Genomic DNA, 56,727 nt, shown 5'->3' with positions numbered 1-56,727 from the left:
GCGGGTTGATCTGGCCGAGGCCGAAGGTCTGGCCGGCAAAGAACGGCTGGAAGAAAACGGCGCTGAAGCGGTTGTTCGGGAAGGACTTGCCGCCAACCGACTTGCCGCGGAAGTCGTTGTCCCAGACCCGCTCGCGGCAGCTCCAGAGCGCATAGGCACCCTTCTTGGCGCCGCACTCGGAAAATTGCGGCCGGGCTACGAACTCGGCGACCGTTTCGCCATCATAGCCGAACTGGAAGCTGTTGCCGGCGTAAGCGGCCGCCTTGACGTAATAGGACTGCAGCCGGTCATAGGCGTCGACATTGTAGGTATGCTCGCCGACGATGGCGCCGACCATGTGGATCGGCGCGATGCCATAGGCGCGCGACACGGACTTGATCTTGCTGATCAGCTGTTTGTCGGTCGCCAGCAGATCCCGGACTTTCTCGAACTTGGCATCGAAGGAGGTGCGGCCGGCCTTGGTTCGGCGCACGGAAGCGCCGGGGATACCGGGCTGCTCGACGTTGCGGTTGCCCGGCGGAACGGCGGTCGCCGCGATTGTCTGGCTTGCGGTCAGGCAAAACGTGGCGATAGCGAGCATGCAGGCGGTAAAACGCACGATCTCTTCTTCCTGTGACTGGTGGAGGCTGCCTCGGTCGGCGGGGCGGCTCTTACGCCAAGATCATGTCGGAAAGATGCCCGGGCCACGATCAATTTCCGTGTCCGTGTTAGAAAAAATGCGGGCGCCTGTCGAGAGACAGGCGCCCGGTCTATTCTGGGTTGCGGGCGTTTGCGCGCCTCGACGACCGAAATGTCACAGGATGTAGCGCGACAGATCGGTGTTGGCAGCGAGATCGCCGACATGCTTGCGCACATACTCCGCGTCGATCGTCACCGCCTGTCCGGCGCTGTCGGGCGCATTGAACGAGATCTCGTCCAGTACGCGCTCCATCACCGTCTGCAGGCGGCGGGCGCCGATGTTCTCGACACTGGCATTCAGCTGCACCGCGACATCGGCGAGCGCATCGATCGCGTCGTCGGTGAAGTCGAGCTTCACCTCTTCCGTGTCCAAGAGCGCCTTGTACTGGCGGATGAGGCTCGCTTCGGTTTCCGTCAGGATCCGGCGGAAATCTTCCTTGGTGAGCGCACGGAGCTCAACGCGGATCGGCAGACGGCCCTGCAATTCCGGAAGCAGGTCCGAGGGCTTTGCCACATGGAAGGCGCCGGAAGCGATGAACAGGATGTGGTCGGTCTTGACCGGTCCATACTTCGTCGCAACCGTCGTGCCTTCAACGAGCGGCAACAGGTCGCGCTGCACGCCTTCGCGCGACACGCCGGCGCCCATGCCGCCCTCACGCGAGGCGATCTTGTCGATCTCGTCGAGAAAGACGATGCCGTCGTCTTCGGCCGCGCGCATTGCCTCGCGCTGGATCTGCTCGTTGTCGAGCAGTTTGTCCGACTCGTCGTTGATGAGCAGCTCATAGGAGGCCTTGACCGTCGTCTTGACCTTCTTGGTGCGGGCGCCCATCGCCTTGCCGAACATTTCCGAAAGGTTGAGCACACCGATATTGGCGCCCGGCATGCCCGGAATTTCGAAACCACCCGGCGCACCGGTCTCGGCGAGGTCGACCTCGATCTCCTTGTCGTCGAGTTCGTTGGCGCGCAGCTTCTTGCGGAACGAATCGCGCGTCGCCGGCGAGGCCGTGGCGCCGACCAGTGCATCGAGCACGCGCTCTTCGGCGTTCTGGTGCGCCTTGGCCTTGACTTCGGCGCGGCGTTTTTCGCGCACGAGGCCGATCCCGACCTCGACGAGGTCACGGATGATCTGCTCGACGTCGCGGCCGACATAGCCGACCTCGGTGAACTTGGTCGCCTCAACCTTGACGAAGGGCGCGCCGGCGAGCTTGGCCAGACGCCTGGAAATCTCGGTCTTGCCGACACCGGTCGGGCCGATCATCAGGATGTTCTTCGGCATGACCTCATCGCGCAGCTCGTCGCCGAGCTGCTGGCGGCGCCAACGGTTGCGTAGCGCAATGGCGACGGCGCGTTTAGCGTCGTTCTGGCCGATGATGAAACGGTCGAGTTCCGACACGATCTCTCTGGGTGAAAACGTACTCATGTAGTCCTCTCAAATTCGGTCCGCGTCAGTTCCATCAGGAGCGTGCGACCGGATACATCTATCCATTCTGCGTAGGGCACGAAGCCGGCCTTGGTGTAGGCGCTGACCGCCCGGCGGTTGCCCGCATCAGGGTCGATCACGATGCGGGACGCGCCGGCGGCAAAGAGCCGTTCGGCAAAAGCTCGGAGCGCCAGCGAGGCGACACCCCTGCCCGTCAATTCCGCGGGGCCGACGAAGATATCGATACCGGGCACATCGGCCGGCAGATCCTTCGCCCAGGGCTCCTCGTCCGGGTACTGAAAAGGCATCCAGGACTGGATGTAGCCAGCCGGCTCGCCGGCCACGTGGAAGATGAAGCCCTCCACCTCTCCGGTCGCGCAGCCTTCGCGGATCAGTTCCACTTCCTTGTCCGGATCGCCCCACCATTGCCGCACATGCGGTTCACTCAGCCAGGCATGCAGCAGCGGCAGATGGTCATCAACCACCGGCGCGAAGCTGACATGCTTGGGCTCATTCGGCATCCAACGTCTCCACCACGATATTGTGGTTGGTATAGACGCAGATGTCCCCGGCGATCTGCAGCGCCCGCCGGGCGATATCCTCGGCCGACTTGTCGCTGTCCATCAGGGCGCGCGCTGCGGCAAAGGCGTAGTTGCCGCCGGAGCCGATGGCGATGGTGCCGTGTTCCGGCTCAAGTACGTCGCCATTGCCGGTGATCGCCAGGGTTATCGACTTGTCGGCGACCAGCATCATCGCTTCGAGATTGCGCAGATACTTGTTGGTGCGCCAGTCCTTGGCAAGTTCGACCGCCGCGCGCATCAGCTGGTCGGGGTACTGTTCAAGCTTGGCCTCGAGCCTTTCGAGCAGCGTGAAGGCGTCGGCGGTCGCGCCGGCAAAGCCGGCGATCACGTCGCCCTTCGCGAGACGCCGCACCTTGCGCGCATTGCTCTTCATCACGGTCTGGCCGAGGCTCACCTGGCCGTCGCCGGCCATCACCACCTTGCCATCCTTGCGTACCGTGATGATGGTCGTCGCATGCATCGTTCCGTAGGGATTGTGTTCACTCATGAAGATACCTGTCGGCCCCTGATACTTGGGGGCGTTTACTTGGGGCGTTGCGGCTCGTGACACGAGCCTGGTTGCTTGAGGCCTATGTAAGTACGGCAGACACATTTGCAAATGGCAACCGCCCGAGGGTGCAATCTTCGTTCAGGGCCCGGTGTCGGATGATTCGAATCAACGCTCAAGTTCTGGATATTTCAGCATTTGCCTGATAAGGAGCGGCCGAGATCGCAAGCGAGCGCGAGATGAGGAAACCGCACAGACTTTCCTCCCCCCGCACTGGCGCATACAGGAGAGCCCGATGGCAGAAGCCACGTCCAGCCGCACCGCACAGGTTTCGCGTAAAACCAACGAGACCGCGGTGTCCGTATCGGTCAACATCGACGGCACCGGCGTTTCGAAGATTTCGACCGGTGTCGGCTTCTTCGACCATATGCTGGACCAGCTCGCCCGCCATTCGCTCATCGACATGGAGATCAAGACCGACGGCGACCTGCATGTCGACGACCACCATACGGTCGAGGACACCGGCATTGCCATCGGCCAGGCGCTCGCCAAGGCGCTCGGCGACCGGCGCGGCATCGCCCGTTACGCCTCGCTCGACCTTGCCATGGACGAGACGATGACCCGCGCGGCAGTGGACGTTTCCGGCCGGCCGTTCCTCGTCTGGAACGTTGCCTTCAGCGCGCCGAAGATCGGCACCTTCGACACGGAACTCGTGCGTGAGTTCTTCCAGGCGCTCGCCCAGCATGCCGGGATCACGCTGCATATCCAGAACATCTACGGCGCCAACAACCATCATATCGCCGAGACCTGCTTCAAGTCCGTCGCCCGCGTGCTCCGCACCGCAACCGAAATCGACCCGCGCCAGGCCGGCCGCGTTCCCTCGACCAAGGGGACCCTTGCCTAAGCGGCCAGTCACTGGCTGAACCCATGGCTTCTTACCTGATCCTCACCCCGCCGGGTGCGCGCGCCGACGACGAGCGAACACGCTTCGTTGCCGACGGCTTCTCCTGGGGCGCCTTTCTCTTCCCGGCGCTCTGGCTTCTCTTCAAGCGGCAATGGGCAATCGGAATCGCAGTTGCTGTTCTGCAGATTTCGTTAATCTCCCTGTCGAGTCTCGCAGGCGGTTTCCTTGCATCGGTGCTGGTGCAGCTCGCGCTGCGGCTGCTCGTCGCGCTGGAAGGGCCAGTTCTGGTGGCACGCAGCCTGACGGCTCGTGACTGGACGCTTCGTTCCATCGTGCCGGCACCCAATCTGGAGACGGCGGAAGAGATCTATTTCACGAGCGTGGCACCGGGCGAGACAAAGCCCGCCACCCCTTCCCCGGCCGATTGGACCGCGCGCAAGCCCTCAAACGGCGGACCCGGCCTCGGCCTTTTTGATTCCTACGGAGAACGCTGATGCGCGTCGCCATCATCGACTACGGCTCGGGCAACCTGCGCTCAGCCACCAAGGCCTTCGAACGGGCCGCTCGCGAAGCCGGCATTTCAGCCGAGATCGACCTCACCGACAAGCCGGAGCGGGTGGCGAGCGCCGACCGCATCGTGCTTCCGGGTGTCGGTGCCTATGCCGACTGCCGCCGTGGCCTTGCCGCCGTCGACGGCATGGAGCAGGCGCTGACCGAAGCGGTGGAACAGGCCGCCCGGCCGTTCCTCGGCATCTGCGTCGGCATGCAGCTGATGTCGTCGCGCGGGCTCGAAAAGACCATCACCCACGGCTTCGGCTGGATCCCCGGCGATGTCGTCGAGATGACGCCCACTGATACCGCACTGAAGATCCCGCAGATCGGCTGGAACACGCTCACGCTCAAGCGCGAACATCCGCTGTTTGACGGCATCCGGGTTGGCGAAGGCGGCCTGCACGCCTATTTCGTGCATTCGTACCATCTGGCCGCCGAGAACGCCGGCGACGTTGTCGCCGAAGCGGATTACGGCGGTCCGGTCACCGCCTTCGTCGCCAACGGCAACAAGGCCGGCTCGCAGTTCCACCCGGAAAAGAGCCAGGCCCTCGGCCTTGCCCTCATCTCGAATTTCCTGCGCTGGAAGCCCTGAGCTTTCGCCTCTCTCGATTGGACAGACCCATGATCCTATTTCCCGCGATCGACCTGAAAGACGGGCAATGCGTACGCCTGAAGCTCGGCGACATGGACCAGGCGACGGTTTACAACCCCGACCCGGCGGCCCAGGCCCGCGCCTTTGAAGAACAGGGCTTCGAATGGCTGCACGTGGTCGACCTCAACGGCGCCTTTGCCGGCGAGACGGTCAACGGCGCGGCCGTCGACGCCATCCTCAAGGCGACCCGTAACCCGGTGCAGCTCGGCGGCGGCATCCGCACGCTTGACCATATCGAAAACTGGCTGTCGCGCGGCCTTGCCCGCGTCATCCTCGGCACGGTCGCTGTGCGCGATCCGGCACTCGTCATAGAAGCCTGCCGCAAGTTCCCCGGCAAGGTCGCCGTCGGCATCGACGCCAAGGGCGGCAAGGTCGCCGTCGAGGGCTGGGCCGAGGCCTCCGAGCTCGGCGTGATCGAGCTTGCCAAGAAGTTCGAGGGCGCCGGCGTTTCGGCGATCATCTATACCGATATCGACCGCGACGGCATCCTGACCGGCATCAACTGGCCCTCGACGCTGGAGCTGGCGGATGCGGTTTCCATTCCGGTCATCGCGTCAGGCGGTCTTGCCTCGATGGACGACATCCGCCGCATGGTTGCCCCGGACGCACACAAACTCGAAGGTGCCATCTCCGGCCGCGCGCTCTATGACGGCCGCATCGACCCGCAGGAAGCGCTGGATCTGATCCGCGCCGCGAGAAAGGCCTGACCATGTCCCTCAAAGCCCGCGTTATCCCCTGCCTCGACGTCAAGGACGGTCGTGTGGTCAAGGGTGTCAACTTCGTCGACCTGATCGACGCCGGCGACCCGGTTGAGGCGGCCCGCGCCTATGATGCCGCCGGCGCCGACGAACTCTGCTTCCTCGACATCACCGCCTCGTCGGACAATCGCGAGACGATCTTCGACGTCATCGCCCGCACCGCCGAACAGTGCTTCATGCCGCTGACCGTCGGCGGTGGCGTGCGCCAGGTCTCCGACATCCGCAAGCTGCTGCTTGCCGGCGCCGACAAGGTGTCGATCAATACCGCTGCCGTGAAGAACCCGGACTTCGTTGCGGAAGCCGCCGACAAGTTCGGCAACCAGTGCATCGTCGTCGCCATCGACGCCAAGAAGGTGTCGACGGACGGCGAAGCGGACCGCTGGGAGATCTTCACCCATGGCGGACGCCAGCCGACCGGCATCGACGCGATCGAGTTTGCCCGCCGCGTCGTCGACCTCGGCGCCGGCGAGATCCTTTTGACCTCGATGGATCGCGACGGAACGAAGAGCGGCTACGACATCGCGCTCACCCGTGCCGTGGCCGATGCGGTGCGTGCCCCAGTCATCGCGTCCGGCGGCGTCGGAAACCTCGACCACATGGTTGCCGGCATCCGCGACGGTCATGCGACCGCCGTGCTCGCCGCCTCTATCTTCCACTTCGGCACCTATAGCATTGGCGAAACCAAGCGCTATATGGCGGAGCATGGCATCGCCATGCGCCTCGACTGAGCTTCAGGATCTTCCATGGCTGACTTCACACTTTCCGATCTCGAGGCCATCGTCGCGACACGCGCGAAGGCGGCGCCGGACGAATCCTGGACGGCAAAGCTGGTCGCGAGCGGCCAGCCGAAGGCGGCCAAGAAACTCGGGGAAGAGGCGGTCGAGACGGTGATCGCGGCCGTCAGCAACGACCGCGCGAATCTCGTCGCCGAAAGCGCCGATCTCATCTATCATCTGATGGTCGTATTGAAGATCGCCGACGTTCCGTTGCAGGATGTGCTGAACGAGCTCGCGCGGCGAACCAACCAATCTGGCCTGCAGGAAAAGGCAAATCGGCAGACCCCATGACGATAGCGGCCAAAGACATCGAAGCGGCGGACCTGCCGGACAATCTGCAGCAGCGGGACTATTCCCCCTATCATTTCTTCACCGCCGAGGAATGGTCGCGCTTTCGCGCCGATACGCCGCTGACGCTGACGGCCGACGAAGTGCAGCGGCTGCGCTCGCTGAACGACCCCGTCGATCTCGGTGAAGTCCGGCAGATCTACCTGTCGCTATCGCGCCTGCTTTCGACCCATGTGGAATCGTCGCAGATGCTCTTCGAGCAGCGCAAGCGCTTCCTCAGCATGTCCGAAACGAAGACGCCCTTCGTCATCGGCATTGCCGGATCGGTCGCCGTCGGCAAATCGACCACGGCCCGTATCCTTGCGCAGCTCCTGTCGCGCTGGCCATCAAGCCCGAAGGTCGATCTGGTGACGACCGACGGCTTTCTCTACCCGAACGCCGTGCTCCAGCGCGAAAACATGATGGATCGCAAGGGCTTTCCGGAAAGCTACGACGTGGGCGCGCTCCTGCGCTTCCTGTCAGCGATCAAGGCGGGCCAACCGAACGTCAAGGCGCCGAGCTACTCGCACCTGACCTATGACGTGCTGCCGGACCAGTTCACCGTCATCGACCGCCCGGATATCCTGATCTTCGAGGGCATCAACGTGCTGCAGTCGCGCAACCTACCGGCCGACGGCAAGATCGTGCCGATGGTCTCGGATTTCTTCGACTTCTCGATCTATATCGATGCCGAGGAGAGCCTGATCCATAGCTGGTACGTCAACCGCTTCATGCGGTTGCGCGAAACCGCCTTCAAGAACCCGGAATCCTACTTCCATCGTTATGCCACGATCAGCGAGGATGCGGCGCGCGCCATCGCCGAGGGCCTGTGGCACAACATCAACCTGAAGAACCTGCACCAGAACATCCTGCCGACGCGCCCGCGCGCCGACCTGATCCTGCAAAAGGGCCCGAACCACCTGACGGAAAAGGTGGCGCTCAGAAAACTCTGAGCGCTCGATAAGCCCGTCATGGATTGACGCGACGCAGCGTCAGGTTGACCCGACCACCGTTCTTCAGCAGCGTCGACGTGTTCGGATAGATCCGGTCGACGCCATGGAACGCGAGCCGCCCTTCTCCACCGAGCACGACGACATCGCCGCTTTCGAGCCGGAAGGACATGGTCTGTCCCCCGCGCTGATTGCTGCCGACGCGGAAAAGGCAGCTGTCGCCGAGCGAGATCGAGACGACGGCCGTTTCCAGATCACGCTCGTCGCGATCCTGGTGCAGACCCATGCGGGCCTCCTCGGAATAGAAGTTCACAAGACAGGCTTCCGGCATCTTTTGGCTGGCGGAAACCGCCTGCCAGATCTCGAGCACTATGTCCGGCATCGGCGGCCAGCGCCGGCCGGTCACCGGATGCTGAGCCTGGTAACGATAGCCGCGATCGCGATCCGTGACCCAGCCGAGCAAGCCGCAATTGGTCATGCGAACCGACATGGGTTTTCCGGTCTTCGGCATTTCCGGCACGAAGAGCGGTGCTTCGGCAACGACACGACGAATCGCTTCGACGAGTTGTTCCTGCCGGGTGCGATCGAGATAGCCCGGGATATGTCTGATCCCTTTCGGGAGCACCTGCATTGGAAGCCCCTATTGCTCCAGGCCGAGAAGTGCTGCCGGCACGCCGTAGCGAAGCGGCCAGCCGGCATAGGCGACATCCGTCGGCCCGACCACGTGATCGACGAGGTTCCAGCGGCTATTCTGGAAGCTGACCAGTGCAAACACCGTCAGACCATCCATCATGTCAGCCTCGTCACGCAACCCGGTTTGCGCAAGGTCGATAGTGCCGCCACCGGGACGTTGCGGCTCGACCTGCAGGAAGGCCCAGTTGGGTGCTGCACGTATCGTCGTGACGACGAACTCGACCGGACCGCGCATTTCGGCCTCCACCGCCGGACGGATCGCGTCGAGGATGGCGGCACGCTCAGTACTGCCCTTGGCCGGTTCACGGAACGGTTGCGCCAGACAAGCGCCGGCAAGCCAAAGGCTCGCCAGCGTCGCGATTGCAAGAGGACGCGTGAACGACACGCTCAAGCGGCGTCCAGATCCGGAATGCGCAGAACCTGGCCGGGGTAGATTTTGTCCGGATGCGTCAGCATCGGCTTGTTGGCTTCGAAAATGACGGTGTGCTTGGCACCCTTGCCCTTGCCGTACTGTGCCTCGGCGATCTTCCAGAGGTTGTCGCCCTTTTTGACCGTATAGAAGACCGGCGCCTTGGCGGGTGCCGGTGCAGCACCAGCATCGGCAACCTTGAGCTCCGAGGCTTCAACCGCCGAGACGCCGAGCGTGTTGCCGACGGCGACCACGGCCTTTTCGAAGACGCTCTGGTCCTTCACGACACCCTTCAGCACGACCTTGTCACCGGCCACTTCGACCTGCACGTCCTTTGTGCCGAGATCGTGGGATGCAAGTTCCTTCTGAACGCTTTCGGCATCCGGGGCGTCATCGTCGCCGCCGATGCCAAGCTTCTTGCCGGCGTTCTTGATAAAGCTGAAAAGACCCATGAATATCTCCTTTTGCGAAAACACTGCTCGGTAAGAGAGGGCGCCGCCTGCCAAAGGCAAGGAGCGGCAAAAAAGAAATCAGTCGCCGGCCGGCCGCCCCCGAAGCTTCTTGATCTCGCCGCGCCCGGACTTCTCCTTGAGACGGCGCTCGACGGAGCCGCGGGTCGGTTTCGTCTTCTTGCGTGGCGGTGGTGGCGGCTCCGCGGCCTTGAGAATCAGTTCCTTCAGTCGCTCGCGCGCATCTTCGCGGTTGCGCTCCTGGCTGCGAAACCGGCTGGCCTCGATCATCAGCACGCCCTCTTTCGAGGCACGACGCCCAGCAATCTTCAGGGCGTTGGCCTTGATGCGATCGGAAAGCGCCGGAGAGGCCAGCACGTTGAAGAACAGCTGAACGGCGGTCGACACCTTGTTGACGTTTTGCCCACCCGGCCCGCCGGCCAGCACGAATTGCTCCGTCAGCTCCCAGCCGGCAATCATTATGTTGTCGTTTATGTAGAGCGGATCGCTAGCCATGGTTCACCTCGCCCCGATCTATGGCACAGAGCGAACCTCTTGAAAACATTCGCCACGAAAACGAAAAACCCGGCCGTGGGAGGCCGGGTTTCACGTGAATCATAGCTGACGATATTTATTCGGCGGCAAGCTTGGTGCCGGGAGCCGCATCGCGAACGCTGCCATCAACATGTTCTTCGAACTTGGCGAAGTTGGCGATGAACATATCGACGAGGCGGCGCGCCTGCGCGTCATAGGCCGCACCATCGGCCCAGGTCGAGCGCGGATCGAGGATGCCGTCGTCGACGCCGGGGACCGAGACCGGAACGGCGAAGCCGAAGTTGGCGTCGGTGCGCAGTTCAGCGGCGTTCAGCGAGCCGTCGAGTGCTGCGGCGAGCAGAGCGCGGGTCACCTTGATCGGCATGCGGCTGCCGGTGCCGTAGGCGCCGCCGGTCCAGCCGGTGTTGACCAGCCAGCAGGTGACGCCGTTCTTGGCGATCAGGTCCTTCAGGAGATTGCCGTATTCCGACGGATGCCGCGGCATGAACGGCGCGCCGAAGCAAGTCGAGAAGGTGGCTTCCGGCTCGGTGACGCCCTTTTCCGTACCGGCAACCTTGGCCGTGTAGCCGGAGAGGAAGTGGTACATCGCCTGTTCCGGCGTCAGCTTGGCGATCGGTGGCATCACGCCGAAGGCATCGGCCGTCAGCATGATGATCGTGCGCGGCTGCGGCGCGGTGCCGGTGGCGCTGGCGTTCGGGATGAAGTCGAGCGGATAGGCGCAGCGGGTGTTTTCCGTCAGCGAACCATCGTCGAAATCCGGAACGCGGCGCTCATCGAGAACGACGTTTTCCATGACCGTGCCGAAGCGGCGGGTCGTCGCGTAGATTTCCGGCTCGGCAGCTTCCGACAGGCGGATCGCCTTGGCATAGCAGCCGCCTTCGAAGTTGAAGACGCCGTGCTCGCCCCAGCCGTGCTCGTCGTCGCCGATCAGCGTGCGGGTCGGGTCGGCCGAAAGCGTCGTCTTGCCGGTGCCGGAGAGACCGAAGAAGATCGCCGTATCACCGGCCGGGCCGACATTGGCCGAGCAATGCATCGGCATCACGCCCTTCTTGGGCAGCAGGTAGTTGAGAACCGTGAAGACCGACTTCTTCATTTCGCCTGCATAGGACGTGCCGCCGATGAGGATCAGACCGTTGGTGAAGTCGCAGGCAATCACCGTCTCCGTGCGGCAGCCGTAGCGCTCCGGGTCAGCTTTGAAGCTCGGCAGATCGATGATCGTCAGCTTCGGCAGGAAGGAGCCGAGTGCCTCGCGGGCCGGACGAATCAGTAGATTGCGGATGAACAGCGAGTGCCAGGCATATTCGGTGACAACGCGGGTCGGAAGAGCGTTGTCGGCATCGGCGCCGCCAACTAAATCCTGCACATAAAGCGACATGCCCTTGGCGTGATCGAGCATGTCCTTTCGCAGCAGGGCGAAATGCTCCGGAGACATCGGCTTGTTGTTGTCCCACCAGATCTGGTCGTCGGTGTTCGCATCGCGAACCACGAACTTGTCCTTCGGCGAACGACCGGTGTGCTGGCCGGTACGGGCAACAAGCGCCCCGTGTGCCGTCAGTTCAGCCTCGCCGCGGCGAAGAGCTTCCTCATAAAGCTCTGCGGCTTCGAGGTTGTACCGAACCGTTTCCAGGTCGGTAAAGCCGAGTTTTTCCAAGCCGTTCGCGAGATTGCGAGTGCCGAGTTGCTCCATGGTCAAGCTTCCTTCGTGTTTGGCCATTGGCGTTGAATTTCGCCGGACCATACTTGCATGCTCGCTCAAAAACAAGGCGGCGTCAAAAAAAGAATAATGATTTCAGTATATTAATCGATTTAAAGAAAATTATCGTTTTTTTAATCGGTTGAATTCGGCCTGCCGAACACCGATCTGACAGGACCTATCCTATCGTTACGACAGGTACTTTTTGGGCTTCGCCACAATTTGTTCCACCTTTATACTCACTAACGCACCCGTGACTCGCGAATGCCGGAGTTTTCGGGGACGAGACCGGCACCTCAAAAGACGGAGTTGAACACGATGCAGACCATCGCGCTTGTCGATGATGACCGGAATATTCTGACGTCCGTATCCATCGCCCTGGAGGCAGAAGGCTACAAGGTCGAGACCTATACCGACGGTGCTTCCGCGCTTGAGGGCCTGCTCGCCCGGCCGCCGCAGCTTGCGATCTTCGACATCAAGATGCCGCGCATGGACGGCATGGAATTGCTGCGCCGCCTGCGACAGAAGTCCGACCTGCCGGTGATCTTCCTCACCTCCAAGGATGAAGAGATCGATGAACTCTTCGGCCTGAAGATGGGTGCCGACGACTTCATCACCAAGCCCTTCTCGCAGCGCCTGCTGGTCGAACGCGTCAAGGCGATCCTGCGTCGCGCCGCAAACCGCGAAGCGGCTGCCGCCAACCCGACGAATCCCGCCAAGGCCTCCGACACGCCGTCGCGCTCGCTCGAGCGCGGGCAACTGGTGATGGACCAGGAGCGCCACACCTGCACCTGGAAGAGCGAGCCGGTAACGCTGACGGTGACCGAATTCCTCATCCTCCATTCGCTGGCGCAGCGCCCGGGCGTGGTGAAGAGCCGCGACGCGCTGATGGACGCCGCCTATGACGAGCAGGTCTATGTCGACGACCGCACCATCGACAGCCACATCAAGCGGCTGCGCAAGAAGTTCAAGATGGTCGACAACGACTTCGACATGATCGAGACCCTCTACGGTGTCGGCTATCGTTTCCGCGAGACAGCCTGAGCCGCGGGACTTGCCATCGCGCCGATTGTGGCGCATTCAGAAACGGCGCGACGGGAGCACGGCCAAGGCTGCCTTTGAAACCCCGCCGCGCCATCGGACCTCTGGGCCGGAACCACACAAAGTGAACGACGGCGTCGCGCCCGGCACTCGGGCCGTGTCAGCGTTGCAATCGAGAGAACGTGACGGAAGTCCGCGCGGGAGCGGGACATTTGGTAGAAGTCTTGCAGGGCGACATCGAAGACAGTGACGGACGTGCGCAGGCACATATGGGCCAGCGCCGCTGGGCACATCCTTTCACGCTGATTCGCCGCCTGTTCGGCAATGCCGTCTTCTCGAGCCTCACCCGCCGCATCGTCTTCTTCAACCTGGTGGCACTCGTCGTCCTCGTCGGCGGCATCATGTATCTCAACCAGTTCCGCGAGGGGCTGATCGACGCCCGCGTCGAAAGCCTGCTGACCCAGGGCGAAATCATCGCCGGCGCCATCTCAGCTTCCGCCTCGGTCGATACCAACTCGATCACCATCGATCCCGAAAAGCTGCTCGAACTGCAGGCCGGCCAGAGCATTACGCCGCTGCCCAGCGACGAGGATCTCGATTTCCCGATCATCCAGGAACGTGTTGCGCCGGTTCTCAGGCGGCTGATTTCGCCGACGCGCACCCGCGCCCGCCTCTTCGATGCCGATGCCGACCTGCTGCTCGATTCCCGACACCTTTATAGCGGCGGCCAGGTGCTGCGCTTCGACCTGCCGCCGATCGAGCCGGAATCGACGGGCATCGGCGGAAAGCTCAACAGCTGGCTGAACAAGCTGCTGCAGCCCGGCAATCTACCACTCTACAAGGAACCGCCGGGTGGCAACGGCTCGATCTATCCTGAGGTCACCAACGCGCTGACCGGCGTGCGCGGCTATGTCGAACGCGTCACCGAGAAGGGCGAGCTCATCGTTTCAGTGGCCGTTCCCGTCCAGCGGTTCCGCGCCGTGCTCGGCGTTCTCTTGCTTTCGACGCAAGCCGGCGACATCGACAAGATCGTCCAGGCCGAGCGCCTCGCCATCATCCGCGTCTTCGGCGTGGCTGCCCTCGTCAACATCATCCTGTCGCTGCTTCTCTCCTCGACCATCGCCAACCCGCTTCGAAGGCTCGCAGCGGCGGCAGTCCGCGTGCGGCGCGGCGGTGCCAAGGAGCGCGAGGAGATCCCGGATTTCTCCTCTCGCCAGGACGAGATCGGCAACCTGTCCGTCGCGCTCCGGGAAATGACGACCGCGCTCTACGATCGGATCGCGGCGATCGAGAATTTCGCGGCCGATGTCAGTCACGAGCTGAAAAACCCCCTCACCTCGCTGCGCAGCGCCGTCGAGACCCTGCCGCTTGCGCGGACCGACGAATCGAAGAAGCGCTTGATGGACGTCATCCAGCATGACGTCCGCCGCCTCGATCGCCTGATCAGCGATATTTCGGACGCCTCGCGCCTCGACGCGGAACTTGCCCGCAGCGATGCCAGGATCATCGACCTCGAAAGACTTCTGGGCGACCTCGTCGATATTTCGCGCCAGGTCCGCAGCAAGAAGAAGACGGTGCTGCTCGATTTCGTCATCGACCGCAAGGACAGTCCCAAGGCCCGCTTCGCCGTCAACGGCCACGACCTGCGCATCGGCCAGATTATCACCAACCTGATCGAGAACGCCCGGTCCTTCGTTCCCGAAGACAGCGGGCGGATCGTCGTGCGCCTCACACGGTCGCGATCGCGCTGCCTCGTCTATGTCGAGGACAACGGCCCCGGCATCCAGGCGGAAGACATCGACCGCATTTTCGAACGCTTCTACACCGATCGGCCGGAAGGAGAGGATTTCGGCCAGAACTCCGGCCTCGGCCTGTCGATTTCCAGGCAGATCGCCGAAGCCCACGGCGGTACGCTGAAGGCGGAAAACATCGTCGCGCAGGACGGCCACGTCAGCGGCGCGCGCTTCATCCTGTCGCTACCCGCCGAGCCGCACGCGTGACGACGGGCGCCAATGTCCACGGCACTGCCATCGTGCTCGGGACGCGCGGCTTCCTGATCACGGGCCCTTCCGGCATCGGCAAATCCAGGCTGGCGCTTGCATGCATCACGGCCGCACGACAGGCCGGGCACTTCGCGGCACTCGTCGCCGACGATCGGGTGGATCTGAGCCTGGAACACGACAGGATCGTCGCCCGCTGTCCGCCCTCCATTCACGGCCTGATCGAAATACGCGGCGCCGGCATCGGCAAGATCGAAACCGTGCCTGCCGCGGTGATGGACTGGGCCATGCTGCCCGTGAGTGCGCCTTTCGACCCGCGGTTACCGCTGGAAGACGAGACGTTGCCCCTACCATTCGGGCGAGTACTCCCGATTGTTCGCGTTCCCGTTGAAGAGGGGGCGTATGTTCTCAATATTTTGCAGGCGCTCATCGCTGAAAAAATGGGATCCTAGCCCGATTTACCGTCAGCGAGGCTGGTTTTTCAGCATTTTTGGCTTGCACTTCCCCTTTTCCTTGCCAAGATGGCCGCCCCAACAGGTGGACGAAATTGCTGCATTGCGATATCTGGCCATCAGTGAATTGCGCGTGCAGTTGGAGCGAAGATACCCATGATCGGACTTGTGCTTGTCACACATGGCAAGCTGGCTGAGGAATTTCGACTTGCACTCGAGCATGTCGTCGGTCCGCAAAAAGCTATAGAGACCGTCTGCATCGGTCCCGAGGACGACATGGACCAGCGTCGGCAGGATATCCTCGACGCGGTCACCAAGGTCGACGAGGGCCACGGCGTCATCATCCTGACCGACATGTTCGGCGGAACGCCCTCCAACCTCGCCATCTCGGTCATGCGCAGCGGCTCGGTCGAAGTGATTGCCGGCGTCAACCTGCCGATGCTGATCAAACTCGCCGGCGTGCGCGGTGAGAGCGACATGGACAAGGCGCTGGTCGAGGCCTCGGAAGCCGGACGGAAATACATCAACGTCGCCAGCCGCGTCCTGAGTGGTAAGTAATGGATCATCGCCCCGACATGTTGCTGACGCGCGAACTGCTGATCATCAACAAGCGAGGCCTGCACGCGCGGGCATCTGCGAAGTTCGTACAGACGGTCGAGGCCTATGAAGCCGAGATTACCGTGTCGAAGGACGGCATGACGGTCGGCGGAACGTCCATTATGGGCCTGATGATGCTGGCTGCCAGCACCGGCTGCAGCGTATGCGTGACCGCGAGCGGCGCGCAGGCCGAAGAGGCGTTGAACGCGCTTGATGCGCTGGTCGCCGACAAGTTCGGCGAAGAAATGTGACGGACAATATAAAGATATAAAGACTTCTTTATATCGATATTGCCCTCTCCCCTGATTCCTGATAGATCGGTCGCACTCTCACCGTGTCGGTAGGCGCGGGAGGCATAATCGCGCCGCAGTTCGGTTGAAGCCATGCGGCTTGAAGAGATCAGCCCGGAGAATTCCATGACCACCACTCAGGACTATATCGTCGCCGACATCGGTCTCGCCGATTTCGGGCGCAAGGAAATTGCGATCGCCGAAACGGAAATGCCGGGCCTGATGGCCTGCCGTGAAGAGTTCGGCGCTGCGAAGCCGCTGAAGGGCGCGCGCATCACCGGCTCGCTGCACATGACCATCCAGACCGCCGTCCTGATCGAGACGCTGGTTGCCCTCGGCGCCGACGTGCGCTGGGCCTCGTGCAACATCTTCTCGACCCAGGATCACGCTGCCGCTGCCATCGCCGCAAGCGGCGTTCCGGTCTTCGCCGTCAAGGGCGAAACGCTCGAAGAATACTGGACCTACACGGACAAGATCTTCCAGTGGGCCGATGGCGGCGTCTCGAACATGATCCTCGACGATGGTGGCGACGCCACCATGTACATCCTGCTCGGCGCCCGCGCCGAAGCCGGTGAAGACGTACTCTCCAACCCGGGCTCCGAAGAAGAAGAGATCCTCGTCGCACAGATCAAGAAGCGCCTCCAGGCTTCGCCGGGCTGGTTCACCAAGCAGCGCGACGCCATCAAGGGCGTGACCGAAGAAACCACCACCGGCGTCAACCGCCTGTACCAGCTTCAGGCCAAGGGCCTGCTGCCCTTCCCGGCGATCAACGTCAACGATTCGGTCACCAAGTCGAAGTTCGACAACAAGTACGGCTGCAAGGAATCGCTCGTTGACGGCATCCGCCGCGGCACCGACGTGATGATGGCCGGCAAGGTCGCCGTCGTCTGCGGTTACGGCGATGTCGGCAAGGGCTCGGCAGCTTCGCTTTCCGGCGCCGGCGCCCGCGTCAAGGTCACCGAAATCGACCCGATCTGCGCGCTCCAGGCGGCGATGGACGGTTTCGAAGTCGTTCAACTCGAAGACGTCGTCTCGTCGGCCGACATCTTCATCACGACGACCGGCAACAAGGACGTCATCCGCATGGACCACATGCGCGAGATGAAGGACATGGCGATCGTCGGCAACATCGGCCACTTCGACAACGAAATTCAGGTCTCCGCACTGCGTAACCTGAAGTGGACAAACATCAAGCCGCAGGTCGACATGATCGAGTTCCCGAAGGGCAACCGCATGATCCTGCTCTCGGAAGGCCGCCTGCTGAACCTCGGCAACGCCACCGGCCACCCGTCCTTCGTGATGTCGGCTTCGTTCTCCAACCAGGTCCTGGCGCAGATCGAGCTCTTCACCAAGGGTGAGAAGTACAAGAACGAAGTCTACGTCCTGCCGAAGGCGCTCGACGAGAAGGTCGCTCGCCTGCACCTGAAGAAGCTCGGCGCTAAGCTCTCCGAACTTTCCGAAGAGCAGGCCGACTACATCGGCGTGAAGACGCAGGGCCCGTTCAAGGCTGAGCACTACCGGTACTAATCCTTACCCGGGCAATCCACAACATCTTGTGGCCGCGTTCTTGACAAGAGAGCGCGGCCGCTTTTTTGGGCCTCTCCCTTCCCGACGATTCGACTAGGAAGTATGCTCTAACCCATTGATTCGTGATGTCGGTGCGGACCTTGGACATCGCGGATGGGATGTCTTGTCGATAAGCGGCAAACAGACGGAGACAGACCGGGGATGCAATCGGAACTGACGCAGGCCCTTGACCAGGGCCTCGATGGAACTGTGCAAGGCGCAACAAGGCCGGCAGCACCCTTCGGACAGACGGGGATGGCAGCGCCATGAACAGAGACCAAACAGCTATTCCGGGCACCCGCCGCAAGGGCCCGAAGTTCCTGCGCCACCTTCTGGCCGGTACCACTCTCTTTGCAGCAACAGATGCGCTCGCCCAGGTCGCGCCGCAGAAGGCAAATATCTTCGGCTCGTCGGAGGTCGTCACCTTCTCCGTGCTCATCGGCGTCGTTTCCGCAGCGATGATTTCGGCGATCTGGCTGATCCGCCAGCGCGGCAATATCGAAGCCGAGAACCGCGAATTGCGCTCCGATCTGTCGGACGCCAACCAGCGCCTCTCGCGCTATCAGGCGCTGGTGGCCGACAAGAACCGCCGGATCGTCGTCTGGGACGGGCTGCTCGAGCGGGCTGAGCTGCTCGGCCAGCTGCCGCCCGAAACCGGCGCGCCGGCAGACGACCGCGAGTTCCTGGCCTTCGGCCGCTGGATCAAGGCGCAATCCGCCGGGGAACTGGAAAATGCGATCGACGCGCTGCGCACCCAGGCGCGCAGCTTCGACCTGGTGCTCGAAACGCAGCGCAACGAAGTCCTGGAGGCCCAGGGACGGGTCTCGGGCGGGCGCGCTTTCGTACGCTTCATCGCTCTCAACAATATGCGCGCAGAACTCGCTGAGCTGAAGCTTGAGCACGATCGGCTCAATACTGCGCTCGTGTCCTTCCGCACCCTTCTCGACGCCATCGATCTGCCGGTGTGGCAACGCGGCACGGATGGCGCCCTCACCTGGGTCAACGAGGCCTATGCCGACGCCGTCGAGGCTCCTGATGTCGCGGTCGCGGTTGCCGAAGGGCGCGAGCTGCTCGCAACCGTCGCGCGCGAAAAGATCCGCGCGGTTTCCACCTTCGACACACCGTTCCGCGACAAGGTTTCGACCGTCGTCAGGGGTAACCGCACCTTCTTCGAAGTCGTCGATGCCCGCAGCCCTGCCGGCTCGGCCGGCGTCGCCGTCGACGTATCCGGCATCGAGGCCGTGCGCGAGGAACTCAACCGGACGCTCAAGAGCCATGCCGAAACGCTCGATCATCTGGCGACCCCCGTCGCGATCTTCGACGGCAATCAGCGCCTGCAGTTCTACAACCAGGCCTTCCAGCGTCTGTGGAACCTCGACATCGGCTTCCTCGAGCGCAAGCCCGACAACGGCGAAGTGCTTGACCGGCTGCGCGCCGGCGGCCAGCTGCCGGAGCAGCTCAACTGGAAACAGTGGAAGGCCACCGCGCTTTCCGTCTATCAGGCGCTCGACACGCAGAGCGACCTCTGGCACCTGCCGAACGGCCAGACGCTGCGCGTCTTCGCGACCGCCCGCCCACAGGGCGGGGTCACCTGGGTGTTCGAGAACCTGACCGAGAAGGTCGATCTCGAAACGCGCTACAATACGCTCGTTCAGGTTCAAGGCGAGACGATCGACCATCTCGCGGAAGGCGTAGCTGTGTTCGGGCCCGACGGCCGCATTCGTCTCTCGAACCCGGCGTTCCGGGCGATCTGGGGCATCAGCGAGGCGGAGGCCAAGCCCGGCACCCATATCCGGGCGATCGAGCAGGCCTGCCTCATCTCCTACGACCAGCCTGACGGGTGGAAACGTTTCACCCACATCATCACCAGCTTCGACGACGAACGGCCCTCCAGCCGCGGCATCCTTGAGCTTCGAACCGGACTGATCCTCGACTACGCCGTCATCCCGCTGCCGAACGCGCAGACGATGCTGACCTTCGTCAACATCACCGACAGCGTCCGGGTCGAGCGCGCGCTCACCGAAAAGAACGAGGCGCTGCGCAAGGCGGATGCGCTGAAGAACGACTTCGTGCACCACGTTTCCTATGAACTGCGTTCGCCGCTCACCAACATCATCGGCTTCGCCGACCTGTTGAAGACGCCGGCTTTCGGCGATCTCAACGAGCGGCAGGCGGAGTATGTCGACCACATCGCCACCTCCTCGTCGCTGCTGCTGACGATCGTCAACGACATCCTGGATCTCGCGACCGTCGATGCCGGCATCGTCCAACTCGACATGTCCGACATCAGTCTCACCGACTTCCTCGATGATATTGCCCACCAGATGGCCGACCGGCTGCTCGAGAGCGGCGTGACCCTGAGGATCGCCGCCCCTGACAATCTCGGCCGCATGGTCGCCGACCAGCAGCGGCTGAAGCAGATCTTCGTCAAGCTGCTCACCAATGCCGCAAACTTTGCGCCCGATGGCAGCGCCATCGACCTGAAGTGCCGCCGCGAGGGCAGCGACTTCATCTTCTCTGTCTCAGACAGCGGCCCCGGCATACCGCAGGACGTGCTCGATACCGTGTTCAACCGCTTCGAAAGCTACGGCCAGCGCGGCGGCGCAGGCCTCGGCCTTTCGATCGTCGAGAGCTTCGTCAGCCTGCACCACGGCACCGTCTCCATCCGCAGCAAGGAAGGCGAAGGCACGGAAGTGACCTGCCGCATTCCCTCGGCCGAAGTGCCGGCGATCGTCGCGGCCGAATGATGCCGGCGATCGAGCGCTTCCTGACGGACGAGGCGGCAACGATCGAGCTCGGCGAAGATCTGGCGCTGGCCCTGAAGGCCGGCGACTGCGTCGCGCTCTCGGGTGATCTCGGGGCCGGCAAGTCGACCTTGGCACGCGCCTTCCTTCGGGCGCTTGCCGATGACGACGGGCTGGAGGTCCCCAGCCCGACCTTTACGCTGGTCCAAACCTATGAACTGCGCATTCCGGTCGCGCATTTCGATCTCTATCGGCTGGCTGATTCCAGCGAACTGGACGAACTCGGCTTCGACGAGGCGCTATCGCTAGGCGTCTGTCTCGTCGAATGGCCGGAACGGGCTGACGACGCCCTACCCACCAGCCGCATCACGCTGAGCATCACCCATGAAGGCGATGGTCGCCGCGTCGAAATTTCCGGTCCGGACGAAAAGCTGCAGCGCATCGCCCGCACGCTGGCGATCCGCGACTTCCTCGATCAGAACGATCACCCAAACGCACGGCGCCGGCACCTCAGCGGCGACGCCTCGATCCGGGCCTATGAGCGCATTTACCCGGCAGACGGCTCCGTTAGCCGGATTCTGATGGATTCGCCACGACACAAGCCCGGCCCCGTCCTCCAGGACGGAAAATACTACCAGCAGCTCGCGCATATCGCCGAAGACGTCGTTCCCTTCGTCGCGATCGACCAGCTGCTCATTGCACGCGGCTTTGCAGCGCCGACGATCTACGCCCGCGATCTCGACCGGGGCATCCTGCTGATCGAGGACCTTGGGTCGGATGGCGTTCTCGACGCGGCCGGCCAGCCGATCGACGAGCGCTACATCGAAAGCGTACGACTGCTCGCCCGCCTCCATGCCAAGCAGACCGACAGGGAGATCAACCTCGACAGAGCGGTCATCCACCGCATTCCGGATTTCGACCGGACGGCGATGAAGATCGAGACGCGGCTTTTGACCGACTGGTACCTGCCGTGGAAGCGCGGTGCGCCGGCAAGCGATGACGAAAAACGTGAATACGGAGAGATCTGGGACGGGCTGATTGATCTTCTCCAGACCTCCGAGACGAACCTGCTCTTGCGAGATTTTCACTCGCCGAACATCATCTGGCGCGGAGAGCGCCAGGGATTGGATCGGATTGGCCTCATCGATTTCCAGGACGCGATGATCGGCCCGACGGCCTATGACGTGGCATCGCTGGTGCAGGACGCGCGCGTGACCGTCGCGCCTCCGCTCGCCAACCGGATGATGGAAACCTATCTCGCCGAACGGCAGGCAAGCGGCAACTTCGACGAGGCGACTTTCTTGCGCGACTGGCATTTGATGTCGGCGCAGCGCAACTGCAAGCTCGTCGGCATCTGGGTGCGGCTGATGCAGCGGGACGGCAAACCCGGCTACATGAAACATATGCCCCGCACTTTCGCCTATCTTCAGGCGGCGCTCACACATGAATCGCTGAAACCCTTGCACGACTGGTGTATGAAGACCGGAATCCTAGATTCCGAATCAACGAACTGACAGAGAAGCAATGTCGATCAGCAATGCGATGGTGCTCGCCGCGGGCCTCGGCACCCGGCTCCGCCCGATCACCAACACCATGCCGAAGCCGCTCGTAGAGATCGCGGGCAAGCCGATGATCGACTACGTGCTGGATCTGCTGGCAGAGGCCGGCATCACCAAGGCCGCGGTCAACGTGCATCATTTCGCCGACCAGATGGAAGGACATCTCAGCCAGAGAAGAAGCCCGGAGATCCTGATTTCCGACGAGCGCGATGCGCTGATGAATTCCGGCGGCGGCCTGGCCAAGGGCCTGAAACTGCTGCCGGAAGGCCCCGTACTGGTGATGAATGCCGACCTCTTCTGGGTCGGGGAACCGGTCGGCGTTCCCAGCAACCTGACGCGCCTCGCCGCAGCCTTCGATGCGGACCGCATGGACATGCTGCTCCTGTGCGTGCGCGATGAGGACACGACCGGTCACAACGGCAAGAAGGACTTTTCGCTCGGTGCCGACGGCAAGCTGACGCGATACACCGAAGGTCTGCCAAACCCGGTGGTCTATGCCGGCGCGATCGCGCTTCACTCCCGGCTCTTTGCCGACGCGCCTGATGATGCCTTCAACCTCAACATCTACTTCGATCGCGCTGCCCAAAAAGGGCGCCTCCACGGCCTCCTGCTCGATGGCCACTGGATGACGGTCGGCACGCCCGACGCGATCGGCGAAGCGGAAGCGGCGATCCGCCGCCACCAGCCAGGAGGATGAGCGTGCGCGGCCGCCGGTCCAACGTCTTCACGATCCCGCCTGGCCTCCCCTTCCTGAAGACGCTCGCCGAAAAGCTTTGCGACGGTATCCTGACTCCGGACTTCCGCTACGATCCGGCCGATCCCTTGCCGCTTGCCGGCGTCACGATCTTCGTGCCGACGCGGCGTTCGGCCCGTGTGCTCAGATCCGAATTCGTCGACCTGCTCGACGGCCGCTCCACCATCCTGCCCACCATCAAGGCGCTCGGCGAGACCGATGATGACAGCGGCTTCTTCGACGCCGAAGTACCGGCAATCCTCGATCTTGCGCCGCCGCTGCCGGGCACGGCACGGCTGATCGAGCTTGGCCGGCTGATTCTCGCCTGGCGCAACCGGCTACCAAAGGTCGTGCTCGACATCCATGCGGAAAGCCCGCTGATCGCGCCGGCAAGTCCTGCCGATGCGATCTGGCTGGCACGCAATCTTGCCGATCTCATCGATGCGATGGAGACGGAAGAGCTGGACTGGGACGCGCTCGACCGGCTCGACGCCGGCGAGCATGCGCTGTGGTGGCAGCTGACGCTCGAATTCCTCAAGATCGCCCGAACCTACTGGCCGGAACGGCTCGAGGAACTCAAGCAATCCTCGCCCGCACGCCATCGCAACGCCATCCTTCAGGCCGAAACGCAGCGCATCGCCGGCGGCAAGATCGAAGGCCCGATCATCATCGCCGGCTCGACCGGTTCCATTCCCGCCACGGCCGCGCTGATTGCCGCCGTGCAGAAGCTTCAGAACGGCACGATCGTGTTGCCTGGTCTCGACCAGACGATGAGCGATGCCGAATGGGACATGATCGTCGCCGACGCTGCCTTTGACGGCAGGCCGGACCCGGCAAGCCGCAGCCACCCGCAATACGGCTTCTACAGGCTGCTGAAGCGCATGGGCGTCATCCGCTCGGATGTGGGCGCGCTAGCCGGCGCCCAAACCGACCTCGATTTCCGCGCGGCGATCCTCTCGCACGCCCTTTTGCCGGCAAAGGCCACCGATGCCTGGACCGAAATGCGCAGCGAACTCGACGGCGAATTGCTGCGCGCTGCCTTCGGCGATACGGCTCTCATCGAAACCGCCAACGAACGCGAGGAGGCGGCGGCGATTGCCGTTGCGCTAAGGCTTGCGCTGGAAGGCAGCGAGGATAGCCAGGCGGCGTTGATCACGCCCGACCGAAATCTCGCGCGGCGGGTCGGCGCCGAGCTCGCCCGCTTCGGCATCGAGGCGGACGATTCCGCCGGCACGCCTTTGTCCTCGACGCCCCAGGGCAGCTTCATGCGTCTGCTTCTGGAGGCAAGCCTGCGCCCCGGCGATCCCGTGCCCTTCGTTGCGCTGCTCAAGCACCCGCTGGCGCGCTTCGGGCTTTCGCGTGATGAGATGCGCCAGGGCGCCGACGCGCTCGAACGCATGGCGCTGCGCGGCAGCACCGCAACCGTCGATATCCTCGCCCTGGAGCCGTTGCTCGATGCGGCGATTGCCGGCCACAAGGTCGATCGCCACCCGCCGGAATGGCGTGCCGGCATCGGCGCCGAGGAGCTTCAGGCAGCACGCGATCTGGCGATCAAGATCGGCCTCGCGGTGGCGCCGCTGGCTTCCGCGCTCACGCGCAGCAAGGACGGCAGCCGCGTGTTCTCGGACGAATTCACCTTTGCCGACTGGGCGACGCGTACCGGCCAGGCGTTGGAAGCGGCCTCGGCCGACGAGCGCGGCGATCTCGGTGGGCTCTGGTCCGGCGAGGCGGCCGATACGCTGGCGACCCTGCTTCGCGGCATTATCGAAACCGATGGCCAGATGACGGCGGACGGGCCGCAATGGTGCGACGTCATGGAGGCGCTTGCTGCAGGTGCAGCGGTCAAGCCGCGGTCCATGCGCCATCCGCGGGTCTTCATCTTCGGCGCGCTGGAATCACGCCTGCAGAGCATGGATCTCGTGGTGCTCGGCGCCATGAACGAGGGCAATTGGCCAGGCCAGACCGCCAACGACCCGTTCCTGTCGCGCACGATGAAGACGGGCATCGGTCTCGAGCCCCCCGAGCGGCGCATCGGCCAGCTCGCGCATGACTTCCAGATGGCCTGCGGCACACGGCGGCTGATCTTCACCCGCTCGATGCGCCAGGGAGCAACACCCACCGTTGCCTCGCGCTGGCTGCAGCGGCTGCTCGCGCTTGGCGGCGAACGGCTGACTGCGGCCTTGCAGGCCAATGGCGCCGACTATCTGGCCTGGGCCCGGATGCTCGACGACGGAGGGCGGCAGCCGCTTGCCGAACGCCCTGCGCCCAAGCCGCCGGCGGACCTGCAGCCGCGCAAATATTCTTTTAGCGAGGTATCGCGGCTGAGGCGCGACCCCTACGCGATCTACGCCCGGCGCATTCTTCGCCTGCATCCGCTGCTGCCGTTCAACAGCGATCCCGGTCCGGCCGAGCGCGGCACGCTCTATCACCAGATCGTCGAGCGCTTTGTTCGCGGCGGCTTCGACCTCATGTCCCCCGCAGCCGAAGAGGCCATGCATCGGCTGCTGAATGAGGCCTTCGACGAGGCGCGGCTGCCCACACATATCGACACGATCTGGCGGCCACGCTTCGCCGCCGTCGGCTTGGCTTTCATCAAATGGGAGCGGGACCGCGCACGCTTCATCCGCCGCTCGCGCACGGAAGCTCCGGCATCGATGGAGCTCGGCGTCGCCGCTATGCGGCTGACGGGCATTGCCGACCGGCTCGATATGCTGACCGACGGCAGCGTGGAGATCATCGACTACAAGACCGGCTCCAGCCCATCGGTCAAGGAAGCCCGAGTGCTGCTCGACCCGCAGCTCGCCCTCGAAGCCGCAGCCCTCAAGGCCGGCGCCTTCAAGGATATGCCGCCGAGCCATCCGCAATCGCTGCTCTATGTCCGGCTGAAGCCTGGATCGCGTTTCAAGCAGGAGACCGTGAACAACGAGGGCAGTAAGGCGAAGGAAACCAAATCCGCCGACCAGCTCGCGGACGAATCCCTCACCGAGCTCAGAAAGCTGCTGAGTGCGCTGCTTTCGGGCAAGCACGGCTTTGCATCGCGCGTGATTGTTCAGAAAGAGCGCGACTACGGCGGTGAATACGACCATTTGGCACGCGTTGCCGAATGGTCGACGGCCGATAGCGAGGAGGAGGACGGCGATGAGGGATGACAGCCTCGGCCCCGACCAGGCGACGCCGCAAGCCTGGCTCGACTGGACCTCGCGTCGGCAATCGCTAGCCTCCGATCCCGCGCGTTCTGCCTGGGTTTCGGCCAATGCCGGATCCGGCAAGACACATGTGCTGACCCAGCGGGTGATCCGGCTGCTGCTTGCGGGCTGCCGACCCTCGGCGATCCTCTGCCTGACCTATACCAAGGCGGCGGCCTCCGAAATGTCGAACCGCGTCTTCGAACGGCTGGCCGAATGGGTAACGCTCGACGACGCGACGCTCGAAAAACGGATCGAGGCGATCGAGGGCGAGCGGCCTGGTCTTCTGAAGCTGCAGGAGGCACGCCGCCTGTTCGCCCGCGCGCTGGAGACACCCGGCGGCCTCAAGATCCAGACGATCCACGCCTTCTGCGAGGCGCTGCTGCATCAGTTTCCACTGGAAGCCAACGTCGCCGGACATTTCTCTGTTCTCGACGACCGCGCTGCCGCCGTGCTGCTTGCCGATGCGCGCCGCATGCTGCTGACGGCGACGGCGGCCAAGGACGATCCGGAACTGGCGCGCGCTTTCGCCACCGTGCTCGACCTCGCCGACGATACCGGGCTTGAAAAACTGCTCGCGGCGATCGTCGAGAACCGCACCGCGATCCAGTCCTTTCTCGAACATGCCGACGCGCTCGGCGGCACCGAGGCCGAGTTGCGCCGCGCCCTGAAGCTGGCGCCGGATGAAAGCGTCGACAGCGCCTTGGCCGCGATCTGGCCGTTGGCGGGCCTGAACGGTGCGTCCCTGGAACGCTACTTCTCACTCGCCACGAGCGTTGGCGGAACGAAGGTTCTGGAATTTGCAGAGGGACTTCGGACCGTCTGCAAGCTCACTGACTTGGGCGCGCGCTATGACGGTCTCAGGCATTTGTTCTTCACCGGCACCGGCAAGCCCCGGGCACAATCGGCCTTCCTCAACAGGGCGATGCAGCAGGCGGCCCCCGATCTCATAGACCTGGTGGACGAAGCCCACCGCCATGTCGTCGCCTGCATCGATCACATCAGCATTCTTAGGATGTTCGAGGCGACGCTGGCGGCTCTGACCCTCGCCGAAAGGCTCAACGTCGACTACGAGGAGCTGAAGCGGCGACGCAGCCAGCTCGATTTCGAGGACCTGATCAACCGCACGGCGGCGCTCTTTGCCCGCGGCGATGTCAGCGCCTGGGTCCACTACAAGCTCGACCAGGGGATCGACCATATCCTCGTCGACGAGGCTCAGGATACCAGCCCGGCGCAGTGGACTATCATCCAGGCGCTGGCGGCTGACTTCTTCTCCGGCGAAAGCGCCCGTGGCGCCAACCGCACCATGTTCGCCGTCGGTGACGAGAAACAGTCGATCTACTCCTTCCAGGGCGCACGGCCGGAACGGTTCTCGCATGAGAGCCAGGAAACTGAACGGCGGGTGCGCGACGGCGGCAAGGCCTTCGAGCCCATCCGTCTTCAGCTCTCCTTCCGCTCTACCGTCGACGTGCTTTCGGCCGTCGATACGGTCTTCGCCAATCCGGCGCATGCACGGGGCCTCAGCGCCCGCAACGAGCCCGTCGTTCATGCTTCGAACCGTATCGGCCATCCCGGCGCCGTCGATATCTGGGACGTGATTGCCGCCGAACCGATCGATACGGACGAAGAATGGACCGCAGCCTTCGACGCAACGCCTGAGAGCGCACCGGTCAATATCCTCGCACGCCGGATCGCCGGCGTCTTGGAGAGCTGGATCGGCAAGGAAACGATCGTCGAGAAGGGTATTCGCCGACCGATGCGTCCGGGCGACGTGATCGTGCTGGTCCGTAAGCGCGACGCCTTCGTCAATGCGCTGACCCGGGCGCTCAAGCGCCGCAACAACATTCCGGTCGCCGGCGCCGACCGGCTGGTGCTCACCAAGCATATTGCCGTTCAGGACCTGCTCGCGCTCGGGCGCTTCGTCCTCTTGCCGCAGGACGACCTGTCACTCGCCGCGCTGCTGAAAAGCCCGCTGTTCAATCTCGGCGAAGACGCGCTGTTCGAGCTCGCGGCGCGGCGCAAAGAAGGCGAAAGCCTCTGGCAGAGGCTCCAGGCCGAGGCGGCCGAGGGCATCCTGTTCCACCAGGCAGCAAGGGCGCTGAAAAGCTATGTGGCGCTCGCGAACGCGCTTGCACCGCACGATTTTTATGCCCGCATCCTTGGCGTTCATGGCGGCCGGGCGGCCTTCCTGGCGCGGCTCGGCACCGAGGTCAGCGACATTCTTGACGAGTTCCTCACCTTCGCCCTCGATCAGGAAAGAAGCGGCCTCCCCGGTCTGCAGGCCTTCGTTTCGACGCTCGAAATGGAAGCGCCGACGGTCAAGCGCGAGCAGGACAAGGAACGCGACGAAGTCCGGATCATGACGGTGCACGCCGCCAAGGGTCTCGAAGCGCCGGTCGTCTTCCTCGTCGACGGCGGCGGTGCGCCGTTCAGCAACCAGCATGTCCCTTCCCTTCGCTTCCTCGAGCTCGCTCAAAGGGATGGCGCCGTCCTGTCGTTGCCGGTGTGGCGCGCACCGGGCTCGGAATCGAACACGCTCGTGGCCGCCGACAGCGATCGCCTGAAGACGCTCGCCGAGGAAGAGTATCGACGCCTGCTCTATGTCGGCATGACCCGTGCCGCCGACCGCCTGATCGTCTGTGGCTATCGCGGACAGCGGGCCGTCGCCGAAACATGGCATGCCATGGTTCAGGCGAGCCTCGCCGGGGACGAAAATGGCCGCGGCCACCCGAAGACCTTTCACACCGGCGGCGAGGAATGGTCCGGCCATGCCTGGCGCGAGAAGCAGCTCGAGCGCGACCTTCCCTCCAAGCAAGCGCCCACGCCGGACGCCAGCCGCCCGGCCACCGGCCTGCCGAAGGCCTTTTCGACGCCGCTGCCACCGCAAAAGCGGCTGCCGCGGCCGCTCAGCCCCTCCGGCGTCGGTATCGCCATCGACGAGGACGACGGCGATGGGCTTGTCGGATCCGCCCTGTTTTCTGAGAAGGCACCGGCAAATCTCTCGATGTTGCGCGGTGCCATCCTGCACCGCCTGCTGCAGGTCCTGCCCTCCATTGCGGGCAATGATCGCCGCGCCGCGGCCGAGCGCTACCTCGTGCGTTCCGTGCCCCGCTGGTCGCCGGAGCAGCGCGCCGCGCTGATTGACGCTGTCGAGAATGTGCTCGACCATCCCGATCTTCAGGCGCTCTTCTCGGCCGGCAGCCGCGCCGAAGTCTCGGTCATGGGCACGCTGACCCTCGGCACGCGCGAGCACGCGGTCTCCGGCCGTATCGATCGGCTCGCCGTCAGCGACGGGATCGTGACCATTGCCGATTTCAAGACGAACCGGCAGGTGCCGGCTTCGCAGGGTGACATACCCTTCGCCTACAGGGCACAGCTTGCGATCTATCGCGAGCTGTTGCGGCCGCTCTATCCCGGGCACGCATTCCGATGCGTGCTGATCTTCACCGAAGGACCGGCAATCCACGTGGTTACGGATCAGGCGCTCGACAGGAGCCTTGAAGACCTCGCGACAAAGTGAGATACCCGATATTGAAAATCCAGCGGTGCCATCTCACATGAGACACAACATCTGGATACTGCCATTCCGAACGCAAGGAGCAGCCTATGGCTACCGTAAAGGTCGATACGTCCAATTTTCAGCAGGAAGTGCTGAACTCCGCCGAGCCCGTGGTTGTCGATTTCTGGGCTGAATGGTGCGGCCCCTGCAAAATGATCGCGCCGAGCCTCGAGGAAATCTCGAACGAGCTCGCCGGCAAGGTCAAGGTCGTCAAGCTCAACATCGACGAAAACCCGGAACTGGCTGCCCAGTACGGCGTTCGCTCGATCCCGACGCTCGCCATGTTCAAGGCCGGCGAAGTGGCCGACATCAAGGTTGGCGCTGCGCCGAAGACGGCCCTTTCCTCGTGGATCTCCACGGCGGTCGCCTGAGACCTTCGCTGACTACCGCAGCAGAAAGCCCGGCATGCCGGGCTTTTTTCTTGTCTTGAACTTGGCTGCTATCGGGATGGCGGCGCCACCTCCGGATCACTTCGGCGGCGTACCGTTGTCGGCGAGAACGTCGCCCACCAGATAGAGCGAGCCGCCGATCAGGATGCGCGGCGGCGCCGGATCCTCATCGACCAGATTGGCAACGATCGTCAGCGCTTCGGCGACGGAAGAGACAGCCGCAGCCTCAAATCCGACAGCAGCCGCGTCGCTTGCAAGCGCCACCGGATCAAGACCTGCATCGGAACCACGGATCGGAACGGTGAAGACCTGTTCGGCAAGATCCATAAACGCCCGGAAATAGCCGACCGGATCCTTGGTGTTGATCATGCCGATGATCAGGAACAAGGGGCGCGATTCGCGTTCTTCGAAGGTCGCCATCGCTTCGGCGATCACCTGGCCGGCACCCGGATTATGGCCGCCGTCGACCCAGATTTCCGCATCGGCCGGACCGTAACGCGTAAGTTTGCCGCTGGTCAGGCGCTGCAGGCGCCCGGGCCACTCGACGCCGGCAAGCCCCTTCTCGATCGCCGCCTCCGAAACGTCGAAGCCCGCAGCCCGCACCGCGCGAACGGCCGCGGCGGCATTGGCGTATTGGTGGCGTCCCGGCAGCTTCGGCAGCGGCAGATCGGCGAGACCGCTTTCGTCCTGATAGACAAGGCGGCCGAATTCCTCATGCGCCATGAAGTCCTGGCCGTAGACGAACATCGGGCAGCCGAGCCGCTCGGCCGTCGAGATCAGCACATCGCGCGCAGCCTCTTCTTCCTGCTGACCGATCACGACGGAGCAGCCACGCTTCATGATACCGGCTTTTTCCGCAGCTATCAGTTCCACCCGATCGCCGAGATAGGCCTGGTGATCGAGCGAGATCGGCATGATGACAGAGACGGCCGGTCGAGCAATGACATTGGTCGCGTCGAAGCGGCCGCCGAGGCCAACCTCGATGATCGCGACATCCGCCGGATGCTCGGCAAAGAGAAGGAAGGTGACGGCGGTCAGGATTTCGAAGACGGTGATCTTCTCCCCGCCATTGGCTTCGGCGACGCGACGCACCGCATCGGCCAGAACGGGGTCGCTGACGAGCCGTCCCTTGCCGCCCTTGACGCCGAGGCGATAGCGCTCGTGCCAATTGACGAGATGCGGCGACGTGTGGACGTGAACGCTGAGACCGGCCGCTTCGAGGATCGCCCGCGAAAACGCGGTTGCCGAACCCTTGCCATTGGTACCGGCGACATGGATCACCGGTGGCAGGCGGTCCTGCGGATTGCCGAGCGCGGCGAGCAGCCGGGTGATCCTGTCCAGCGACAGGTCGAACCCCTTGGGGTGGAGGGCAAGGAGTTTTTCGATCTCATAGCCCGCTTCGCTGGCTTCCACCGCTGTCATCTCTCACCCCGACCCGACAAGCTTCACTGCCAAACATCTCCGGTCTGGCAGAGATGTTCATTCTCGTTCTGCGCAATTCCGGGAAAACCGGTTCACGCTTTCCCCGGAATTGCTTTTAAGCGCTCGCCGCGACCGGCAAGGCAGCCGGCTGCGTGCCGCCGTTGAGCTTCGAGGCTTCCGCCGGCTTCTTCATCAGGATCTTCAGGACCCGGGCAAGCGTCGACGGCAGATCATGGCGCTTGACCACCATGTCGACCATGCCGTGCTCCAGCAGGTATTCAGAAGTCTGGAAACCTTCCGGCAGCTTCTCGCGCAGCGTCTGCTCGATCACGCGCTTGCCGGCAAAGCCGATTTCGGCACCAGGCTCGGCCATATGGATATCGCCAAGCATCGCATAGGATGCGGTGACGCCACCGGTCGTCGGGTTGGTGAGCACGACGATATAGGGAAGACCGGCTTCCTTCAGCATGTTGACGGCAACCGTGGTGCGCGGCAGCTGCATCAGCGACAGGATACCTTCCTGCATGCGTGCGCCGCCCGATGCCGGGAAAATGACCAGCGGGCACTTCTCGGCGATCGCCCTTTCGAAGGCCTTGATGATCGCCTCGCCGGCAGCCATGCCGAGCGAACCGCCAATGAAGTTGAACTCGTGCACGACGGCGACGAGCTTGACGCCCTGAACGCGGCCGAGACCGGCGACGATCGTGTCTTCGAGCTCGGTCTTCACGCGGCTGTCGCGCAGACGGTCGGAGTACTTCTTGGAATCGCGGAACTTCAGCGGGTCCTGAGCAACCTTCGGCTGCGGAAACGCTTCATAGATGCCGCCGTCGAACAGGTCCTTCAGCCGAGCCTTGGCCGGCATCTTCATGTGGAAGCCGGACTGCGGGATGACCCACTTGTTTTCTTCGAGATCGCGGTGGAACACCATCTCGCCGGTTTCCGGGCACTTGATCCAGAGATTTTCCGGAACTTCCCGGCGGCCCAGCATCGAGTTGATCTTCGGCCGAACGTAGTTTGTGATCCAGTTCACTTAGTAACTCCTGAAGATTTCCTTCGGGTTGTGCGCGCTAATATAGGCAATTATTCGGCTGCTGCGAGGCGTGCGGACCGCACGCCTGCCGAGAGCCCTCTGACCAGCGCTTCAACACCCGGAACCGTCGCGTCCGTCGCCTTGCCCTCTTCGGTCAGGCTCGACGCGATCTGGTTGACGATCGCCGTACCGACGACCACGCCATCGGCGGATGCTCCGATGGCCCTTGCATGCTCCGCCGTCTTGACGCCGAAACCGACGCAAACCGGCAGGTTGGTGTGCGCCTTGATACGGCCGACTGCGCCGGCAATCAACGACGGATCGGGCAGAGCCGAACCTGTGATGCCGTTCATCGATACGTAATAGACGAAACCGGAGGTGTTTTCGAGCACCTTCGGCAGGCGACGGTCGTCCGTGGTCGGCGTCGCGAGGCGAATGAAGCTGATGCCCTTCGCAAGCGCCGGGATGCAGAGTTCATCATCCATCTCCGGCGGCAGATCGACGACGATCAGGCCGTCGATGCCGGCGGCGAGCGCATCCGTCAGGAAGCGGTCGACGCCGTAGATATAGATCGGATTGTAGTAGCCCATCAGCACGATCGGCGTGCGCTGGTCGTCCTCGCGGAAGCGGCGGGCGATCTCGAGCGTCTTGGCAAGCGTCTGGCAGCCCTTCAGCGCGCGTTGACCGGCAAGCTGGATGGCCGGGCCATCGGCCATCGGGTCAGAGAAGGGCATGCCGAGTTCGATGACGTCGGCGCCGGCCTTCGGCAACGCCTTCATGATCGAGAGCGACGTCTCGAAATCCGGATCACCGGCCATGAAATAGGTGACGAGGACCGGCCGTCCCTCGGCCGCCACATCGGCAAATCTCTTGTCCATGCGTGCGGTCATGATCTTACAGCCCCATTCCCAGTAACTTGCCGACGGTGAAGATGTCCTTGTCGCCGCGACCGGAGAGGTTCATCAGGATGATCTCGTCCTTGCCCATTTTCGGCGCACGCTTGATGACCTCGGCAAGCGCATGCGACGGCTCGAGCGCCGGGATAATGCCTTCGAGGCGGGTCAGCGTCTGGAACGCCTCGAGCGCTTCGTGGTCCATGATCGGCACGTATTCGACGCGGCCGACATCGTTCAGCCAGGCATGTTCCGGGCCGATGCCGGGGTAGTCGAGGCCGGCAGAAATCGAGTGGCCTTCCTTGATCTGGCCGTCGCCGTCCTGCAGCAGATAGGTGCGGTTGCCATGCAGCACGCCGGGCGAACCGGCGGTGATCGACGCGCAATGCTCGTCGCCCTCGATGCCCTTGCCGCCGGCTTCGACGCCGACGATCTTGACGCTTTCATCATCAAGGAACGGATGGAAGATGCCGATCGCGTTGGAGCCACCGCCGACGGCAGCAACGACGAGATCCGGCAGCCGGCCTTCGGCGGCGAGCATCTGTTCCTTGGCTTCCTGGCCGATGACCGCCTGGAAATCGCGGACCATTTCCGGATAGGGATGCGGGCCGGCGGCCGTACCGATCAGATAGTAAGTGTTGTCGACATTGGTGACCCAGTCACGCAGGGCCTCGTTCATCGCGTCCTTGAGCGTGCCGCTGCCGGCGGTTACCGGCTTGACCTCGGCACCGAGCAGCTTCATGCGGAAAACGTTCGGCGCCTGGCGCTCGACGTCGGTCGCGCCCATGTAGACGACGCAAGGCAGGCCGAAGCGGGCCGCGACTGTCGCCGAAGCAACGCCATGCTGGCCGGCACCGGTTTCGGCGATGATGCGCGTCTTGCCCATGCGCTTAGCCAGCAGGATCTGGCCGATGCAGTTGTTGATCTTGTGCGAACCGGTGTGGTTCAGCTCTTCGCGCTTGAAATAGATCTTGGCGCCGCCGAGCTCAGCCGTCAGCCGCTCGGCGAAATAAAGCGGGCTCGGCCGGCCGATATAGTGAGCGCCGAGATGCGCCAGTTCCGCCTTGAAGGCCGGATCGTCCTTTGCCTTGTTCCACTCGGCCTGCAGGTCGAGGATCAGGGGCATCAATGTCTCGGCCACGAAGCGACCGCCAAAAATGCCGAAACGGCCGTCCTCGTCGGGACCGCCCCGGAAAGAATTCAACTTTGGCGCCTGGTTCACGTCCTGCTCCCTGACCGTGGCATGCCCGCCTCCGCCTGGCGAACGGCATTGAAAAACGATTCCATGAGCTTCAGATCCTTGACGCCCGGCGCGCTCTCGACGCCGGAGGAGATATCGATGGCGCGGGCGCGGGTCTGCACCATGGCCTCGCCAATGTTACTGGCGTTGAGACCACCGGAAAGCATGTAATCGACGCTTCCGTCAAGCGCGTCGAGCAGCTTCCAGTCAAAGGAAACGCCGTTACCGCCGGGCAAATCGGAACCTTGAGGCGGCTTGGCATCAAAGAGGAAGCGATCGGCAATGCCGATGTAGGGGTCGATCCTTTCGAGGTCCGATGCATCGCGCACCGAAAGGGCCTTCATGATAGGAAGCCCGTACATCGCCTTGACCGTCAGCAACCGTTCCGGATCTTCACTGCCGTGGAGCTGCAGGATATCCGGGTTGAGCGCCGAAACGATCTCGTCGAGTTCGTCATTGTCGGCATTGACCGTGACCGCGACGATCTTCGCCTGGCCGCGAATGCGGTCTGCCAGACGGCCGGCATCGTCAGGCTCGATGTTCCTGGGACTCTTTGGAAAAAAGATGAAGCCGGTATGGGATGCACCGAGCGCGACAGCACGCTCAACCGCTTCCGCGGTCTTCAGCCCGCATATCTTCACTTCGGTTTTCATGAGAAGCGACCTTGCATGAAATGTCGCGCGAGTCGAGCCAAAAACCGACGCGCAAGGCCCAGCCAGCGCCCCCTGCAACGATGGCCCGACGGCCGTTGCGCCCCTTGCGCGACAGGCGAGCTTTCACCATATGCATTTTACCACAATGGAGAGACTGATGCGCCTGTTGCTCGCGCTAATCCTGCCCTGGCTGCAGTTTTTCACCATCGGCCGTCCCTTTGCCGGCCTCGTCTGCCTGATCCTGCAGCTCACCCTAATCGGTTGGGTTCCGGCAGCGATCTGGTCGGTCTATGCGCTCAGCCAATACAAGACCGACGAGAAGATCCGCGACGCTCTGCGTTACCGCGCGTAACGCGCCATCGCTCTCCGCCTGGTTCAGTCGAAGTCGATCGCGTGAAGCATCGTGCCGTTGCGGCGGAGCCAGCGCTTGGCATCCTCCGTATCCGGGCACAGCCTCCCGCACAGCGTCCAAAAATCGGGGCCGTGGTTCATCTCCTGCAAATGTGCGACCTCGTGCGCTGCAAGATAGGCGATGACCTTCGGCGGCGCCATGACGATGCGCCAGGAGAAGCTCAGCGCCCCATCGGCCGAACAGGATCCCCAGCGGCTGCGGGTGTCCTTCAGCGACAGCGACTTCGCCCGTCGGCCGATGCGGCCGGTATAGATTGCCACCAGCCGATCAAGATCCTGACGGGCTTCCTTCTTGAGGAAATCGACGATGCGCCGATTCAGGTGCTCCTCGCCGCCGCTGACGCGCAGCACCGGTTCGTCATCGATCAAGACCGCTTCCGTCAGACCGCGGATATTGCCGGTCCGCTCGATCCGGTGGGAGATGCCTCGGATCAAGATGGAGCCGCCCTCCTCGATTTGGCTTTCGCCGGAGAAACGCGCGAGCTTCGTCATCAGCCAGCCCTGATGGCGGTTGAGAAAGGCGTTGACCTCACGCTCCGGCAAGCCTTGGGGGATCGTCATCTTCAGCGCCCGGCCGCCGGGCTCGATGCGCAGTGTCATGCGGGTCGCGCGCGCGTTCTGCTTGATCGTCAGCGGCAGGGACTTGCCGGCAACGTCGATCTGCCGCGTCATGGCGGGTGGAGCAGGTTGAATGCGCCGCTTGAAAGAAGGGAACATGCAGGCTTTCTAACCGATTCGCTGGGGCTTCGCCTACAGCGTCGAAAGGCGCGCAATGGATAATCCGGCGTTTCATGTGAAACGCCGGAAGCGTTGTCTTCGGATTAGTGAGCTTCGACCACCGGGCCGGAGCCGCCGTTCTTGCGGTCGCGCATGAAGCGGTCGAACTCTTCCTGGTCCTTGGCGCGGCGAAGCTCGCGCACATAGGTGTCGAACTCTTCGCGCATCGCGTCGAGCTTGCGGCGTTCCTCGTCGAGGCGGGCAAGCTCGGCTTCACGCCAGTCGTCGAAGGCGACGTTGCCGGTGCGATGCGTCCAGTTGGAACGGCGTCCATTGCGCTTGAATGCAGAGCACATGCCATCCACCGTGTCGTTGGCGTCTTTCTTGAAAGTCTTCAGCTTTTCGCCGAACAGGATGTAGGCGAGCATGGCCAGACCCAGTGGCCAGAAGACCACGAAGCCGAGCACCATCAGGGCGATGGTCGCGGGCGTCCAATCCGGACGGATCATTGCAGATTGGTTCATCTTCAGGATTCCTCGCAATCATCCGGGCCACCCATGCGGCCCGATGAAAACGATGTGGGAAGGCGCCCTTGGCTGTGCAAGACGCCCTCCCCCGGATTCGAACAAACCCTTGACTCTACGCGGTCAAAACGGCCCCGATCGCGAGGTTAGGCCAACTTGCCGCCCTTGATGAGCTGCTTCACCGGCTTCACGTGCCGCGAGTGCTCGCGGTGGAAAGCGACGATGCGCGGCGCGATTTCGCGGCGGAAGCGCGATCCGTTGAAGACGCCGTAGTGGCCGACATCCGGCTGCATGTAGTGCATGCGCATGTGATCAGGGATGTTGGTGCAGATCGTCTGCGCCGCCTTCGTCTGGCCAACGCCGGAAATGTCGTCGTTCTCGCCTTCGACGGTCAGCAGCGCGACCTTCTTGATCGCCGTCGTATCGACGCGCTTGCCGCGATGCATCATCTCGCCCTTCGGCAGCGCGTGCTGCATGAAGACCACCTGCACGGTCTGCAGGTAGAATTCGGCCGTCAGGTCCATGACGGCCAGATACTCGTCATAGAAGTCCCGGTGCTTCTCGGCGGCGTCACCATCGTTCTTCACCAGATGCGCGAAGAACTCTTTGTGGGCGATCAGGTGCCGGTCGAGGTTCATCGACATGAAGCCAGAGAGCTGCAGGAAGCCCGGATAGACCATGCGCATGAAGCCCGGCTGCGGCCACGGCACCGGCATGATGACGTTGTCGCGGAACCATTCGATCGGCCGCTGTTCGGCAAGCTGATTGACGCCCGTCGGATTGATGCGGGTGTCGATCGGTCCGCCCATCAGCGTCATCGTCGCCGGCGACAGCGGATCGTCCGCCGCTTCCATCAGGGCGACGGCGGCGAGCACAGGCACTGCCGGCTGACAGACGCCGATCACATGGGTGTTCGGGCCCAGGAAGTGGAGCATCTGGATGACGTAGTCGATGTAATCGTCGAGATCGAAAGTGCCTTCGCTGAGCGGCACCATGCGGGCGTCGATCCAGTCCGTGATGTAGATGTCGGAATGCGGCAGCAGGGCTTCCACGGTGCCGCGCAGCAGCGTCGCGTAGTGGCCGGACATCGGCGCGACGACCAGAACCTTCGGATCGGCGGCACGCCCCTTGGGCAAGGCGCGCTCGAAATGGATGAGGTTGCAGAAGGGTGAGCGCCAGACGATGCGCTCGTAGACGGAAACGGACGTGCCGTCGACCTCCGTCGCGGGAAGTCCGAACTCCGGTTTGCCATAGCGGCGGGTGGAGCGCTCGAACACTTCGAGCCCGGCGGCAGCGGCACGGCCGAAATAGGTGTGCGAGATGGGGTTCATCGGATTGCTGAAGGCAAGCCGCATGGCATCGGCGGCCGTACGCCACGGCGCCATCATTGCATGGTTCAATTCATAGAGCTGGTAGAACATGGGAAGCGTACCCCTTGGTTCAATCGACGACAACGCCGCTCCCGGTCGGACGCAAGCTTGCGATTGTTTGTCTTGGTGTCCGCAATCTCTGCCAGACTACCACTTTTCTTGTGCAGTGCAACAAATATACCCGTCTCGCCTCGATACAAGGCCTCAGGCCAGAATGAATCTGGATTCCTGACGATTTGCAAACGAGCTTGTCCGAAACTGGCGGTTTTCCGCAATTTTCGTGCGTTGAGTGCCGATGTCGGGCATTTTCGGGGAGAAAATGGCGACTCCGAAGAGCGACCGTCAGGCGCGACCTCTGCGGCAATGCAGCAAAGCCGCCATCGCTCATGCAGCTGCCACCTTGACGATTGCCTTGACCAGACCCGACTTTTCTTCCGCCCATCGCGGCAGATCGGCAACCGCGCCCGCAAGCGTCGTGCGGTGGGTGATCAACGCCTCGACCGGCACGAGGCCGGAAGCAATCGATGCAACGACGTGATCAAAGTCCTGGCGGGTCGCATTGCGGCTGCCGACCAAGGTCATCTCCCGCTTGTGAAACTCCGGATCGGAGAAGCAAATCTCGTCCTTGACAACGCTGACAAAGACCAGCGTGCCGCCATGGGCGACATAGGCGAAGGCGGCCTGCATCGAGCCACTATACCCGGTGGCATCGAAGACCACGTCGAACCCATCCCCTCCCGTCGCTTCGGCTATGCGTGACCCCATATCGGTTCCCGCGACGATGCCATTGGCAAAGCCGAGCTTCTCGGCAGCAAAATCCAGCCGTTCGTCGCTGGTATCGACGAGCGTCACCTGATGGCCGGCAATGCGCGAGAAGATCGCGGTGCCGAGGCCAATCGGCCCTGCGCCGATGACCAGCGCCCGTGAACCCGCATCCGTGGATGCTCGGCGCACCGCATGGGCACCGATTGCCAGGAATTCGACCGTTGCCGCAGCTTCGGCAGACAGACCGTGCGCCGGATAAAGATTACCCTCGGGCACGATGATCTCTTCGCAGAAGGCGCCATCCGTATGCACGCCGAGAACCTTGATGGCGGTGCAGCAGTTCGGCTTGCCCTTGCGACAGGCAACGCAGTTGCCGCAGGAGAGATAGGGGTTGACCACCACAGGCGTACCGGGCGCGACCTCAGTGCCGCGGCCACCGGAAATGACCGTTGCCGAGATCTCGTGACCCATGACCCTCGGGTATTCGAGGAACGGATGTTTGCCGGCGAAGATATGGTAGTCGGTACCGCAGATGCCGACATGGCTGACGGATAGACGCACCCACCCGTCAGGCACGTCTTCAGCCGGTGGACGGTCGACGACCTCCAGGCGGCCGGGTTCGAGGCAGAGCACGGCTTTCATGGCAGTTCCCGCGGAATGTTCGGTGGCAGCGCCTAGCGGGCGCTGCGGCGCCGGAGTTGGTCGAAATAGACGATGACGATGATCAGCGCGCCGGTGATGATGCGCTGCCAGAACGAGTTGACGTTGAGAAGATTGGCACCGTTGTTGATCGTCGCAAGGATGAAAGCGCCGAGCAGCGGCCCATGGACCGAGCCGACGGCCCCGAACAGACTGGTGCCGCCGATGACCGACGAGGCGATCGCCTGCAGTTCCCATCCCTCGGCTTGCGTCGCGTTACCGATGCCGATGCGCGAGGCGAGCAGCAGGCCGACGAAGGCGGCGCAGGTCGATGACAGGATATAGGCGAGATAGATGGTGCGGTGCACGTTGACGCCGGAGAGGCGCGCCGCCTCGTTGTTGGAGCCGACCGCGAAGAGATAACGGCCGAAGCGGCTCAAGTGCAGGAAGACATAGGCCGGGATCGCCACCACGATCACCATCCAGAACAGGCTCGGCACACCGAGGAAATCCGCGCGAGAGAAGTTGGTGAAGGCTTCATTGGTGATCGAGATCGTCGAACCGTTGGTGATCAGCAGGCCGATCCCGCGCAGCGATGTCAGGGTCGCAAGCGTTATGATGAAGGGCGGCAGACCCATGCGCACGATGCCGAAGGCATGGAAGGCGCCGATCAGCACCCCGAAGGCGAGCGTGAGGATGATGGCGGCCCAGAGCGGCATGCCAGCCGCAAGCAGCCAGGCGACGATGACGCTGGTGAAGCCGACCACCGCCCCCACCGAAAGATCGATGCCGGCGGTGATGATGACGAAGGTTTGGCCGACCGCGAGGATGGCCGTCATCGCCCCCTGGCGCAACAGGTTGCTGATGTTGTTTGGCGTCCAAAAACTGTTGGTGGCGAGGCCCAGCAGCAGCCAGAGGAACAGAAGCAGCCCCAGGAGGGTGAGGCCGAACAGAATGCTCACGCCCTTGCGTGGCGCCGCGCTGGCGCCGCTTTCCACCGTTTCCGCACTCATCGTCTTCCTCCCTGCGTCTCTCAGATTTCTTTTTATGTGTTCAAACACCGATCGCCTGCGTCAGCACTTCCTCGTGGCTCGCGGCGCGATAGTCGTGGCTAGCAACCAGCCGCCCGCGCCGGAACACGTGCAACTTGTCCGCAAGCTCGTAGACTTCAGGCAGATAGGACGAGATCAGGATGATGCCTGCCCCGTTCTCCAGAAGCCGCGCGAACAGGCGGTAGATCTCGGCCTTGGTGCCCACATCGACGCCGACGGTCGGCTCGTCGAAGATGAAGAGCTTGGCGCCATGGCTCAGCCACTTGCCGATAACGATCTTCTGCTGGTTGCCGCCGGACATGGCCGACGCCAGGACTCGTCGCGACGGCGTCTTGATCTTCAGGTCGCGGATCTGCCGGTCGGCATTCTCCCGCTCCTGCTGGCCGTTGATCGTCAGGCCACGCGTCAGCCGGTTGAACACCGGAAGATTGATGTTGAGGCCGATCGGCAGATTGAGGCACAGGCCCTGATCGCGGCGGCTTTCCGGCGCGAGCGCGATGCCGAGATTCATGGCGACACGCTCGCTGGCGATCTCGACCTTGCGCCCCTTCCAATAGACCTCGCCGGCGCTTGGACGATGCCGACCATAGAGGCCGAGCGCAAACTCGCTGCGCCCCGCTCCGATCAGCCCATAAAGGCCGACGATCTCGCCGGCGCGAACGGTCAGCGATACATCCTGAAAACCGGGGCCACTCAAGTTCCGCGTTTCGACGATGACCTCGCCGGGCGGAAAATGCTCCTTGTGATAGATCTGCTCTATGGTGCGGTTGATCATCAACGCGATCAGCTCCGCCTCGTTCGTCTCGCCAATCTTGCGGGTGCCGACATGGGTGCCGTCGCGCAGCACCGAGACGCGGTCGGCAATCTCGAAGACCTCCTCCATTCGGTGGCTGATATAGACGATGGTCACGCCTTCGGCCTGAAGCCTCTGGATCAGCCGGAAGAGCTGCGCCGATTCCTGTCGGGTGAGATAGGCGGTCGGCTCATCGAAGATCAGGAACTGCGTGCCACGCATGGCGGCGCGCGCCGTGGCAACGAGCTGCTGCTGGCCAATGGTGAGACTGCCGAGCACCGCGCCGGCCGGCAGATTGAAGCCGAGATCGTCGAGCACGCGCTGCGCCGCATCGGTCATGGCGCGCTTGCGCATCAGGCCGTTACGATTGATCTCGTCGCCGAGGAACATGTTGGCCGCCACAGACAGGTGCGCACAGAGTACGACCTCCTGGTGCACGGCGTTGATGCCGCGCTCGATCGCCTCATGTGGCGTGCCGAGTTGAACGGGTTTGCCGCACCAGAAGATTTCGCCTGACGTGCGCTTGATGACACCGGTCAGAAGTTTGATCAGCGTCGACTTGCCGGCGCCGTTCTCGCCCACGATGGCGTGGATCTCGCCGGATAAGAACGTCAGCGAGGCAGGCTTCAGCGCTTCGACGGCGCCATATTTCTTCTGCAAAGCGCGCAGTTCCAGAATCGGCTCCCCTTTGGGAACCGGATGACGCGTTGCCACCTGCAGTCCCTGGGTCCTGGTGTCGCGCGCCTCTTGCAACTCGGTCATCTGCGCATTCCTCCCATCGCAGAGATCGCTTGCGACCGGTCCTCGTTCCCGGTCGCAAGCGGGTGCGGCGGGCAATGGGCCCGCCGCGGCCGTCGTCACTTGACCTTCGGGTTCAAGAGAGCGTCGATCTTCGGTTCGGCCATATTGGCTTTGGTCACCAGATTGGCACCGGTGTCGACATTCGCCTCGACTTTTTCGCCCTTGGAGACGGCCAGTGCCGTCTTCACGCCATCATAGCCCATCCGGTAAGGATCCTGAACGACGAGACCCGCCAGAACGCCTTCCTTGAGGAAGCCGACGGTCTTGTCGTCGCTGTCGAAGCCGATCACCTTGATCTTGTCGCCGAGTTTGTTTTCGGCGATCGCCTGACCGACGCCCTGCGCCATGATCAGGTTCGACGCGAACACACCGACAAGGTTCGGATTGGCGGTGATCAGGTCGGTCATGATGTTGAGGCCGGTGGTCGCCTGCCCGTCGGCGTATTTGTCGACGACGACCTTGAAGCCCGGGTACTTGGTCTTGACCTGATCGAGGAAGCCTTCACGGCGCTGGTCGAGCGAGCCGACACCCGGAAGGCTGGTAATGATGGCGATTTCGCCCTCTTCCTTGCCGCTCATTTCCTTCACGGCGGCCGCAAGACCGTCGGCGGCAATACGGCCGCCCTGGACGTTGTCGGTGGTCAGGAACGAGGAGAATGCCTTGGAGTCGGCGCCGGAGTCGATACCGATGATCGGGACGGCCTTGGCCGCCTCATCGATCGGCTTGCCGAGTGCCTTGAACTCCGTCGGCGAGATCACGACGGCAGCCGGCGCGCCGGCAACCGCGTTTTCGAGAATGCTGATCTGGCCGTTGATGTCGGACTCGGACTGGGCGCCGAGTTCAGGTACATTGACACCCAGATCCTTGCCGGCGGCGCGGGCACCAGCAAGCACGATTTGCCAGTAGAAGGACGTGGTGTCCTTGACGATGATCGGGATCGTCACGTCCTGCGCAAAGGACGCGGCCGGCGACATGCCGGCGATCATCGCGGCACCGGCCAAAGCGGTGAAGGCGCGACGGGTAAGGCTGCTTTTCAGAATGCTCATCCCAGGTTTCTCCTCTCAGTGCACCGTGTTCCATTTCTTGGAGATCGATCGCAGGTGCTAGCTATCGACCTTTTATCGATAAAAAACATATTGGAATGCTAATACGACAATTCCGGCTTGGCAAGCTGCCGGAACAGCATTTCAGACCGAAACGCGGCCCCCGCCCGCTAAACGCGAACAGCCTCGTCGCCGAGCTCCGGCGCGACCAGCGTGAACGGTTCAAAAGCCGCGAAATCGGCCGCGGAAAACCGGTGTTCGGTGAGCGCCATGTTGCGCCTCAGACTCTCCGGCTTGGCGGTGCCGACCAGCACGGAGGCGACCTTGGGATGGCTCAGCGGAAACTGCATGGCTGGCGCGGCAAGCGGCACGTTCATACCGCGCGCGACCACCTCCATGGCACCGACCTTTTGCCGGATATCTTCCGTTGCCGGCATGTAATCGAAATGCGCCCCCTCGACCGGGCCCGTTGCCAGAATGCCCGAGTTGAAGACCCCGCCGACGACAAGCGAGGTCTGCTTCTTTTCACAGAGCGGCAACAGTTCGGCGACGGCCGAGCGGTCGAGCAGTGTATAGCGGCCGGCAAGCAGGATGCAGTCGATATCGGCCCGCCGCATGACCTCCAGGCAGACCGGTACCTCGTTCACACCGAGACCATAGGCGACGATCGCTCCTGAGGATTTCAGCTCCTCCAGCGCCTTGAGGCCGCCGTCCAGCAACTGCCTGATATAGACGGCATTGCGGGCGGCACCGTGGGTGTAGCCGCCGATGTCGTGGACATAGAGGATGTCGATGCGGCTGAGTCCGAGCCGAGCGTAGCTGAACTCGACGGAGCGCATGATGCCGTCATAGCTGTAGTCGTATCTGACATCGAAATTGAGCGGCCTCACATAGGAGTAGTCTGGCACCTTGTCTTCCGGCACCGGATGGAGGAGCCGGCCGACCTTGGTGGAGAGCACGAATTCGTCGCGCGGCTTGTCGCGCAGGAAGTCGCCGACCCGCCGTTCTCCAAGCCCGAGGCCGTAAAAAGGCGCCACATCAAAGTAGCGCATACCCGACTGCCAGGCCGCGTCCAGCGTCGCCATGGCGGCGTCGCGGGTACACTCCCGGTAGAGCCCGCCGAGACCGGCGGCGCCGAAGCTGTACTCGGTCACCGATAGTCCGGTTCGACCGATCCGTCTCGTCTGCATTCCCTGTTCTCCTCCTCCAAGGATGCCAGTCGTCACATGTCTAGAGCGTCGCCCCCAGATGCCAGGGCACGAACTCGTTGTCGCCGTAGCCGAAAAGCTCGCTCTTGGTCTTGCGGCCAGAGGCGGTCTCGACGATCAGGTCGAAGATCTCCCGGCCAAGCCCGGCAATGCTCGCCTCCCCCGAAGCGACCACCCCGCAATCGAAGTCCATGTCCTCTTCCATCGCCCGAAACAGCGCCGTGTTGCTGGTAAGCTTGATCGACGGCGCCGGCGTACAGCCGAAACAGCTGCCGCGGCCGGTGGTAAAGGCAATGACGTTGGCACCGCCGGCAACCTGGCCGGTGGCAGATACCGGATCGTAGCCGGGCGTATCCATGAAGACGAGCCCGTGCTCGGTGACCCGTTCGGCATACCGATAGACTGCGTTCAGCGGCGACCGGCCACCCTTGGCGACAGCACCGAGTGATTTTTCAAGAATGGTGGTTAGTCCACCGCGTTTGTTGCCCGGCGAAGGATTGTTGTCGAGCGATGCGCCATGCATCGCCACATAGTTCTCCCACCAGGCAATCAGGCCGTCGAGTTTCACCGCTACGGCCTCATTCACCGCCCGGCTGCGTAGCAGGTGCTCGGCACCATAGATCTCAGAGGTCTCCGAGAGGATCGCCGTGCCGCCGGCTGCAGCAAGGATATCGACGGCGGCGCCAAGCGCCGGATTGGCGGTGATGCCCGAAAGCCCGTCCGACCCGCCACATTGCAAGCCGACGATGATCTCGCTGACCGGAATGGCAATACGGCGCTCTTTTCCGATTTCGGCCGCGATTTCTTCGAGAATGCCGAGTGCCTTTTCCACGGAGCGGCGCGAGCCGCCGGCTTCCTGAATGTTGAAATGACGTTTCTCCGCGCCAGCGCCGCTCTGGCCATAGAGCGTCAATTGATTGACCTCGCAGCCGAGGCCCACCATCAGCACGCCGCCGAAATTGGCATGGCGGGCGTAACCGGCAAGCGTGCGGTGCAGATTGGCCATTCCGTCGCCGGTCGACGACATGCCGCAGCCCTGATCGTGCACGATCGGCACGAAGCCGTCGATGCCTTCGTATTTCGGCAGGATGCGGCGGTTCGCCTCCTCGGCGATGGCACGGCAGACCGTGGTGGAACAGTTAACGCTGGCGACGACACCGATATAGTTTCGCGTCGCAGCCCGGCCATCTGCGCGGCGATAGCCCTTGAAGGTGCGTGCCTTGTCGGCATCGCTTGCCGCCTCCGGCGTCCCTTGTGGACCGATCGCCAGACGATCCCGGTCGAAGGCAAGATTGTGGGAATGCACATGGTCGCCCGGCGCGATGTCGGCGGTCGCCCGTCCGATCGCCTGGGCGTATTTGACGACCGGTTCGCCGGCGCGAATGGGACGGATCGCAATCTTGTGGCCGGCATCGACCTTTACTGCGGCGCGAGCGCCGTTCGGCAAGGCATCACCAGCGGCAATCGCCAATGTCGCCACGACGACGTTGTCCTCCGGTGCGAGCAGGATGGTGGACGGCGCAGACACCGATTTCTCCATGATTGTTATCGTCTGTTCTTCTGTCTTTTATCTACAATAGACAGATCGTCGTCAATGGGTATTATAGCGAAAACATCGGCGACGACGCCGTGCCAACGACCGGACCGGGTGAATGGGAGGAACAGATGTTGACGACAGACGGAGACAAAACCGGATCGCCGCGATAGAGGAGCGTCCCTGACAAGCGCAGACAATTTCGAACCGGCCGGATCTTGCCATGGCAAAACAGAACACCGTCTTCAAGGATGCCTATAACCGCTGCCTGAAGCTTCTGGCGGAAACATCCTCGCTGCCCTCCGAGCCGGAACTTGGGCAGGTGCTCGGCGTCAGCCGGACGACGGTGCGCGCGATCCTCAGCCGCTTCGAGGAGGCGCAGCTCATCGCCTGGGACAAGCGCAAGAAGAACGTGCTGCGGCAGCCCCGCCCCGACGACTACTTCCCAACGGAAGAGACCGATTCGCTCGCCGAAATCATCGAGCGCAGTTTCATGCGCCGGATTCTCGCCGGCGGCGCCGAGCCCGGCATGCAGATCAACGAGCTTGAACTGGCGCGCGAGATCGGCACCGGAACGACCAGTGTGCGCGAGTTCCTGATCCGCTTCAGCCGCTTCGGCCTGATCGAAAAACGGCCAAACAGCCACTGGATCCTGAAAGGCTTCACGCGTGAATTCGCGCTGGAGCTGACGGAAGTGCGCGAGATGTTCGAGCTGCGCTCGGCCGCACGTTTCGTCTCGCTTCCGGATGATCACCCGGCCTGGGAGGAGCTCAGGGAAATCGAGACCCTGCACCGGGACATCCTCGCCGACATCGACAATCGCTACCGGGAGTTCTCCGAACTCGACGAGCAGTTTCACCTGCTGGTGCACAAGGCATCGAGCAACCGCTTCATCGTCGATTTCTACGACATCATCGCGATCGTCTTCCACTATCACTACCAGTGGAACAAGACGAATGCCCGCCAGCGCAACGCTCGCGCGCTGGAAGAACACCTCGCCTATATCGAAGCACTGCGTTCGCACGACCCGGCCAAGGCGGAACAGGCCTGTCGGCGACACCTCCAGTCCGCTCGCGAAACTCTCCTTCAATCCATTCCATAGCCAGCTACCGGAGCCACAGATGCCGACGCCGATCGTGCAATTCGGAACCAGCCGCTTTCTTCAAGCGCATGCCGATCTCTTCGTCAGCGACGCGCTGAAGGCGGGAAAGGCACCAGGCCCGATCACGATCGTGCAGACAACCGGATCCAGCGAGCGTTCCGGACGTCTTGCGGCGCTCGCGCGCCCCGAAGGCTTTCCCGTCATCATCCGCGGCATCCAAGACGGGGAGCGGATCGACGCGACGCAGCGGGTGACGAGCGTGACGCGGGCGCTTTCAACCGCTGAAAACTGGAGCGAGGTCCGGGAGATTGTTGCCCAGGAAGCGGAAATCCTGATCTCCAATACCGGCGATACGGGTTACCGGATCACCGACGACGACCTGGTCACGGACATTCCCCGTTCCTTTCCCGGCAAGCTGCTCCTGCTCCTGAAGGCCCGCTTTGAAGCGGGTGGGCGCGCCCTGACGATCCTTCCTTGCGAGCTCGTGTCACGCAACGGCGATGTGCTGAAGGCGCTGATGCTGGGGCTCGCGGCGGAGCGGGCCAAAGACACCGCTTTCACGAACTGGCTGAACACAGGTGTCGTCTGGGCAAACACATTGGTCGACCGCATCGTCTCCGAGCCTCTGGAGCCCGCCGGTGCGATTGCCGAACCCTATGCGCTCTGGGCGATCGAAAACCAGCCCGGCTTGCACCTTCCGTGCATTCATCCGTCCGTGAAGCTCGTTGATGACCTGACGCCTTACGAGAAGCTGAAGCTTCACATCCTCAATCTCGGCCACACCGTGCTGGCCGATCTCTGGCTGAGGGAGGGCCGTAACCCGCATGAGACCGTCCGGGAGACGCTCGCCGACGCCCGCGTAGCAGCATATCTCGACCGCATCTATCGATCCGAAGTCATTCCCGCTTTCGCCGCGAAGGACCTGCAAAGCGAAGCGACGGACTATGTCGCTGCGACGCTGGAGCGCTTCAGAAACCCGTTCCTCAATCATCGCCTAAGCGATATCGCCAACCATCACCGCGAAAAGATCGCGCGCCGGATCGGCGACCTCCGGCTCTGGAGCCCGGGCGTAGCAATGCCCGAGCTCACGGCAATCTCGGATCAGTAGCCGGATTCCTGCTTCTTTGGTGCCACCGCCACCTCGCCGAGAAACTCCTGGCGCAGCGCCGTCGTCGCGCGCACGAGCGACGTGACATCCGTGCCGATCGCCATGAAATCGGCGCCCATCTCGCGGTAGTCGCGTGCCTGACCGAGATCGAGCGTCATGATGCCCCTCGCCTTGCCGGCCTTCTTTATACGCTCGAACGCATCGGCGATTGCCGCGCGCACCTCCGGATGACCTGGCTTGCCGAGATAATCCATGTCGGCCGCCAGGTCGGAAGGGCCGATAAAGAGGCCGTCAACGCCATCAAGCGCGGCAATCTCATCGATCGCAGCAAGACCCGCGCGGCTCTCGATCTGCAGGATCAGGCAGATTTCATCACCGGCGGTCTGGAGATAGTCGCCGATGCGGCCGAATTGCGAGGCCCGACCGAGGGCGGCGCCGACGCCGCGAACGCCATGCGGCGGATAACGGGTGGCGCGCACCAGCTGCTGTGCCTGCGCCAGGCTCTCGACCATCGGGATCAGCAGGGTCTGCACACCGGTGTCGAGAATCTGCTTGATCAGCACCGTGTCGCCGACCGGCAGGCGAACCATCGGGTGGCTCGCCGATGCCGAGACCGCGCGAAACTGCGCCGACAGCAAGGGAATGTCATTCGGCGCATGCTCGCCGTCGATCAGCAGCCAGTCATAGCCGCTGCCGGAAACCACTTCCGCCGCGTATGGGCTGGCGAGCGCCACCCACAGCCCGAGCTGGAAGCGGTTTTCGCGCAGAGCCGCTTTAAAGGGGTTCTTCGGTGCCGGCATGCTGACTCTCCTTAAACTTAGCGTGGGATCGAGCTTCGCCCCTCATCCGCCTGCCGGCACCTTCGTCCTGGAAAAAGGAGGACGGACGATGCCGCACCGACTCAAGTCCCCTCGCCCCGCTTGCGGGGAGAGGCTAGGGTGAGGGGCAATCTCACGCCATCGATGGATTCGACTGCGAAGACTAACGCCTTGCTGGCAAAAGAAAACCGGCCAAAACGTTGGCCGGTTTGTTGCAAGTCGGATTTTCGCCTGTTTCAGGCCACGCCGCCGAGGCAGACGTATTTGATCTCGGTGAACTCTTCAATGCCGTAGCGCGAGCCCTCGCGGCCGAGACCGGAGAGTTTCACGCCCCCGAACGGCGCTTCCGCCGTCGAGATCAGGCCGGTGTTGACGCCGACCATGCCGTATTCCAGCGCTTCGGCCACCCGGAAAACCCGCGCCAGGTCCTTGGCATAGAAGTAGGAGGCAAGGCCGAACTCAGTGTCGTTTGCCTGTTCGACCACATCCGCCTCATCGGCGAAGCGGAAGAGCGGCGCCACCGGGCCAAAGGTCTCTTCGCGCGCCACCGCCATCGCCTGGGTGACATCGGCCAGAACCGTCGCCTCATAGAAGGTGCCGCCGAGCGTGTGACGCTTACCGCCCTGGATCACGCGCGCGCCCTTGGAGGTGGCGTCGGCAATATGCTCCTCGACCTTCTCCAGCGCCGCCTTGTCGATCAGCGGCCCGAGGATCACGCCCTCGTCGAGGCCGTTGCCGATCTTCAGCTTGGCGACCGCCTTGGCGAGCTTGTCGGAAAAGGCGTCGTAGACCTTGTCCTGCACATAGATGCGGTTAGCACAGACGCAGGTCTGGCCGTTGTTGCGGAACTTGGCGATCAGCGCGCCCTCAACCGCCGCATCGAGATCGGCATCGTCGAAGACGATGAAGGGAGCATTGCCGCCAAGCTCGAGGCCGAGCTTTTTGATGGTGGCGGCGCTCTGGCGATAGAGCTCGGCACCGACTTCGGTCGAGCCGGTGAAGGTCAGCTTGCGCACGACGGGGTTGGAGGTCATCTCGGCACCGATCTCGCGGGCCGAGCCGGTGATGACGCTGAACAGGCCCTTCGGCAAGCCGGCGCGTTCGGCGAGAATGGCGATCGCGATTGCCGAGAACGGCGTCTGTGCCGCCGGCTTCAACACCATCGCGCAACCTGCAGCGAAAGCCGGGCCGGCCTTGCGGGTGATCATCGCATTGGGGAAGTTCCAGGGCGTGATTGCCGCGACGACGCCGATCGGCTGCTTCATCACCAGGATGCGCTTGTCGGGCTGATGACCGGGGATCAGGTCGCCATAGAGGCGGCGCGCCTCTTCGGCGAACCACTCGACGAAACTTGCGCCATAGACGATTTCGCCCGTTGCTTCGGCAAGCGGCTTGCCCTGCTCCAGCGTCAGGATGCGGCCGAGATCTTCCTTATTCTCGATCATCAGCTCGAACCACTTGCGCAAAACGCCGGCGCGGTCCTTGGCCGTGCGCGCCGCCCAGCCCTTCTGGGCCACGCGCGCCGCCTCGATCGCCGCCCTGGTTTCCTTGGCGCCGAGCTTCGGCACCCGGCCGATGATCTCACCGGTCGCCGGGTTGTTCACCTCGATCGCGTTCGCCGCGTCCGCCTCGATCCACTCGCCGCCGACGAGCGCTGCCTGGCGAAACAATGATGGGTCTTTAAACGACATGATCCGTCCTCTCTCAAAGTCTACAGAACTTATACAACTTTTTTCTTGGAAACGGCAATGACCCACGCGACCGTTTCTGCACTTTCCTGGCGCGCCTCGCGTACCGACCGCGCTCGCGTTCCCGTGCGTCCAACCCGGTTTCATCCACACCCGTCCTCATGTAGCGTCCGAAACGAATCGAGCCATAGGCGCAGGTGACAGATCAGGCACCGAAGATCGGCCGAGGATATAGAGAACACATAGAAGAGGCATGTCCATGACGGCGACCAACAACAGAAAAGCCGATTATCCCATCGATGCCATGTTCCTGGAGCGCTGGTCGCCCCGCGCCTTCACCAACGAGGAGATCGAGGAACGCGAACTGCTTTCCTTCTTCGAAGCGGCCCGATGGGCGCCGTCTGCGAGCAACCGACAGCCCTGGCGCTTCGTCCATGCCCGTCGCGGAACGGAGCACTTTCCGGTGCTGCTCGACACGCTCGATGAAGGCAACCAGCGCTGGGCGAAGAACGCTGCCGCGCTTCTGATCGTTATTTCAAGAACCCACAACCAGGCACAGAACGGCGAGATGCGGCCGGCCTATACCCACGCCTTCGACACGGGCTCGGCCTGGTACAGCCTCGCTCTGCAGGCTTCCCTTGGCGGCTGGCATACCCATGGCATGGCCGGCATCGACCGCGACAAGGCGATGCGCGTTCTGAACGTTCCCGAGCATCACCGGGTCGAGGCCGCCGTGGCGATCGGACGGCTGGCTGACCCCTCGACGCTACCGGACGACCTGCGCGCACGCGAAATCCCGAGCCAGCGCAAGCCGGTCAGCGAGTTCGCCTTCGAAGGCCAGTTCAAGGGCGAATAACGAAAAATCCCGGCGCCGCAAGGCACCGGGATTCCAAGTGGTCACGATATCCGAGAAGATCAGATGTCGAGGTTGGCGACGCTCAGTGCGTTTTCCTGGATGAAGTCGCGGCGCGGCTCGACCTCGTCGCCCATCAGGCGCGAAAACAGGCCGTCGGCATCGGTGGCGTCGGTGACGCGGACCTGCAGCAGCGAGCGGACGTTCGGATCGAGCGTCGTTTCCCAGAGCTGCTCGGCATTCATTTCACCGAGGCCCTTGTAGCGCTGCATCGAGAGACCCTTGCGACCGGCCGCGAAGATCGCATCGAGAAGCGCACGCGGTCCGCTGATCTCCAGGGTACCGTCGCGACGCCGCAGGACCGGCGGGGCAGCATAGACTTCCTTGAGCTTCGCGGTGAGCTGGTCGATGTAGCGGGCATCGGACGAGCCGATCAGCGCCATATCGAGCACCGCGACTTCCTTGACGCCGCGGACCATGCGCTCGAGGCGAAGACCGCCTTCTGCCGTGACCGCACCGCTCCAGCCGCGTTCGGTTTCCTCGGCGATGACGTCGAGGCGACGAGCAACCTCCGCAGCGACCGCCTCATAGGCATCACGCTGGCCGTTGAGCTCGACATTCAGCGCGCCGGCAATCGCTGCCTGCTCAACGATCGAGCGGTTGTAGCGCGAATGCAGCCCGTTCATCAGATTGCGCAGGCGGAGTGCATCATTGATGACTTCGCGCAGATCCTGGCCGGCGCGCACTTCGCCTGATTCCAGCTCCAGCGTGGCTTCTTCCAGACCCATCGTGATCAGGTAGTCTTCCAGTGCCTGCTCGTTCTTGAGGTACTGAGCCGACTTGCCACGCGTCACCTTATAGAGCGGCGGCTGGGCGATATAGAGATGCCCGCGCTCGATCAATTCCGGCATCTGGCGGAAGAAGAAGGTGAGCAGCAGGGTGCGGATATGGGCGCCGTCGACGTCGGCGTCCGTCATGATGATGATCTTGTGATAACGCAGCTTGTCGGCGTTGAACTCGTCCTTGCCGATCGACGTACCCAGCGCGGTGATCAGCGTACCGATTTCCTGACTCGACAGCATCTTGTCGAAGCGCGCACGCTCGACATTGAGGATCTTGCCGCGCAGCGGCAGGATCGCCTGGTTTTCGCGCGAGCGGCCCTGCTTGGCGGAGCCACCTGCAGAGTCACCTTCCACCAGGAAGACTTCGGACTTGGCCGGGTCACGCTCGGAGCAATCGGCAAGCTTTCCGGGCAGCGACGAGATATCGAGCGCACCCTTGCGGCGCGTCAGTTCGCGGGCCTTGCGGGCGGCTTCGCGGGCAGCAGCCGCTTCGACCACCTTGCCGACGAGGATCTTGGCTTCGCTTGGATGCTCTTCGAACCAGGTGCTGAGCGCCTCGTTGACGAGGCTTTCGACAACCGGGCGCACTTCCGAGGACACCAGCTTGTCCTTCGTCTGCGAAGAGAACTTCGGATCTGGAACCTTCACCGAAAGAACAGCCGTGAGGCCTTCGCGGCAGTCCTCGCCCTGGAGCGTGACCTTTTCCCTCTTGGTGATACCCGAGGAATCCGCGTAGGAGGTGACCTGGCGCGTCAGCGCGCCACGGAAGCCCGCCATATGGGTGCCGCCGTCGCGCTGCGGAATGTTGTTGGTAAAGCAGAGCACGTTTTCGTGGTAGCTGTCGTTCCACCACATCGCGACTTCGACGGTGATGCCGTCCTTCTCGCCGCGGATCGACACGGGTTTATGCACCAGCGGCTTCTTCGCCCGGTCGAGATAGGCGACATAGGCCTCGAGACCGCCCTCATACATCATCTCGTCCTGGCGAATGTCCGAATGGCGCTTGTCGGTCAGAATGATATGAACGCCTGAATTGAGGAAGGCGAGTTCGCGAAGGCGGTGTTCCAGCGTGTTGTAATCGAACTCGGTCTTGGTGAAGGTTTCGCTGCTCGGCAGGAACGTCACCTCGGTTCCGGTCGCGTCGCCTGCGTCGCCGGTAACGGCCAGAGAGCCATCGGCGACGCCGTGCGTGAAGCTCATCTCGTGAATTTTGCCCGCGCGCCGGATTTTCAGCTTCAATGAAACCGACAGGGCGTTGACGACGGAGACGCCGACGCCGTGCAGACCGCCCGAAACCTTGTAGGAGTTCTGGTCGAATTTTCCGCCGGCGTGCAGCTGGGTCATGATGACCTCGGCTGCCGAGACGCCTTCTTCCTTGTGGATGTCGGTCGGGATGCCACGGCCATTGTCGGTCACCGTCACCGAGCCCTCCGGGTTGAGCGTCACCGTCACGATATCCGCGTGGCCGGCGAGCGCCTCGTCGATCGCGTTGTCGACGACCTCGTACACCATGTGGTGCAGACCGGAACCGTCATCCGTGTCGCCGATATACATGCCCGGCCGCTTGCGCACGGCATCCAGGCCCTTCAGCACCTTGATGGAATCGGCACCATATTCGGCGCTGGCGCCGGTTTCGGTCTCAGGATTGTCGGTCATTCAGCTACGGGTCTTTCCAGGTTGTTCGGACAGGGTGATTCGTTGCGAATCACGTCTCGGACGCCTCGTGGACTATAGAAAATTTGTCCACGGTTCCAAATCCCGGACCGCCGGGCAGCGGCCGGAAACAAGCATTCATCCCCTGTCATTATCAGGAAATGTGGCTTTTTCCAAAACATCTTCCAGGGCGCGGATCGTCTCAGGCGACAAAGCGCCGATTTGTTCGCTGAGCCGGTTGGCAAATGCCGTGTGCTCCGGCGTCAGGCCCGACGTGTCCAACACGACTTTCGGTGCGGAGACGTTGGCGATACGAAACAATTCCTCTGCCTCATCCCAGATCACATTGAAATAGCCGGCCACGCGCTGGAGAAAATCGAAGCTCGGCGCGCCGCGCTTTCCGTGTTCGAGGGCTGAAAGATAGGCGGCCGAAACGTTGATCGCCGCTGCCATCTGTTTCTGCGACACGCCCTTCCTGCGCCTGAGTTCGCGCAGCGCCTCGCCGAAGGGTGTCATATCGCGCTTCCCCTCACGCGCGCCAGGCGGACATAGAGAGCACCCTCGCCGCCATGGTTGCGGGCGGCCTGCTCGTAGGATGAGATCAGCGGCCGGAACTCGGGCAAGGAGAACCAGAGCGGTACCGCCCGCTTCAAAGCACCGTCGCTGCCGAACGAGGTGCCCTTGCCGGTTATGACGAGCACATGGCGCAGCCCGCGCTCATGCGCCCTTAAGAGAAACTGCAACAGCAAACCATGCGCTTCGCTCTGGATCATGCCATGCAGGTCGATCCGGGCTTCGAGTGTCAGGCGCCCCTTGGCGAGCTTGCGCTTGACCGGCTTCTCAAGCGGATGATGCAGTTTCTCGCCCGTCTTTTTCGTCAGCGCGATACCCGGCTGTTCGACGGCGCCGGTCGATTTCTGGTGCTGCTTGGCTTTCGGTTCTTCCTGCGCCTTCGGCTCTTCGTCTACGGCCAACATGTCCATCAGGTCGTCGAGCCGACCCGGCATCGGTCTCGTCGAGCGGGCAACCTTGCCCCAGAGAATGCGATCTTCAGACGAAAGCTCTTTTTTCTTAGGCATGGCCGTATCGTGCCGCGGCCGCCTTGGGAACGAAAACATAGAAGTCGGCCGGATTACGAACTGCCCCGGCCCGTTCGCCCGCCTCGAAGCCGGAACCGGTGAAGATGTCACCGCGCGCTGGACCGACGATTGCCGACCCCGTGTCGAGCGCCAGCATCAGGCGCTGGAAGGGCTTTCCGTCATCGAGGCGTGTCAGGCTCTCGCTCGCGATATAGAAGGGTACGCCGAAGGTATGGATCAGCCGGTCCACCGCCAAGGAACGTCCCGGCTCGAGCGAGACCTTGGCAGCGGCGATCGGACCCAAGTGCTCGTCCTCGACCGCGGCCTCGCGGAAGAAGATAAACGACCGGTTGTGCCAGAGGACCTCATCGACGTCGTCCGGATGCGCCTCCAGCCAGTCGCGAATGCTCATCATCGAGACGGTCGCGGCATCGATCTTGCCGCGTTCGATCAGCAGTTTGCCGACGGCTGAGAAATAGTGGCCGGTCTTGGCGGCATAGGTGACGCGGCGACGCGAACCATTCGGGAATAGGAGCCGCGCCGCACCCTGGACATGAACGAAGAAAACTTCGACCTTGGACTTCGCGTAGGCGATCTCCAGGCCGCGGCCGGCAAGGTAGCCCTGCTCGATTGCCCGCCTGTCCGGATACTCGCTGATCCGGCCATCCTCGGAAAGACCAAAGGCGAAATAGGGATCCATCCCGTCGGGCCGGTTGGTGTCGTCGATATCGACCAGATCCGCAGGGCGTCGGTAGAGCGGATAGCGATAGGTCTCGTCCGCTTCGGCGCGAACCTCGATTTCCGGTTCGTAGAAGGCGGTGACAAAGCCGGAACCCGCTTCCGGTTTGATCCGGAACGGTGCGAAGTGCTTCTCGAAGAAGGCCCGTGCGCCGTCAGCTGTGTCGACGTCGGCTGACGAAGCCGAAAAGGCCGGCATGAGATCATCGACGGAGATCCCCATCGACCCGGTGCGATAGGGCTTGTTCGAAACATGTTTCCGACAGCGGCGCATCGCCTCTATCACCTTGGTCGGGTCGTCGTCCCGCCAGCCCGGAAGATCGTCGAAACTGACGGGTTCAAGTCGAAAGGACATCGTCGCCACGGCCGCTCAATTTTCGGATTCGGTGGCGATCAGCTTCCAGTTCGGATCCCGCGAACGGATGTCGCGCGCAAAGGTCCAGAGATCATTGACCTCGGCAACCGATTCGGCATCGCCGTCGATCAGGCCACCCTGTTTGTCATAAGTCGCCGAAATCAGCTGGCTGACGATACGGACCGTGATGTTCTCTTCGCTGTCCTTCACTTCGGCGTGAATGATGTCGGCCTTGTCGATGCCGACGAAGGTTGACTTGACGACTTCGCCCTTGCGCTCCCGGTCGGTGATCGCCGCGTCGAAGCCTTCATAGACCTCGCGGGACAACAGGTTCTTCAGCGTCTTGCGGTCACCGTCAGCAAAGGCCATGACGATCATCTCGTAGGCCATCTTGGCG

The 56,727-nt window shown here is 62.9% G+C and carries 53 protein-coding genes (2 of these 53 cut by a window edge); 23 read left to right on the top strand and 30 right to left on the bottom strand.

All coding sequences use genetic code 11. The features are described from left to right. From AC3WWH_RS12410 to hslV, 4 genes are all read right to left on the bottom strand, one after another. A protein-coding gene (locus AC3WWH_RS12410) for a DUF1402 family protein (protein WP_093233504.1) crosses the window boundary here: on the bottom strand, positions 1 to 598 show its 5' portion. Its footprint begins 347 nt before the window's first position; the window shows 598 of its 945 coding nt (coding positions 1-598); the start codon lies at positions 596 to 598; its stop codon lies beyond the left edge, outside the window. A gap of 195 nt (positions 599 to 793) precedes the next feature. After that, positions 794 to 2,098: an ATP-dependent protease ATPase subunit HslU gene (hslU, locus tag AC3WWH_RS12405; protein WP_057252071.1), complete on the bottom strand. Its 1,305-nt coding sequence runs from the start codon at positions 2,096 to 2,098 to the stop codon at positions 794 to 796. Continuing rightward, positions 2,095 to 2,619 (bottom strand): GNAT family N-acetyltransferase, encoded by a 525-nt coding sequence (locus AC3WWH_RS12400; RefSeq protein ID WP_058321588.1) that lies wholly within the window; start codon positions 2,617 to 2,619, stop codon positions 2,095 to 2,097. Before AC3WWH_RS12400 ends, hslU begins: the two co-directional genes overlap by 4 nt. Then, positions 2,609 to 3,166 (bottom strand): ATP-dependent protease subunit HslV, encoded by a 558-nt coding sequence (gene hslV / locus AC3WWH_RS12395; protein WP_057252069.1) that lies wholly within the window; start codon positions 3,164 to 3,166, stop codon positions 2,609 to 2,611. The genes AC3WWH_RS12400 and hslV overlap by 11 nt, the downstream gene beginning before the upstream one ends. A gap of 295 nt (positions 3,167 to 3,461) precedes the next feature. On the opposite strand from hslV, the gene hisB reads away from it, so the two are divergent. The 7 genes from hisB to coaA are packed head-to-tail and all read left to right on the top strand — an operon-like array spanning position 3,462 to position 8,088. After that, positions 3,462 to 4,070: an imidazoleglycerol-phosphate dehydratase HisB gene (gene hisB / locus AC3WWH_RS12390; protein WP_057252068.1), complete on the top strand. Its 609-nt coding sequence runs from the start codon at positions 3,462 to 3,464 to the stop codon at positions 4,068 to 4,070. Between the two features lie 23 nt (positions 4,071 to 4,093). After that, positions 4,094 to 4,564, top strand: coding sequence for a DUF2628 domain-containing protein (locus AC3WWH_RS12385; protein ID WP_057252067.1), 471 nt, complete (start codon positions 4,094 to 4,096; stop codon positions 4,562 to 4,564). Continuing rightward, entirely contained in the window at positions 4,564 to 5,214 is a 651-nt protein-coding gene (gene hisH / locus AC3WWH_RS12380; RefSeq protein WP_058321589.1) for an imidazole glycerol phosphate synthase subunit HisH, read from the top strand. The genes AC3WWH_RS12385 and hisH overlap by 1 nt, the downstream gene beginning before the upstream one ends. A gap of 29 nt (positions 5,215 to 5,243) precedes the next feature. Then, entirely contained in the window at positions 5,244 to 5,981 is a 738-nt protein-coding gene (gene hisA / locus AC3WWH_RS12375) for a 1-(5-phosphoribosyl)-5-[(5-phosphoribosylamino)methylideneamino]imidazole-4-carboxamide isomerase (protein ID WP_058321590.1), read from the top strand. A 2-nt stretch (positions 5,982 to 5,983) separates the two neighbouring features. Continuing rightward, positions 5,984 to 6,760 (top strand): imidazole glycerol phosphate synthase subunit HisF, encoded by a 777-nt coding sequence (hisF, locus tag AC3WWH_RS12370; protein WP_058321591.1) that lies wholly within the window; start codon positions 5,984 to 5,986, stop codon positions 6,758 to 6,760. A gap of 15 nt (positions 6,761 to 6,775) precedes the next feature. Next, the gene (locus tag AC3WWH_RS12365) at positions 6,776 to 7,099 is read left to right on the top strand and encodes a phosphoribosyl-ATP diphosphatase (protein WP_057252063.1); all 324 of its coding nucleotides are present in this window, start codon (positions 6,776 to 6,778) and stop codon (positions 7,097 to 7,099) included. Beyond that, complete coding sequence (gene coaA / locus AC3WWH_RS12360) at positions 7,096 to 8,088, top strand: type I pantothenate kinase (protein WP_058321592.1); 993 nt, start codon at positions 7,096 to 7,098, stop codon at positions 8,086 to 8,088. The genes AC3WWH_RS12365 and coaA overlap by 4 nt, the downstream gene beginning before the upstream one ends. Before the next feature lie 16 nt (positions 8,089 to 8,104). Here coaA and AC3WWH_RS12355 read toward each other — a convergent pair whose 3' ends face one another. The 5 genes from AC3WWH_RS12355 to AC3WWH_RS12335 all read right to left on the bottom strand — a co-directional run bounded on the left by AC3WWH_RS12355 (position 8,105) and on the right by AC3WWH_RS12335 (position 11,878). Next, the gene (locus AC3WWH_RS12355; protein ID WP_057252061.1) at positions 8,105 to 8,716 is read right to left on the bottom strand and encodes an alpha-ketoglutarate-dependent dioxygenase AlkB; all 612 of its coding nucleotides are present in this window, start codon (positions 8,714 to 8,716) and stop codon (positions 8,105 to 8,107) included. A 9-nt stretch (positions 8,717 to 8,725) separates the two neighbouring features. Next, positions 8,726 to 9,163 carry a hypothetical protein gene (locus AC3WWH_RS12350; protein ID WP_058321593.1) on the bottom strand — a complete coding sequence of 146 codons (438 nt, stop codon included), beginning with the start codon at positions 9,161 to 9,163 and terminating at the stop codon, positions 8,726 to 8,728. Between the two features lie 2 nt (positions 9,164 to 9,165). Beyond that, a complete protein-coding gene (lysM, locus tag AC3WWH_RS12345) occupies positions 9,166 to 9,639 on the bottom strand; it encodes a peptidoglycan-binding protein LysM (protein WP_043616146.1) in 474 nt (157 codons plus the stop codon). A 78-nt stretch (positions 9,640 to 9,717) separates the two neighbouring features. Continuing rightward, complete coding sequence (arfB, locus tag AC3WWH_RS12340; protein WP_057252059.1) at positions 9,718 to 10,152, bottom strand: alternative ribosome rescue aminoacyl-tRNA hydrolase ArfB; 435 nt, start codon at positions 10,150 to 10,152, stop codon at positions 9,718 to 9,720. Positions 10,153 to 10,267: 115 nt separating this feature from the next. Then, positions 10,268 to 11,878, bottom strand: coding sequence for a phosphoenolpyruvate carboxykinase (locus tag AC3WWH_RS12335; protein ID WP_058321784.1), 1,611 nt, complete (start codon positions 11,876 to 11,878; stop codon positions 10,268 to 10,270). 324 nt (positions 11,879 to 12,202) lie between these two features. On the opposite strand from AC3WWH_RS12335, the gene chvI reads away from it, so the two are divergent. From chvI to trxA, 12 genes are all read left to right on the top strand, one after another. After that, on the top strand, positions 12,203 to 12,928 hold the full coding sequence (gene chvI / locus AC3WWH_RS12330; protein WP_057252058.1) for a two-component system response regulator ChvI: 726 nt from the start codon (positions 12,203 to 12,205) through the stop codon (positions 12,926 to 12,928). 266 nt (positions 12,929 to 13,194) lie between these two features. Next, positions 13,195 to 14,925 carry a sensor histidine kinase gene (locus AC3WWH_RS12325; RefSeq protein ID WP_245296115.1) on the top strand — a complete coding sequence of 577 codons (1,731 nt, stop codon included), beginning with the start codon at positions 13,195 to 13,197 and terminating at the stop codon, positions 14,923 to 14,925. Then, positions 14,922 to 15,377, top strand: coding sequence for an HPr kinase/phosphorylase (locus AC3WWH_RS12320; protein ID WP_058321595.1), 456 nt, complete (start codon positions 14,922 to 14,924; stop codon positions 15,375 to 15,377). Before AC3WWH_RS12325 ends, AC3WWH_RS12320 begins: the two co-directional genes overlap by 4 nt. 156 nt (positions 15,378 to 15,533) lie before the next feature. Further along, positions 15,534 to 15,935 (top strand): PTS sugar transporter subunit IIA, encoded by a 402-nt coding sequence (locus AC3WWH_RS12315; protein ID WP_057252055.1) that lies wholly within the window; start codon positions 15,534 to 15,536, stop codon positions 15,933 to 15,935. Further along, complete coding sequence (locus tag AC3WWH_RS12310) at positions 15,935 to 16,225, top strand: HPr family phosphocarrier protein (protein ID WP_058321596.1); 291 nt, start codon at positions 15,935 to 15,937, stop codon at positions 16,223 to 16,225. Before AC3WWH_RS12315 ends, AC3WWH_RS12310 begins: the two co-directional genes overlap by 1 nt. A 165-nt stretch (positions 16,226 to 16,390) precedes the next feature. Further along, positions 16,391 to 17,791 (top strand): adenosylhomocysteinase, encoded by a 1,401-nt coding sequence (ahcY, locus tag AC3WWH_RS12305; protein ID WP_057252127.1) that lies wholly within the window; start codon positions 16,391 to 16,393, stop codon positions 17,789 to 17,791. Positions 17,792 to 18,096: 305 nt separating this feature from the next. Further along, positions 18,097 to 20,577, top strand: coding sequence for a PAS domain-containing sensor histidine kinase (locus AC3WWH_RS12300; RefSeq protein WP_058321597.1), 2,481 nt, complete (start codon positions 18,097 to 18,099; stop codon positions 20,575 to 20,577). Further along, positions 20,577 to 22,088 carry a tRNA (adenosine(37)-N6)-threonylcarbamoyltransferase complex ATPase subunit type 1 TsaE gene (gene tsaE / locus AC3WWH_RS12295; protein WP_082640739.1) on the top strand — a complete coding sequence of 504 codons (1,512 nt, stop codon included), beginning with the start codon at positions 20,577 to 20,579 and terminating at the stop codon, positions 22,086 to 22,088. The genes AC3WWH_RS12300 and tsaE overlap by 1 nt, the downstream gene beginning before the upstream one ends. 10 nt (positions 22,089 to 22,098) lie before the next feature. Next, a complete protein-coding gene (locus AC3WWH_RS12290; RefSeq protein WP_057252052.1) occupies positions 22,099 to 22,830 on the top strand; it encodes a nucleotidyltransferase family protein in 732 nt (243 codons plus the stop codon). A gap of 2 nt (positions 22,831 to 22,832) precedes the next feature. Next, the gene (gene addB, locus AC3WWH_RS12285) at positions 22,833 to 26,015 is read left to right on the top strand and encodes a double-strand break repair protein AddB (RefSeq protein ID WP_492376986.1); all 3,183 of its coding nucleotides are present in this window, start codon (positions 22,833 to 22,835) and stop codon (positions 26,013 to 26,015) included. Beyond that, positions 26,005 to 29,571, top strand: a complete 3,567-nt coding sequence (gene addA / locus AC3WWH_RS12280) for a double-strand break repair helicase AddA (RefSeq protein WP_058321600.1) — start codon at positions 26,005 to 26,007, stop codon at positions 29,569 to 29,571. Before addB ends, addA begins: the two co-directional genes overlap by 11 nt. Before the next feature lie 86 nt (positions 29,572 to 29,657). Next, entirely contained in the window at positions 29,658 to 29,981 is a 324-nt protein-coding gene (trxA, locus tag AC3WWH_RS12275; protein WP_057252049.1) for a thioredoxin, read from the top strand. A gap of 96 nt (positions 29,982 to 30,077) precedes the next feature. Here trxA and AC3WWH_RS12270 read toward each other — a convergent pair whose 3' ends face one another. The 5 genes from AC3WWH_RS12270 to AC3WWH_RS12250 all read right to left on the bottom strand — a co-directional run bounded on the left by AC3WWH_RS12270 (position 30,078) and on the right by AC3WWH_RS12250 (position 35,237). Continuing rightward, on the bottom strand, positions 30,078 to 31,421 hold the full coding sequence (locus tag AC3WWH_RS12270; RefSeq protein WP_058321601.1) for a bifunctional folylpolyglutamate synthase/dihydrofolate synthase: 1,344 nt from the start codon (positions 31,419 to 31,421) through the stop codon (positions 30,078 to 30,080). 115 nt (positions 31,422 to 31,536) lie between these two features. Continuing rightward, positions 31,537 to 32,451, bottom strand: a complete 915-nt coding sequence (accD, locus tag AC3WWH_RS12265; RefSeq protein ID WP_058321602.1) for an acetyl-CoA carboxylase, carboxyltransferase subunit beta — start codon at positions 32,449 to 32,451, stop codon at positions 31,537 to 31,539. A gap of 50 nt (positions 32,452 to 32,501) precedes the next feature. Next, entirely contained in the window at positions 32,502 to 33,341 is an 840-nt protein-coding gene (gene trpA / locus AC3WWH_RS12260; protein ID WP_057252046.1) for a tryptophan synthase subunit alpha, read from the bottom strand. Positions 33,342 to 33,345: 4 nt separating this feature from the next. Continuing rightward, the gene (gene trpB, locus AC3WWH_RS12255) at positions 33,346 to 34,566 is read right to left on the bottom strand and encodes a tryptophan synthase subunit beta (RefSeq protein ID WP_057252045.1); all 1,221 of its coding nucleotides are present in this window, start codon (positions 34,564 to 34,566) and stop codon (positions 33,346 to 33,348) included. Further along, on the bottom strand, positions 34,563 to 35,237 hold the full coding sequence (locus AC3WWH_RS12250) for a phosphoribosylanthranilate isomerase (protein WP_058321603.1): 675 nt from the start codon (positions 35,235 to 35,237) through the stop codon (positions 34,563 to 34,565). Before AC3WWH_RS12250 ends, trpB begins: the two co-directional genes overlap by 4 nt. A gap of 157 nt (positions 35,238 to 35,394) precedes the next feature. On the opposite strand from AC3WWH_RS12250, the gene AC3WWH_RS12245 reads away from it, so the two are divergent. Continuing rightward, the gene (locus AC3WWH_RS12245; RefSeq protein ID WP_058321604.1) at positions 35,395 to 35,589 is read left to right on the top strand and encodes a YqaE/Pmp3 family membrane protein; all 195 of its coding nucleotides are present in this window, start codon (positions 35,395 to 35,397) and stop codon (positions 35,587 to 35,589) included. A 23-nt stretch (positions 35,590 to 35,612) separates the two neighbouring features. On the opposite strand, the gene AC3WWH_RS12240 is transcribed toward AC3WWH_RS12245, so the two are convergent. The 9 genes from AC3WWH_RS12240 to AC3WWH_RS12200 all read right to left on the bottom strand — a co-directional run bounded on the left by AC3WWH_RS12240 (position 35,613) and on the right by AC3WWH_RS12200 (position 46,100). Beyond that, a complete protein-coding gene (locus AC3WWH_RS12240; protein ID WP_057252043.1) occupies positions 35,613 to 36,365 on the bottom strand; it encodes a M48 family metallopeptidase in 753 nt (250 codons plus the stop codon). Positions 36,366 to 36,469: 104 nt separating this feature from the next. Beyond that, positions 36,470 to 36,889, bottom strand: a complete 420-nt coding sequence (locus AC3WWH_RS12235) for a DUF2852 domain-containing protein (protein WP_057252042.1) — start codon at positions 36,887 to 36,889, stop codon at positions 36,470 to 36,472. A gap of 146 nt (positions 36,890 to 37,035) precedes the next feature. Next, positions 37,036 to 38,310, bottom strand: a complete 1,275-nt coding sequence (phaZ, locus tag AC3WWH_RS12230; RefSeq protein ID WP_058321605.1) for a polyhydroxyalkanoate depolymerase — start codon at positions 38,308 to 38,310, stop codon at positions 37,036 to 37,038. 333 nt (positions 38,311 to 38,643) lie between these two features. Beyond that, positions 38,644 to 39,666, bottom strand: coding sequence for a zinc-binding alcohol dehydrogenase family protein (locus tag AC3WWH_RS12225; protein WP_058321606.1), 1,023 nt, complete (start codon positions 39,664 to 39,666; stop codon positions 38,644 to 38,646). Between the two features lie 32 nt (positions 39,667 to 39,698). Further along, on the bottom strand, positions 39,699 to 40,676 hold the full coding sequence (locus tag AC3WWH_RS12220; protein ID WP_058321607.1) for an ABC transporter permease: 978 nt from the start codon (positions 40,674 to 40,676) through the stop codon (positions 39,699 to 39,701). Positions 40,677 to 40,716: 40 nt separating this feature from the next. Continuing rightward, positions 40,717 to 42,270 carry a sugar ABC transporter ATP-binding protein gene (locus AC3WWH_RS12215; protein WP_058321608.1) on the bottom strand — a complete coding sequence of 518 codons (1,554 nt, stop codon included), beginning with the start codon at positions 42,268 to 42,270 and terminating at the stop codon, positions 40,717 to 40,719. A gap of 95 nt (positions 42,271 to 42,365) precedes the next feature. Continuing rightward, positions 42,366 to 43,355 carry an ABC transporter substrate-binding protein gene (locus tag AC3WWH_RS12210; RefSeq protein WP_057252037.1) on the bottom strand — a complete coding sequence of 330 codons (990 nt, stop codon included), beginning with the start codon at positions 43,353 to 43,355 and terminating at the stop codon, positions 42,366 to 42,368. A 167-nt stretch (positions 43,356 to 43,522) separates the two neighbouring features. Continuing rightward, positions 43,523 to 44,542 carry an aldo/keto reductase gene (locus AC3WWH_RS12205; RefSeq protein ID WP_492376985.1) on the bottom strand — a complete coding sequence of 340 codons (1,020 nt, stop codon included), beginning with the start codon at positions 44,540 to 44,542 and terminating at the stop codon, positions 43,523 to 43,525. Between the two features lie 40 nt (positions 44,543 to 44,582). Beyond that, a complete protein-coding gene (locus AC3WWH_RS12200; protein ID WP_373419840.1) occupies positions 44,583 to 46,100 on the bottom strand; it encodes a UxaA family hydrolase in 1,518 nt (505 codons plus the stop codon). Positions 46,101 to 46,317: 217 nt separating this feature from the next. Between AC3WWH_RS12200 and AC3WWH_RS12195 the strand changes: the two genes are divergently transcribed. Both AC3WWH_RS12195 and AC3WWH_RS12190 read left to right on the top strand, forming a co-directional pair. Then, positions 46,318 to 47,196: a GntR family transcriptional regulator gene (locus AC3WWH_RS12195; RefSeq protein ID WP_058321610.1), complete on the top strand. Its 879-nt coding sequence runs from the start codon at positions 46,318 to 46,320 to the stop codon at positions 47,194 to 47,196. Between the two features lie 19 nt (positions 47,197 to 47,215). After that, a complete protein-coding gene (locus AC3WWH_RS12190) occupies positions 47,216 to 48,304 on the top strand; it encodes a mannitol dehydrogenase family protein (protein WP_058321611.1) in 1,089 nt (362 codons plus the stop codon). Here AC3WWH_RS12190 and AC3WWH_RS12185 read toward each other — a convergent pair. Continuing rightward, positions 48,298 to 49,104 carry an aldolase/citrate lyase family protein gene (locus AC3WWH_RS12185; protein ID WP_058321612.1) on the bottom strand — a complete coding sequence of 269 codons (807 nt, stop codon included), beginning with the start codon at positions 49,102 to 49,104 and terminating at the stop codon, positions 48,298 to 48,300. The genes AC3WWH_RS12190 and AC3WWH_RS12185 overlap by 7 nt on opposite strands. Before the next feature lie 254 nt (positions 49,105 to 49,358). Then, positions 49,359 to 50,813 carry an NADP-dependent succinate-semialdehyde dehydrogenase gene (gene gabD, locus AC3WWH_RS12180; protein WP_110879972.1) on the bottom strand — a complete coding sequence of 485 codons (1,455 nt, stop codon included), beginning with the start codon at positions 50,811 to 50,813 and terminating at the stop codon, positions 49,359 to 49,361. A 256-nt stretch (positions 50,814 to 51,069) separates the two neighbouring features. Here gabD and AC3WWH_RS12175 point away from each other — a divergent pair, with 256 nt between their 5' ends. After that, positions 51,070 to 51,666, top strand: coding sequence for a nitroreductase family protein (locus AC3WWH_RS12175; protein ID WP_058321786.1), 597 nt, complete (start codon positions 51,070 to 51,072; stop codon positions 51,664 to 51,666). Positions 51,667 to 51,725: 59 nt separating this feature from the next. On the opposite strand, the gene gyrB is transcribed toward AC3WWH_RS12175, so the two are convergent. The 5 genes from gyrB to AC3WWH_RS12150 form a co-directional block, all read right to left on the bottom strand. Continuing rightward, positions 51,726 to 54,161, bottom strand: coding sequence for a DNA topoisomerase (ATP-hydrolyzing) subunit B (gene gyrB, locus AC3WWH_RS12170; RefSeq protein ID WP_058321613.1), 2,436 nt, complete (start codon positions 54,159 to 54,161; stop codon positions 51,726 to 51,728). A 135-nt stretch (positions 54,162 to 54,296) separates the two neighbouring features. Further along, the gene (locus AC3WWH_RS12165; protein ID WP_492376984.1) at positions 54,297 to 54,674 is read right to left on the bottom strand and encodes a helix-turn-helix domain-containing protein; all 378 of its coding nucleotides are present in this window, start codon (positions 54,672 to 54,674) and stop codon (positions 54,297 to 54,299) included. Continuing rightward, on the bottom strand, positions 54,671 to 55,237 hold the full coding sequence (locus AC3WWH_RS12160; RefSeq protein WP_058321615.1) for a Smr/MutS family protein: 567 nt from the start codon (positions 55,235 to 55,237) through the stop codon (positions 54,671 to 54,673). Before AC3WWH_RS12160 ends, AC3WWH_RS12165 begins: the two co-directional genes overlap by 4 nt. Next, entirely contained in the window at positions 55,230 to 56,330 is a 1,101-nt protein-coding gene (mltA, locus tag AC3WWH_RS12155) for a murein transglycosylase A (RefSeq protein WP_058321616.1), read from the bottom strand. Before mltA ends, AC3WWH_RS12160 begins: the two co-directional genes overlap by 8 nt. Positions 56,331 to 56,345: 15 nt before the next feature. Then, positions 56,346 to 56,727, bottom strand: the 3' portion of a protein-coding gene (locus tag AC3WWH_RS12150) for a Tim44/TimA family putative adaptor protein (RefSeq protein WP_057252027.1). Its footprint extends 323 nt past the window's final position; the window shows 382 of its 705 coding nt (coding positions 324-705); the start codon falls outside the window, past its right edge — the gene reads right to left on this strand; the stop codon is at positions 56,346 to 56,348.

This window comes from Ensifer sp. EB106-03-01-XG145, assembly GCF_058792075.1.
This window is presented reverse-complemented; position numbering and strand designations above follow the sequence as displayed.

Coding starts and splice junctions, on each gene's coding strand:
- AC3WWH_RS12205 (WP_492376985.1), bottom strand. CDS start 44,542: ATGCAGACGAGACGGATCGGTCGAACCGGACTATCGGTGACCGAGTAC.
- AC3WWH_RS12200 (WP_373419840.1), bottom strand. CDS start 46,100: ATGGAGAAATCGGTGTCTGCGCCGTCCACCATCCTGCTCGCACCGGAG.
- chvI (WP_057252058.1), top strand. CDS start 12,203: ATGCAGACCATCGCGCTTGTCGATGATGACCGGAATATTCTGACGTCC.
- hisA (WP_058321590.1), top strand. CDS start 5,244: ATGATCCTATTTCCCGCGATCGACCTGAAAGACGGGCAATGCGTACGC.
- AC3WWH_RS12175 (WP_058321786.1), top strand. CDS start 51,070: ATGACGGCGACCAACAACAGAAAAGCCGATTATCCCATCGATGCCATG.
- AC3WWH_RS12365 (WP_057252063.1), top strand. CDS start 6,776: ATGGCTGACTTCACACTTTCCGATCTCGAGGCCATCGTCGCGACACGC.
- AC3WWH_RS12185 (WP_058321612.1), bottom strand. CDS start 49,104: ATGCCGGCACCGAAGAACCCCTTTAAAGCGGCTCTGCGCGAAAACCGC.
- AC3WWH_RS12325 (WP_245296115.1), top strand. CDS start 13,195: ATGGGCCAGCGCCGCTGGGCACATCCTTTCACGCTGATTCGCCGCCTG.
- hslU (WP_057252071.1), bottom strand. CDS start 2,098: ATGAGTACGTTTTCACCCAGAGAGATCGTGTCGGAACTCGACCGTTTC.
- phaZ (WP_058321605.1), bottom strand. CDS start 38,310: ATGTTCTACCAGCTCTATGAATTGAACCATGCAATGATGGCGCCGTGG.
- ahcY (WP_057252127.1), top strand. CDS start 16,391: ATGACCACCACTCAGGACTATATCGTCGCCGACATCGGTCTCGCCGAT.
- gabD (WP_110879972.1), bottom strand. CDS start 50,813: ATGTCGTTTAAAGACCCATCATTGTTTCGCCAGGCAGCGCTCGTCGGC.
- AC3WWH_RS12315 (WP_057252055.1), top strand. CDS start 15,534: ATGATCGGACTTGTGCTTGTCACACATGGCAAGCTGGCTGAGGAATTT.
- gyrB (WP_058321613.1), bottom strand. CDS start 54,161: ATGACCGACAATCCTGAGACCGAAACCGGCGCCAGCGCCGAATATGGT.
- trpA (WP_057252046.1), bottom strand. CDS start 33,341: ATGACCGCACGCATGGACAAGAGATTTGCCGATGTGGCGGCCGAGGGA.
- tsaE (WP_082640739.1), top strand. CDS start 20,577: ATGCCGGCGATCGAGCGCTTCCTGACGGACGAGGCGGCAACGATCGAG.
- hisB (WP_057252068.1), top strand. CDS start 3,462: ATGGCAGAAGCCACGTCCAGCCGCACCGCACAGGTTTCGCGTAAAACC.
- AC3WWH_RS12210 (WP_057252037.1), bottom strand. CDS start 43,355: ATGAGCATTCTGAAAAGCAGCCTTACCCGTCGCGCCTTCACCGCTTTG.
- AC3WWH_RS12245 (WP_058321604.1), top strand. CDS start 35,395: ATGCGCCTGTTGCTCGCGCTAATCCTGCCCTGGCTGCAGTTTTTCACC.
- mltA (WP_058321616.1), bottom strand. CDS start 56,330: ATGTCCTTTCGACTTGAACCCGTCAGTTTCGACGATCTTCCGGGCTGG.
- hslV (WP_057252069.1), bottom strand. CDS start 3,166: ATGAGTGAACACAATCCCTACGGAACGATGCATGCGACGACCATCATC.
- AC3WWH_RS12300 (WP_058321597.1), top strand. CDS start 18,097: ATGAACAGAGACCAAACAGCTATTCCGGGCACCCGCCGCAAGGGCCCG.
- AC3WWH_RS12220 (WP_058321607.1), bottom strand. CDS start 40,676: ATGAGTGCGGAAACGGTGGAAAGCGGCGCCAGCGCGGCGCCACGCAAG.
- AC3WWH_RS12310 (WP_058321596.1), top strand. CDS start 15,935: ATGGATCATCGCCCCGACATGTTGCTGACGCGCGAACTGCTGATCATC.
- AC3WWH_RS12195 (WP_058321610.1), top strand. CDS start 46,318: ATGGCAAAACAGAACACCGTCTTCAAGGATGCCTATAACCGCTGCCTG.
- arfB (WP_057252059.1), bottom strand. CDS start 10,152: ATGGCTAGCGATCCGCTCTACATAAACGACAACATAATGATTGCCGGC.
- AC3WWH_RS12165 (WP_492376984.1), bottom strand. CDS start 54,674: ATGACACCCTTCGGCGAGGCGCTGCGCGAACTCAGGCGCAGGAAGGGC.
- hisH (WP_058321589.1), top strand. CDS start 4,564: ATGCGCGTCGCCATCATCGACTACGGCTCGGGCAACCTGCGCTCAGCC.
- AC3WWH_RS12400 (WP_058321588.1), bottom strand. CDS start 2,619: ATGCCGAATGAGCCCAAGCATGTCAGCTTCGCGCCGGTGGTTGATGAC.
- hisF (WP_058321591.1), top strand. CDS start 5,984: ATGTCCCTCAAAGCCCGCGTTATCCCCTGCCTCGACGTCAAGGACGGT.
- AC3WWH_RS12190 (WP_058321611.1), top strand. CDS start 47,216: ATGCCGACGCCGATCGTGCAATTCGGAACCAGCCGCTTTCTTCAAGCG.
- AC3WWH_RS12385 (WP_057252067.1), top strand. CDS start 4,094: ATGGCTTCTTACCTGATCCTCACCCCGCCGGGTGCGCGCGCCGACGAC.
- AC3WWH_RS12215 (WP_058321608.1), bottom strand. CDS start 42,270: ATGACCGAGTTGCAAGAGGCGCGCGACACCAGGACCCAGGGACTGCAG.
- AC3WWH_RS12270 (WP_058321601.1), bottom strand. CDS start 31,421: ATGACAGCGGTGGAAGCCAGCGAAGCGGGCTATGAGATCGAAAAACTC.
- trxA (WP_057252049.1), top strand. CDS start 29,658: ATGGCTACCGTAAAGGTCGATACGTCCAATTTTCAGCAGGAAGTGCTG.
- AC3WWH_RS12160 (WP_058321615.1), bottom strand. CDS start 55,237: ATGCCTAAGAAAAAAGAGCTTTCGTCTGAAGATCGCATTCTCTGGGGC.
- addA (WP_058321600.1), top strand. CDS start 26,005: ATGAGGGATGACAGCCTCGGCCCCGACCAGGCGACGCCGCAAGCCTGG.
- AC3WWH_RS12335 (WP_058321784.1), bottom strand. CDS start 11,878: ATGGAGCAACTCGGCACTCGCAATCTCGCGAACGGCTTGGAAAAACTC.
- AC3WWH_RS12235 (WP_057252042.1), bottom strand. CDS start 36,889: ATGAACCAATCTGCAATGATCCGTCCGGATTGGACGCCCGCGACCATC.
- AC3WWH_RS12355 (WP_057252061.1), bottom strand. CDS start 8,716: ATGCAGGTGCTCCCGAAAGGGATCAGACATATCCCGGGCTATCTCGAT.
- AC3WWH_RS12240 (WP_057252043.1), bottom strand. CDS start 36,365: ATGTTCCCTTCTTTCAAGCGGCGCATTCAACCTGCTCCACCCGCCATG.
- AC3WWH_RS12250 (WP_058321603.1), bottom strand. CDS start 35,237: ATGAAAACCGAAGTGAAGATATGCGGGCTGAAGACCGCGGAAGCGGTT.
- lysM (WP_043616146.1), bottom strand. CDS start 9,639: ATGGGTCTTTTCAGCTTTATCAAGAACGCCGGCAAGAAGCTTGGCATC.
- AC3WWH_RS12225 (WP_058321606.1), bottom strand. CDS start 39,666: ATGAAAGCCGTGCTCTGCCTCGAACCCGGCCGCCTGGAGGTCGTCGAC.
- coaA (WP_058321592.1), top strand. CDS start 7,096: ATGACGATAGCGGCCAAAGACATCGAAGCGGCGGACCTGCCGGACAAT.
- AC3WWH_RS12290 (WP_057252052.1), top strand. CDS start 22,099: ATGTCGATCAGCAATGCGATGGTGCTCGCCGCGGGCCTCGGCACCCGG.